At 43.2% G+C, this 57,671-nt stretch carries 52 protein-coding genes (2 of these 52 cut by a window edge); 28 read left to right on the plus strand and 24 right to left on the minus strand.

Going from position 1 to position 57,671, the window contains the following annotated elements:
- On the minus strand, positions 1–200 hold the beginning of the coding sequence (locus OCK74_RS21155) for a D-alanyl-D-alanine carboxypeptidase (RefSeq protein ID WP_279299082.1). Its footprint begins 1,126 nt before the window's first position; the window shows 200 of its 1,326 coding nt (coding positions 1–200); it begins with the start codon at positions 198–200; its stop codon lies off the left edge, out of view.
- Between the two features lie 137 nt (positions 201–337).
- Here OCK74_RS21155 and OCK74_RS21160 point away from each other — a divergent pair, with 137 nt between their 5' ends.
- Together OCK74_RS21160 and OCK74_RS21165 are read left to right on the plus strand one after the other, a co-directional pair.
- Entirely contained in the window at positions 338–2,368 is a 2,031-nt protein-coding gene (locus tag OCK74_RS21160; protein ID WP_279299083.1) for a M13 family metallopeptidase, read from the plus strand.
- Between the two features lie 163 nt (positions 2,369–2,531).
- Positions 2,532–3,086, plus strand: a complete 555-nt coding sequence (locus OCK74_RS21165) for a dihydrofolate reductase family protein (RefSeq protein WP_279299084.1) — start codon at positions 2,532–2,534, stop codon at positions 3,084–3,086.
- Between the two features lie 135 nt (positions 3,087–3,221).
- On the opposite strand, the gene OCK74_RS21170 is transcribed toward OCK74_RS21165, so the two are convergent.
- The 4 genes from OCK74_RS21170 to OCK74_RS21185 all read right to left on the minus strand — a co-directional run bounded on the left by OCK74_RS21170 (position 3,222) and on the right by OCK74_RS21185 (position 7,317).
- On the minus strand, positions 3,222–4,352 hold the full coding sequence (locus OCK74_RS21170) for an arginase family protein (RefSeq protein WP_279299085.1): 1,131 nt from the start codon (positions 4,350–4,352) through the stop codon (positions 3,222–3,224).
- 38 nt (positions 4,353–4,390) lie between these two features.
- Positions 4,391–5,812 carry an NADP-dependent phosphogluconate dehydrogenase gene (gndA, locus tag OCK74_RS21175; RefSeq protein WP_279299086.1) on the minus strand — a complete coding sequence of 474 codons (1,422 nt, stop codon included), beginning with the start codon at positions 5,810–5,812 and terminating at the stop codon, positions 4,391–4,393.
- A 57-nt stretch (positions 5,813–5,869) separates the two neighbouring features.
- Positions 5,870–6,352, minus strand: coding sequence for a c-type cytochrome (locus OCK74_RS21180; protein WP_279299087.1), 483 nt, complete (start codon positions 6,350–6,352; stop codon positions 5,870–5,872).
- 362 nt (positions 6,353–6,714) lie between these two features.
- Complete coding sequence (locus OCK74_RS21185) at positions 6,715–7,317, minus strand: hypothetical protein (RefSeq protein ID WP_279299088.1); 603 nt, start codon at positions 7,315–7,317, stop codon at positions 6,715–6,717.
- A gap of 436 nt (positions 7,318–7,753) precedes the next feature.
- On the opposite strand from OCK74_RS21185, the gene OCK74_RS21190 reads away from it, so the two are divergent.
- The gene (locus OCK74_RS21190; protein WP_279299089.1) at positions 7,754–8,785 is read left to right on the plus strand and encodes a 2-oxoacid:ferredoxin oxidoreductase subunit beta; all 1,032 of its coding nucleotides are present in this window, start codon (positions 7,754–7,756) and stop codon (positions 8,783–8,785) included.
- Between the two features lie 40 nt (positions 8,786–8,825).
- Here OCK74_RS21190 and OCK74_RS21195 read toward each other — a convergent pair whose 3' ends face one another.
- From OCK74_RS21195 to OCK74_RS21225, 7 genes are all read right to left on the minus strand, one after another.
- A complete protein-coding gene (locus tag OCK74_RS21195; protein WP_279299090.1) occupies positions 8,826–10,352 on the minus strand; it encodes an FAD-dependent oxidoreductase in 1,527 nt (508 codons plus the stop codon).
- Between the two features lie 48 nt (positions 10,353–10,400).
- Entirely contained in the window at positions 10,401–10,724 is a 324-nt protein-coding gene (locus OCK74_RS21200; RefSeq protein WP_279299091.1) for a hypothetical protein, read from the minus strand.
- Positions 10,725–10,757: 33 nt separating this feature from the next.
- Positions 10,758–11,528: a TIGR02757 family protein gene (locus OCK74_RS21205; protein WP_279299092.1), complete on the minus strand. Its 771-nt coding sequence runs from the start codon at positions 11,526–11,528 to the stop codon at positions 10,758–10,760.
- An 18-nt stretch (positions 11,529–11,546) separates the two neighbouring features.
- The gene (locus OCK74_RS21210; RefSeq protein WP_279299093.1) at positions 11,547–12,269 is read right to left on the minus strand and encodes a hypothetical protein; all 723 of its coding nucleotides are present in this window, start codon (positions 12,267–12,269) and stop codon (positions 11,547–11,549) included.
- Positions 12,270–12,411: 142 nt separating this feature from the next.
- Positions 12,412–13,323 carry an alpha/beta fold hydrolase gene (locus OCK74_RS21215; protein ID WP_279299094.1) on the minus strand — a complete coding sequence of 304 codons (912 nt, stop codon included), beginning with the start codon at positions 13,321–13,323 and terminating at the stop codon, positions 12,412–12,414.
- Positions 13,324–13,447: 124 nt separating this feature from the next.
- The gene (locus OCK74_RS21220) at positions 13,448–14,422 is read right to left on the minus strand and encodes a deoxyhypusine synthase family protein (protein WP_279299095.1); all 975 of its coding nucleotides are present in this window, start codon (positions 14,420–14,422) and stop codon (positions 13,448–13,450) included.
- Between the two features lie 95 nt (positions 14,423–14,517).
- Complete coding sequence (locus OCK74_RS21225; RefSeq protein WP_279299096.1) at positions 14,518–14,955, minus strand: hypothetical protein; 438 nt, start codon at positions 14,953–14,955, stop codon at positions 14,518–14,520.
- Positions 14,956–15,214: 259 nt separating this feature from the next.
- Between OCK74_RS21225 and OCK74_RS21230 the strand changes: the two genes are divergently transcribed.
- The 5 genes from OCK74_RS21230 (at position 15,215) to OCK74_RS21250 (ending at position 20,299) form a co-directional block, all read left to right on the plus strand.
- On the plus strand, positions 15,215–15,805 hold the full coding sequence (locus OCK74_RS21230) for an acyl carrier protein phosphodiesterase (protein ID WP_279299097.1): 591 nt from the start codon (positions 15,215–15,217) through the stop codon (positions 15,803–15,805).
- 55 nt (positions 15,806–15,860) lie between these two features.
- The gene (locus tag OCK74_RS21235) at positions 15,861–16,439 is read left to right on the plus strand and encodes a DUF2911 domain-containing protein (protein ID WP_279299098.1); all 579 of its coding nucleotides are present in this window, start codon (positions 15,861–15,863) and stop codon (positions 16,437–16,439) included.
- Positions 16,440–16,523: 84 nt separating this feature from the next.
- Positions 16,524–17,156 (plus strand): DUF2911 domain-containing protein, encoded by a 633-nt coding sequence (locus tag OCK74_RS21240; protein WP_279299099.1) that lies wholly within the window; start codon positions 16,524–16,526, stop codon positions 17,154–17,156.
- Between the two features lie 69 nt (positions 17,157–17,225).
- Positions 17,226–19,064 carry an asparagine synthase (glutamine-hydrolyzing) gene (gene asnB, locus OCK74_RS21245; RefSeq protein WP_279299100.1) on the plus strand — a complete coding sequence of 613 codons (1,839 nt, stop codon included), beginning with the start codon at positions 17,226–17,228 and terminating at the stop codon, positions 19,062–19,064.
- Positions 19,065–19,159: 95 nt separating this feature from the next.
- The gene (locus OCK74_RS21250; protein WP_279299101.1) at positions 19,160–20,299 is read left to right on the plus strand and encodes a cystathionine gamma-synthase; all 1,140 of its coding nucleotides are present in this window, start codon (positions 19,160–19,162) and stop codon (positions 20,297–20,299) included.
- Positions 20,300–20,366: 67 nt separating this feature from the next.
- On the opposite strand, the gene rpiB is transcribed toward OCK74_RS21250, so the two are convergent.
- From rpiB to OCK74_RS21280, 6 genes are all read right to left on the minus strand, one after another.
- A complete protein-coding gene (rpiB, locus tag OCK74_RS21255; protein WP_279299102.1) occupies positions 20,367–20,822 on the minus strand; it encodes a ribose 5-phosphate isomerase B in 456 nt (151 codons plus the stop codon).
- Positions 20,823–20,843: 21 nt separating this feature from the next.
- Positions 20,844–21,698, minus strand: coding sequence for a twin-arginine translocase subunit TatC (gene tatC, locus OCK74_RS21260; protein WP_279299103.1), 855 nt, complete (start codon positions 21,696–21,698; stop codon positions 20,844–20,846).
- A gap of 198 nt (positions 21,699–21,896) precedes the next feature.
- Positions 21,897–24,494 carry a zinc-dependent metalloprotease gene (locus OCK74_RS21265; protein ID WP_279299104.1) on the minus strand — a complete coding sequence of 866 codons (2,598 nt, stop codon included), beginning with the start codon at positions 24,492–24,494 and terminating at the stop codon, positions 21,897–21,899.
- Between the two features lie 615 nt (positions 24,495–25,109).
- Complete coding sequence (locus OCK74_RS21270; RefSeq protein WP_279299105.1) at positions 25,110–26,372, minus strand: hemolysin family protein; 1,263 nt, start codon at positions 26,370–26,372, stop codon at positions 25,110–25,112.
- A gap of 22 nt (positions 26,373–26,394) precedes the next feature.
- The gene (gmk, locus tag OCK74_RS21275) at positions 26,395–27,033 is read right to left on the minus strand and encodes a guanylate kinase (protein ID WP_341483212.1); all 639 of its coding nucleotides are present in this window, start codon (positions 27,031–27,033) and stop codon (positions 26,395–26,397) included.
- Between the two features lie 37 nt (positions 27,034–27,070).
- A complete protein-coding gene (locus OCK74_RS21280; RefSeq protein WP_279299106.1) occupies positions 27,071–29,527 on the minus strand; it encodes an outer membrane beta-barrel protein in 2,457 nt (818 codons plus the stop codon).
- Positions 29,528–29,774: 247 nt separating this feature from the next.
- Here OCK74_RS21280 and OCK74_RS21285 point away from each other — a divergent pair, with 247 nt between their 5' ends.
- Positions 29,775–30,362: a nitroreductase family protein gene (locus OCK74_RS21285; protein ID WP_279299107.1), complete on the plus strand. Its 588-nt coding sequence runs from the start codon at positions 29,775–29,777 to the stop codon at positions 30,360–30,362.
- 109 nt (positions 30,363–30,471) lie between these two features.
- On the opposite strand, the gene OCK74_RS21290 is transcribed toward OCK74_RS21285, so the two are convergent.
- From OCK74_RS21290 to OCK74_RS21300, 3 genes are all read right to left on the minus strand, one after another.
- Positions 30,472–31,014: a nuclear transport factor 2 family protein gene (locus tag OCK74_RS21290; protein ID WP_279299108.1), complete on the minus strand. Its 543-nt coding sequence runs from the start codon at positions 31,012–31,014 to the stop codon at positions 30,472–30,474.
- A 144-nt stretch (positions 31,015–31,158) separates the two neighbouring features.
- Positions 31,159–32,463 (minus strand): UDP-N-acetylglucosamine 1-carboxyvinyltransferase, encoded by a 1,305-nt coding sequence (murA, locus tag OCK74_RS21295; RefSeq protein ID WP_279299109.1) that lies wholly within the window; start codon positions 32,461–32,463, stop codon positions 31,159–31,161.
- A 159-nt stretch (positions 32,464–32,622) separates the two neighbouring features.
- The gene (locus OCK74_RS21300) at positions 32,623–33,297 is read right to left on the minus strand and encodes a DUF4290 domain-containing protein (RefSeq protein ID WP_279299110.1); all 675 of its coding nucleotides are present in this window, start codon (positions 33,295–33,297) and stop codon (positions 32,623–32,625) included.
- 639 nt (positions 33,298–33,936) lie between these two features.
- Between OCK74_RS21300 and OCK74_RS21305 the strand changes: the two genes are divergently transcribed.
- The 18 genes from OCK74_RS21305 to OCK74_RS21390 all read left to right on the plus strand — a co-directional run bounded on the left by OCK74_RS21305 (position 33,937) and on the right by OCK74_RS21390 (position 52,211).
- Positions 33,937–35,004, plus strand: a complete 1,068-nt coding sequence (locus OCK74_RS21305; protein WP_279299111.1) for a glycosyltransferase — start codon at positions 33,937–33,939, stop codon at positions 35,002–35,004.
- Positions 35,005–35,053: 49 nt separating this feature from the next.
- A complete protein-coding gene (gldC, locus tag OCK74_RS21310) occupies positions 35,054–35,401 on the plus strand; it encodes a gliding motility protein GldC (protein ID WP_279299112.1) in 348 nt (115 codons plus the stop codon).
- An 80-nt stretch (positions 35,402–35,481) separates the two neighbouring features.
- A complete protein-coding gene (locus OCK74_RS21315) occupies positions 35,482–35,934 on the plus strand; it encodes a GatB/YqeY domain-containing protein (RefSeq protein WP_279299113.1) in 453 nt (150 codons plus the stop codon).
- A gap of 5 nt (positions 35,935–35,939) precedes the next feature.
- Entirely contained in the window at positions 35,940–36,431 is a 492-nt protein-coding gene (locus tag OCK74_RS21320) for a CvpA family protein (protein ID WP_279299114.1), read from the plus strand.
- 151 nt (positions 36,432–36,582) lie between these two features.
- Positions 36,583–37,359 (plus strand): alpha/beta fold hydrolase, encoded by a 777-nt coding sequence (locus tag OCK74_RS21325; protein ID WP_279299115.1) that lies wholly within the window; start codon positions 36,583–36,585, stop codon positions 37,357–37,359.
- Between the two features lie 33 nt (positions 37,360–37,392).
- Positions 37,393–38,049, plus strand: a complete 657-nt coding sequence (locus OCK74_RS21330; RefSeq protein WP_279299116.1) for a CBS domain-containing protein — start codon at positions 37,393–37,395, stop codon at positions 38,047–38,049.
- A 125-nt stretch (positions 38,050–38,174) separates the two neighbouring features.
- Positions 38,175–39,593, plus strand: coding sequence for a POTRA domain-containing protein (locus tag OCK74_RS21335; RefSeq protein ID WP_279299117.1), 1,419 nt, complete (start codon positions 38,175–38,177; stop codon positions 39,591–39,593).
- A 29-nt stretch (positions 39,594–39,622) separates the two neighbouring features.
- Positions 39,623–40,501, plus strand: coding sequence for an NAD kinase (locus OCK74_RS21340; RefSeq protein ID WP_279299118.1), 879 nt, complete (start codon positions 39,623–39,625; stop codon positions 40,499–40,501).
- 69 nt (positions 40,502–40,570) lie between these two features.
- On the plus strand, positions 40,571–41,416 hold the full coding sequence (gene porG, locus OCK74_RS21345; RefSeq protein ID WP_279299119.1) for a type IX secretion system protein PorG: 846 nt from the start codon (positions 40,571–40,573) through the stop codon (positions 41,414–41,416).
- A gap of 42 nt (positions 41,417–41,458) precedes the next feature.
- Entirely contained in the window at positions 41,459–42,229 is a 771-nt protein-coding gene (locus tag OCK74_RS21350; protein ID WP_279299120.1) for an isoprenyl transferase, read from the plus strand.
- 179 nt (positions 42,230–42,408) lie between these two features.
- Entirely contained in the window at positions 42,409–45,159 is a 2,751-nt protein-coding gene (locus OCK74_RS21355; RefSeq protein WP_279299121.1) for a BamA/OMP85 family outer membrane protein, read from the plus strand.
- 123 nt (positions 45,160–45,282) lie between these two features.
- On the plus strand, positions 45,283–45,795 hold the full coding sequence (locus tag OCK74_RS21360; protein WP_279299122.1) for an OmpH/Skp family outer membrane protein: 513 nt from the start codon (positions 45,283–45,285) through the stop codon (positions 45,793–45,795).
- A gap of 78 nt (positions 45,796–45,873) precedes the next feature.
- Entirely contained in the window at positions 45,874–46,422 is a 549-nt protein-coding gene (locus OCK74_RS21365) for an OmpH/Skp family outer membrane protein (RefSeq protein ID WP_279299123.1), read from the plus strand.
- Between the two features lie 58 nt (positions 46,423–46,480).
- Entirely contained in the window at positions 46,481–47,296 is an 816-nt protein-coding gene (gene murI / locus OCK74_RS21370) for a glutamate racemase (RefSeq protein ID WP_279299124.1), read from the plus strand.
- Positions 47,297–47,819: 523 nt separating this feature from the next.
- A complete protein-coding gene (locus tag OCK74_RS21375) occupies positions 47,820–48,536 on the plus strand; it encodes a hypothetical protein (protein WP_279299125.1) in 717 nt (238 codons plus the stop codon).
- 68 nt (positions 48,537–48,604) lie between these two features.
- Positions 48,605–49,936 carry an MFS transporter gene (locus tag OCK74_RS21380; protein ID WP_279299126.1) on the plus strand — a complete coding sequence of 444 codons (1,332 nt, stop codon included), beginning with the start codon at positions 48,605–48,607 and terminating at the stop codon, positions 49,934–49,936.
- A gap of 155 nt (positions 49,937–50,091) precedes the next feature.
- Entirely contained in the window at positions 50,092–51,645 is a 1,554-nt protein-coding gene (locus tag OCK74_RS21385) for a glycosyltransferase family 39 protein (RefSeq protein ID WP_279299127.1), read from the plus strand.
- 38 nt (positions 51,646–51,683) lie between these two features.
- Positions 51,684–52,211 carry a DUF6141 family protein gene (locus tag OCK74_RS21390; RefSeq protein WP_279299128.1) on the plus strand — a complete coding sequence of 176 codons (528 nt, stop codon included), beginning with the start codon at positions 51,684–51,686 and terminating at the stop codon, positions 52,209–52,211.
- Between the two features lie 31 nt (positions 52,212–52,242).
- Here the strand turns inward: OCK74_RS21390 and OCK74_RS21395 are convergent, their stop codons facing one another.
- Both OCK74_RS21395 and OCK74_RS21400 read right to left on the minus strand, forming a co-directional pair.
- Complete coding sequence (locus OCK74_RS21395) at positions 52,243–53,463, minus strand: DUF2252 domain-containing protein (RefSeq protein ID WP_279299129.1); 1,221 nt, start codon at positions 53,461–53,463, stop codon at positions 52,243–52,245.
- Positions 53,464–53,512: 49 nt separating this feature from the next.
- Positions 53,513–54,724, minus strand: coding sequence for a DUF763 domain-containing protein (locus tag OCK74_RS21400; protein ID WP_279299130.1), 1,212 nt, complete (start codon positions 54,722–54,724; stop codon positions 53,513–53,515).
- 170 nt (positions 54,725–54,894) lie between these two features.
- On the opposite strand from OCK74_RS21400, the gene OCK74_RS21405 reads away from it, so the two are divergent.
- Positions 54,895–55,680: a hypothetical protein gene (locus tag OCK74_RS21405; RefSeq protein ID WP_279299131.1), complete on the plus strand. Its 786-nt coding sequence runs from the start codon at positions 54,895–54,897 to the stop codon at positions 55,678–55,680.
- Positions 55,681–55,770: 90 nt separating this feature from the next.
- On the opposite strand, the gene OCK74_RS21410 is transcribed toward OCK74_RS21405, so the two are convergent.
- Positions 55,771–57,671: the 3' portion of a BamA/TamA family outer membrane protein gene (locus OCK74_RS21410; RefSeq protein ID WP_279299132.1), read on the minus strand. It continues 1,738 nt past the right edge of the window; the window shows 1,901 of its 3,639 coding nt (coding positions 1,739–3,639); the start codon falls outside the window, past its right edge; it ends in the stop codon at positions 55,771–55,773.

Genomic DNA, 57,671 nt, shown 5'->3' on the forward strand with positions numbered 1-57,671 from the left:
GCTGGAACAAAATATTTCTCATCCTGGTAATGATACAAATACTTCTTTTCTTCAGGACTGTAAACCGAAATCCCTGTATGCGCCGTAGTCAGAGCCTTGTTGTGAATAACCATTTCCTTTGCAGATCGATCTACCCACCGTGCAGGCCCGCAACTGCAAACTATAGCTGCAAGTATTAAAAGTATAGAATATTGTTTCATTTAAAATAAGGTTCTCAGGACCGCAAATATCCACAAACAACCCTATTCGTCATTCCAAACGTTCTCACCGCTCATCCATCTTTAAACCTTTTTTCAGAAAGCCCCTGATAATTTTGCAGACTAAAAAATTATAACTCATGAGGAATTTCATAAAAGTTCTTACAATCGGCGTTTCTGCCGCTGCTATGATGGCTTTTACCCCGCCTGGCGGTAAAAAGCCTAAGTACATCGACAAAGCCAACATGGACGCAGCTGTAAAACCCGGTGAAAACTTCTATCTTTTTGCAAACGGGGGTTGGTTAAAAAATAACCCTGTACCATCATCCAAAACACGCTGGGGCTCCTTCGATATGCTGCGGGAGGAAAGCTCAAAGCGCATGCAGACCCTGTTGCAGGAAGCTTCAAAAAAAGCTGCTACCAACTCGCGCATGCAAAAGATAGGTGATTTTTATTTGAGTGGCATGGATACTGTGGCGATTGATCAACTAGGCTATGAACCCATTAAAATCGACCTGCAGCGGATTGACGCGATCCGGAATCTGGATGATCTTCTTCAAGAAATTGCATACGAAAAAATAAGTGGAACTGGCAGCCCCTTATTTGGTTTCTTTCTTGCACAGGACCGCAAAAATGTTACCCAATATATTCCGCAATTGACACAGGGGGGAACTTCTTTACCCGACCGTGATTATTACCTGAAGAACGACGCCCGTAGCACAGCTATCCGTAAAGCCTTTGTGGACCACTTGGAAAAAATGTTCCGGTTGATCGGTGAAAGCGAGGCTGATGCAATAGCCCATGCTGCTGTGGTCATGAGAATTGAGACTGCGCTTGCAAAAGCTCAAATGAGCCGCGTCGAGATGCGCGATCCTTATAAGACGTACAATAAATTTTCTGTAAAAGATTTTAGCGCTACCACTGCTTCAATTGATTGGAGTAAGATGTTGCAACAACTCAAGCTGAATGGCGCTGATAGCTTGGTAGTCACCAATCCTTCTTTCTTTAAGTCTGTTGACGTGCTCCTGTCCGCTGTTTCCTTGCAAGACTGGAAGACTTATTTGAAATGGGGGGTACTTGATGATGCTGCAGCTTATTTAAGTATGCCTTTTGTAAAACAGAACTTTGCTATGACCCAGGTGCTGACAGGGCAAAAAGAGATAACGCCCCGTTGGCAATTCGTTAGCGGCATCATCGATGGTCAATTGGGTGATCTTCTGGGCCAACTGTACGTTGATAAATACTTCAAACCTGAAGCCAAGACCCGCATGATGGACCTGGTAAATAACCTGCAGCAAACATTTTCTGATCGCATAAGGCAACTGGATTGGATGAGTGATGAAACCAAATCAAAGGCACTTGAAAAGTTATTTGCCTTCACAAAGAAGATTGGCTATCCCGACAAATGGAAAGATTACAACTCGATCTCAATTGATAAAAATGATTTCATGGGTAATATCCATCGTACCAGCCAATGGGCCTATGATGATATGATTGCACGCTTTGGTAAGCCGGTAGATAAAACCCGTTGGGGCATGACGCCTCCGACCATCAATGCATATTACAACTCTGTAAACAATGAAATTGCATTTCCTGCCGGCATCCTGCAGTTTCCCTTCTTCGATTTTGGTGCTGATGATGCCGTAAACTATGGTGGCATTGGAGCGGCAATCGGTCATGAAATGACACATGGTTTTGACGACAATGGTAGCCAGTATGCAGCAGATGGCAATCTGAAAAACTGGTGGACAAATGATGATGAAACAAAGTTCAAGGCTAAGGCTAACCTGGTGGTAGAGCAATACAATGCATTCACTGTATTAGATACGCTTCATGTAAATGGTAAGCTGACTTTGGGAGAAAACATTGCTGACTTGGGTGGTTTAAACATTGCCTACGAAGCATTTACCAAAACAAAACAATTCAAAGAAGGTAAATCAATAGATGGATTCACCCCGGCCCAACGCTTCTTCCTGAGTTGGGCACAGGTATGGCGCAGCAACACCCTGCCTGAAGCTCAAGCTCAATTGATCCTTACCGATTCGCACTCACCAGGTATGCACCGGGCCAATGGTCCTATCGTTAATATGGAAGCTTGGTACCAGGCCTTCAACATCCAGCCCGGCGACAAAATGTATAAGGCGCCAGAGCAAAGGATCAGGATTTGGTAATCAGCATAAGAATATTCAATAAGCACAAAGCCCTCGACTTGTAAAAGTCGAGGGCTTTGTGCTCAATTTGTCGCATTCACACCTCTAAATTGTCTTATTTACACCTTATGATACATACAATCAATCACTAGATTCGCAATTGAATCAACCATACAAAACGAAAATGAGAAAGCTATCTAGTTTTACTTTCATCACTCTTGATGGTTATTATAAAGGGCAGGACCAGGATATAAGCTGGCACAAGCATGGTGCAGAAGAAGGCGAGTTTTCTGCCAAAAGCCTTAAATCAGGAAACATCCTTTTGTTCGGACGCACCACCTACGAAATGATGGCAAGTTACTGGCCAACCCAAATGGCAATGGATTCTTTTCCGTTAGTAGCAGAAGGAATGAATAAAGCAGAGAAGATTGTTTTTTCCCGGACACTCCAAAAAGCCAATTGGGAGCATACAAGGATCATCAGTGAAAACATAATTGACGCGGTTCAAAAGTTAAAGCAGCAAGGGGCAAATGACATGACACTTTTAGGCAGCGGAAGTATTCTGAGACAACTTGCAGAAGCGGGCTTGATTGATGAATACCAGGTGATGATCGATCCTGTCGCAATAGGCAGCGGAACTCCAATTTTCCAAAACCTCAACCATCAAATCGATCTGAAACTAATCAATACCAGGACATTCAAAAGCGGAGTAATACTGCTGTCTTATCAACCTGCTTAGCAAAAACAGAAGATAAAATAAAAAGCCCTCAACTATTCTAAAGTTGAGGGCTTTTTATTAAATGAATATTATAAAGCCCAGGCTTTGCAGCGCTGCCCTCTCTGCCTAAGGCGGACCGGGGGCAGGGGGTAGTATTTACGGCCGCTCCTGCGCCCTCAACCACCTTTCCGGTATCTCATTATTACTCGCCAGTAAATAATCCTTATACGAGCACGCAATGATCTGCTTATCCGGCAACTGCATCCACCATCGTCCTGTCTTCTTACTCTGCAGGAATATCGTTTCTACCTCCGCAAAAGCCGTGTGATATTCATTAAAGTATTGACGTTCATCCGTCCTCGCTTCTTTCTTACTGCGACTCCTGCCATCCATCAGGTACCAGAGCATATGGCTGATCTGCTTAGCAGTCAGTTCATATTGATCCTTTTCCGGTTGAAAACCATAAATCCCAATTGTACTCATGTGTGTGCTCATGCCTGCATACTGCATCAGCGTACAAGCTTCTTCTCCATTCAACCCATTAGGGGTAAGCGAGTTAGCCGGGGCAAACGCATGGGCAATAGCCGCAATGTCAAATGAAAGCATATGCGAGTGACGCAGCACAGGCTCCATCTCCGAAATGTTTTCTTTTACAACACCTACGCGGAAGCAGTCAAACCGCAGTTTGTCCATGGTTTCCAGCATGCGCGGGTGTACCATATAACTTTGGAAGCCAATGTGGTTGTAATGATTCATGTAGTTGGGTTCGCTCGTCAGTATTTCCAACAGGAATTTATCGCTACGGAGAGGCGAATCCATATTAATGTCGATCTGGGCATCGATACCGGCTGCATCGATCAGCAATTTCTTATCAGCAAAAGCCTGGTATTGCGCCATCGTAAGATCGTGCGATCCTCCCAGTACCACAACCATTTTCCCTGCATCCATCAATTCCTGTAGCACCATCTTCAGGGCCGCATAGGTATCTGATATGCTCTTCCCGGTACGCACATTCCCAATATCCGCCAGCTTGATATCGTTATGCCAGTGATACAGTTTGTAAAACTCGCTGCGGATCGCATCAGCAGCCGTACTCTCCGAAAAATTTCCGCTACCCCTTTGATCTTTGCAGCCCACAAACACAATATCAGCCTCTTCAAGATCAGGAAGTCCCTCTTCATAAATTTCAATGGATTTGCCAATCTGCTTTTCCGAATAACCCATATCATTCGAAATCACATGCTTATTAATCGGCTCCAAAAAATCAGTTAATGTATCGTATGACATAACCGCAAATGTAATGGTGGAACGACGAATAATCCGAATCATTCATCATTCTCAACGTTCCATTCCGTATGAAACACGCCCTCCCTGTCAATACGTTGGTAGGTATGCGCCCCGAAGTAATCTCTTTGGGCCTGGATAAGGTTGGTTGACATGCGTTCACTAACGTAGGAATCAAAATATGCCAGGGCACTTCCCAAAGCAGAAAGTGGGATTTTCGCCTTAATAGCTTGTGCAATAACTTCCCGGATGCTTTCCTCCCGGTTTTTGAGCAGGTCGGCAATATCTTTATCCAGGAGGAGATTAGGTAATTGAGGCTCTTTTTCAAAAGCAGCGGTAAAGTTGCCCAGGAGGGCAGAGCGGATGATACAGCCAGCCTTCCAAACCTGTATCACTGATGGCAGCGGTATGTTCATCTTCAATTCCACCGATGCTTTTGCCAGCATGCTCAGGCCTTGTGCATATGCGATGGCAAAGCCAAACGCTAGCGTATTTTCCAGCGCGGTAACCAGCTCATTCGTAAACTCAATTTTACCGGTAGCTGAACCGTAAACCTTTGCTGCTTTCACCCTTTGTTCTTTGTAAACAGACAGGTTTCTTGCTGCCACAGCAGCATCAATAGAAGGAATGGCCACAGGCAAGTCCAGGGCTTCCTGCGAAGTCCATTTCCCGGTACCTTTTGAACCTGCCTGGTCAAGGATCATATCGACCAGGAAATGATTCGTTTCCGCATCTTTGGTTTTAAATACATCAGCGCTAATGTGGATGAGGAAGGATTGCAGCTGTCCTTCGTTCCAATGCTGAAAAATATGGTGCAACTGCTCATTGCTGATGCCGGCTCCGCGGTGAAGCACATCATACACTTCGCTGATCATCTGCATCATAGCATATTCGATGCCGTTATGCACCATTTTTACATAATGTCCCGCAGCCCCGTGACCCATATAGGCTACGCATGGCGTATCACCTGCTTTGGCAGCAACAGACTCCAGAATCGGCTTCAGGTACTGGTAAGCTTCTTGATCGCCACCCGGCATCATGCTGGGGCCAAGCCTGGCCCCAAGCTCGCCACCGGAAATGCCCATTCCAAAAAAATGGATGCCTTTATCTTGCAGTCTATGGACACGCTCCAGTGTGTCCCTGTAAAAAGAATTGCCACCATCAATCACAATATCACCTTCTTCAAGGTAGGGAAGCAGGCTCTCGATCACCGCGTCTACAGCTTTGCCAGCCGGTACAAGCATCATCATTTTGCGTGGTTTTTTCAGCGAAAGCACCATCTCGGCCATGGTACCTACCCCCTTGACCACAGTATCAGGATTGGCTGCGGCCTCCAACGCTTGGCACCGTTCCTGTTTCAGGTCAAAGCCAATGGCTGCAAAACCATGATCTGCCATATTCAGCAATAAATTACTACCCATCACCCCAAGCCCAATCATTCCAAAGTCGAAATTCGCTTCCATATGTGTTGTGTTAAAAGGTGAAAATGTGATCTGGTGATTCTGCCCGCTCCCTTATGATTAATTCTGCGGCATTACTGGTGCTGGTGTAGGAGGGGGCGGTGAAGCTGCTTGTGTTTTTTGCCCATTACCCTGTCCTTGAGGTCCTTTGGCAGGCCACTTGCCTGGGTGCGCTTTACCATTGTGACAGGTATAGCAGGTCATTTCCAGGTCAGCCTCCAGGCTTTTAATATTTTTAACATCAAAGTATTTCTGGTTGATCTTCTTGGTCATACGCATCATATCGCGGGCGACCCCTTTATTTTCATTTGCATCTGATGCAAAGTCCATGCTCTTCTGGGCCTCATTGTAAACATGGCAGTAGTTACATTTTACGCCCAACGATCCTGTAAAATGGTGCATCACGCTATCCATCTGTTGTTTGTTGATGTTCTTTGGCAGCACCTTCAGGTTCTTATAGCGAGGTTCATCGGCCTTTGTGAAGGCAAACGAAAGAGCGATCATCCCAGCAAATGCACTAACAATTAAAGCAGTTTTCTTCATCGAGGTTTTTTAAGAGGTGAATATATTAAAAATGTCGCTTTGACTGTTTCTGTTGAGGTAATTATTTGTATAGAACAAAACGCCCCGCACTCCTATACTGCATGAATGAGCATTTGTTGTTACCATTTACCTTGCTTTCTTTCGTAGATATACAATAGGTCGTATTCAACTGAAGGTTCAACCATTTCAGCGACATGAAAGATGGCAACTGTTCCATTCCTAATAAAAACTGGTTGACTATAATGGAAATACTTGTTGGCAAAGTTTCGCTTTATGTTTTGTTGTTGCCCAATTTGCATGAGCCCATCCGTATTGCTCGACTGAAAATAACAAAAACGCCCTACTTCCTTCCACACCCTCTGCTAAATCCGCAATACTTCTAAACCAGCCAACTCCTTTCCAACAACATCAACCACCTCAAGCCCCACAGCCTCTTCTTTCTTCCATACCACCTTCCAGGCTCCCACCTGCCCCCAACCCTTCAGCCTACCAGTATCCCCCATGAACCATTCCCCCTTCACCACTTTCACATCAGCTATTTCCCTTCTGCCTGTGCTCATCATCCCCCTCACTGCCAGCTGCTTCCTCAGCCACTGCTTGTCCCCCTGCATCCTCATGTACAACCGGATGGCAGCCTGGTAGACATGCTTCCGCTTCTTCCTGGGCAGGGTCTTTCGGAAGGCCTCCTTCCTTTCCGCATCCGAGAGGATCCACTGGGCATAGACCACCGCCTCCTTAAACAAATCCCTCCTTACCCGCTGCTTTTCAGAGGCTACTATGCCACTCATGTCCGGGTACTTGGTGATCACGATCCTTTTTTTCCACTTCTTTTTCTTGTTCCCCCTATAGTGCTTCACCACAAAGCACTTCCCAATACTGCCTCGGATGATGCCCAGCAGCAGCCGGGACATCACCTTGCCATCCACCACCAAGCGGGTCCTGTTGTCAATGTAAAGCTGTTTCATCTTTTTCATTTACTCCCTAAAGCTAGGGCTGCCCATCTACACCTCCAACCCCTCTGGCCGTTTTGGCAGCAAATGGCAGGAAATGACCGCTTTTGTCCGCCCCAACTCCAGCTTCCGAGTAGGGATCCTTCGTACCTCAAGTATACCTGAAGCATACCATCAGTATACCTAGAGTAGGGCAAGGGTATGCCTCCTTCGTTCCTGAACCTCAAAAAAGCATCTTTCTTCCCCTTACCTCTTCTCCCTATAAAACCCCGACTCCTCTATCCCTTTATTCGACATTTTTCATTCGAATCATTCGTCATTCTAATCCCTCCTCCCCAAACCCAAATTCAGACTTAACAAATTCTGCTGGATAACAATGCTTACCTTTGCAGACTCAAAAGTCCTGTCAGGCTCTATGCCTGGTAGGTCTTTCTGTCAAATCTTAGTAATAATGGAAACAACAACTGCAACTAATATAACCCTTACACCCAAAGATTTTGCCACTGACCAGGAGGTACGCTGGTGCCCTGGCTGCGGTGACTACTCTATCCTGGCCCAGGTGCAAAAGGTAATGCCTACCCTGGGCATACCCCGTGAGAACATTGCGATCATTTCAGGTATTGGTTGCTCTTCCCGCTTCCCGTACTACATGAACACCTATGGCATGCACTCGATCCACGGTAGGGCTACAGCAATTGCCAGCGGTTTAAAGGCTGCCCGCCCCGATCTGAGCGTTTGGATCGTTACTGGTGACGGTGACGGCCTGAGCATCGGTGGTAACCACATGATCCACTTGTTGCGCCGCAACTTCGACGTCAACGTATTGCTCTTCAATAACCAGATCTACGGCTTAACGAAAGGTCAATATTCGCCTACTTCGGAGGAAAGCAAGGTTACAAAATCTTCCCCTATGGGCTCCATCGACCATCCGTTCAATCCATTGGCTCTGGCCCTGGGTGCTGATGCCACTTTCGTTGCCCGTAGTATGGACCGTGATCCCAAGCACTTGCAGGCAATGTTGTTAAGAACACATGAACACAGGGGTGCTTCTTTCCTTGAGATCTATCAAAACTGTAACATCTTCAATGATGGTGCTTTTGAGATCTTTACCGAAAAGTCTTCCAAAGCAGATGAAACCATCTTCCTGGAACAGGGACAACCGCTGATCTTTGGTGCCAACCGAGATAAAGGTATCCGCCTGGATGGCTTCAAGCCACAGGTTGTAAACCTGAACGAGGGCTTTAGTGCCGACGACTTGTGGGTACATGACGAAGCTGATATTTATAAGGCTCAGATCCTGACCCGCATATTCGAAGATCCAAAGAGTGAGCACCACCTGCCTCGTCCGTTTGGTGTGTTCTACCAGGCAATCAGGCCTTGCTACGAGGACATGTTACAACAGCAAATTTCCATTGCCAAAGAAAAGAAAGCCGCCGACCTCGACAAGCTGCTAAAGGGCAATGAGGTGTGGGAAATTGCTTAAGTGCATTCAAGATAAAAGAAGAATAGAGGCCCAGAGGCCTCTATTCTTCTTTTATAATATCGACCTGCTCCAGCCCCCTCCTGGCCGGGCCCGTCAATAGCTCCCCTTCCGCTGAAAACCGTGAACCATGACAAGGGCAGTCCCAGCTTTTCTCAGCACTGTTCCAGCCAACCATACATTTAGCATGCGGACAAACGGGATTGACTGCATATAGTTTCCCCTTTTCATCTTTATACAAGGCAATTGAATCTCCATCGTACTTTACCACCCTGGCTTCACCAGGTGCCAGGTCGGCGATCTCCTGTATATCGCTTTGACCAAAGCGCTTTCCAAAAAACTGGACTACTACATCGGCAGCTTCCTTTACAAAGTTGGTAAAGCCTGCCACCGGCTTCACACGGCCCGGGGCAAACAGGTGGCCATAAGGGCTGGTACCGTCTACTATCAAATCTGTTAGTGTAATAGCTGCGATATGACTATAGGTAATTCCATTACCACCAAAGCCTGTAGCGACAAAGACGTTCTCCGGATTACCAGGTAGGTGGCCAATATAGGCCAGCCCATCACTAGGCTCAAAATATTGCGATGACCACCTGAAGGCAATCTTGTCTATATTGTAATATTTGCGCAGATAACTTTCCAGCCTCATGAAACAAGCTTCTGTATTGCTCTCGTGTGCTGTCTTATGATCTTCTCCTCCTGCAATCAAATAACGAACACCATCTACTTCCTGGGTGCGGTAATAATGGTATGGATCGTACATATCATAAGCAAGTCCATTGGGGTAATTGCCATCTTTCAAGGTAACTGCCATTGCATAACTCCGGTAAGGCGCACAACGGAAGTGGAGCAGGTTCACACCAGGTGGAATATGGGTGGCATAAATTAAATTTCTTGTTTTCAGTTGCCCACGGTTGGTGTCAATGTCCAATACTTCCTTGCCATCTACATTTTCTACCAGGCATTCTTGCATGATAACGCCACCTGCCGCCTCGAAAGCTTTTGCCAAAGCATAAACATAACGGGAGGGATGTATCTGTGCCTGTCCGCTATACACAATCGCGCTCTCAAATTCTATTGGCACTGGTATTTGATCTGTATATGCTACTGCAACCCCGGCTTGCTGTGAGGCTTCAAAGATCTTTTGTAAATGTTCGGTTTGCTTTTCATTTGTTGAATACAAAAAACCATCCTTTTCCTCGTAGCCGCAATCAATGTTATACTCTCTAATGTGCTGTTTGAAAAGGTCCAGTGCTTGCCTGGTTGCGCGGCCAACCAGTTGGGTACCATGTTCCCCAAAGTCGCTCCTGATCTTATCATAGTTAGCATCAAGGAAAGTGTTCAGATGAGCTGTAGTGCCACCGGTAGTACCAAAACACAAATTATGTGCTTCTGCAACCAGGCATGACTTGCCTGCCTTTTGCAGCAGCAATGCTGTGGTAATACCGGTTATGCCACCTCCAGCAATTACTACATCGTAAGTTTTGTTTGCGTCATATGAATTGGTGGGTTGATAATCTGGCTGGTTGTTTTGCCAGAGGCTCGTACAGGCGCCATCTCTTTTCATAAAAGCAATTTTAAAGAGTAGTAAAAATTTAATGCCGGGCGTACCGCATTATTCCCACCTGTCTTCCTCTGGAATATCAGAGTTGCTTTTAGAAAACATCTTCTTGTAATATTCTTTTTGCTCCTGCCGCTCTATGAGTAAGTTGGCAATAAGGATACCTGCATCTGCCTGTGGGCAATCGAGAAGCATTTTTTTTAACTTGTTCTCATCAACATCAACACGGTATAATATGCGTATGAGTCTTTCAAAATCATGAACAATCAGGTCGTTAATCACCAATGCTAGCTGCTGTAAGTTTTCTTCCTTATTTGTAGCAGGTAACACAGCATTCTGCAACAGTGCAATCATTTTTTCTTCATTAGAAATACTCATGTTGATTGTTTATTATTGACAAGCAAAGCTACCCTAATATTTTTCGATGACGCCTAGTCCAAACAATGCAAAGTCATATTTCGTTGGGTCGTCCTTGTCTAGCTTTCTAAGGTTTGCTGTTAACTCTAATGCCGCCAGCCAGTCCGTTTGAGGTCTTGTTAATAACTGAAAACGCTTTGCTACACGTGCTACATGCAAATCCACAGGGCAAACCAGTTGGTCTGGAGCGATCTGTTTCCAGATGCCAAAGTCAACACCACAATTGTCCTGGCGAACCATCCACCTAAGGTACATATTCAACCGCTTGCAGGCAGAATTCTTAAAAGGTGCAGCTATATGTTTCTGTGTGCGTACTGGTGCATCTGGCAGGCTGAAGAAATAGCGGTGAAAACCATTCAATGCATTTTCAATAGTAACATCGGTAGGAGTCATCCATTGGGAAAATGCAGTTTCAAGCGAGTCATGTTGCGAGTAATGATAGTGCAGAAATTCTACAAAATATAACAGGTCTGTATCATTAAAAGTTCGGTGTTTGAATCCCATTAAACTTTTCAATCCTTCTTCATCCAGGTGTAGGCAGAATTCATAGGGGCTATTGTCCATCCGCTGCATCAGTTCCTTACACTTTCCGATGATCATCTTACGGTTACCCCAGGCGAATATTGCAGCAAAGAAACCTGCAATCTCAATGTCTTGCTTTCTGCTATACAAGTGAGGGATAGAAATGGGATCGGCTTCAATAAATGCCTCCGTATTATACGCTTCCGCTTTCTTATTCAGGAAATCTGCCAGTTGGTTATTCACTCGCCAAAACTAATAAACCTAAACGGGTTGCAATACACTAACCTTCTGTTTCCGTAAATACTCAAAAAGATAAGGATAGTGATCTGCTCCCGTAATCACAACGATTGTTTGACCAGCATACCTGTTCACCAGTTCGCTTAATCGTTCCTGCATCTTCTGGTTGCGTAGGTCATAAAACTTTGGCAGTTCTTCATAATCGCTGTTTTGCAATTGTAAGTTCAGGCAGTTGTAATACTCTTTGATGAATATGGATTCGTTACTTTGAAGGATACCTTTCAGAGAACTACTTTGTAGTGTTTTCATCCTTTCGTTTGTATAAACATCGCAGGCTTTTAGTTTCCTTGTGTAAATGCTGTCGGCATTCAGTTTCCTTTGCAATGCCTTGATTTGCGATTGGTTTTCCCAATAACGATCAGGGATTGTTTTCCCTTCCAAATCAGCGCCCAACCAGTCAAATCCTTCTATGGTAGTTTTAGGGAACCAATACCGCATCATCCACATTTCATAAGGATAATTTTTCTTCAGGTAACTTGTATCAGAAGCAACATCTTCTCTTCTCATTTCCACCGCAATGACATCAGGCTTAATCTTTTGAACAATAGCTTTCAAATGATCATAAGTGTATTGTTGATTGGTTTTATGAAGATTATGCAATGCCGGTATCAAATAAACCTTCTGTGAAAAAGCTGTTGCCAGCACGATGCTGGCAACAATTAATAAAATTGACTTTTTATAATTCATCGTAGACTGCTAATTATTTATTGCTTATGCTTATTCGTCGTTCCCTTCTGCAGGTATTGCACTGCCGGTTATTGCAAAACTAATGGGTTGTCCTGTGCTTTCTCTATCCAATCCCCATCGAAAAATTGACAAGTAGGTTTCCTCATAGCTTTCCTGAAAATTCAATGATCTTTTCTGCAAACCATTGCGGCTCTTCCTGGAATGGTGCATGTCCTCCAATGTAGTGCACTACTGTTTGTTTTGGAAAATGAAAACTTTGATAGTGTTCAGGCCCGATTGCAAAATCATGATCGCCTGTCATCACCAATACAGGACACTTGATCCGGGATGTTAAAGGAGTAAAATCTTTAAAGTAATCTTGCACACCCCAGACTTTATTACCAAACTCCCAATTGAAGTCTTTTATAGAGAGTGTTACTGAATCACTATACTTTTTTTCATACGCATTACGGAACATCAATTTGTACCAAAGATTTTGTTCTGTAAGTTTTTGATGCACCATACCTACCCGCTCCATCAATGGTTTAGCAGTGTCTCTGTATACTGCCTGATCTTTTAAATCCAATATTTTCAACCCATTGTTGATGTGACTCATCATGGAGAGTGGCATGTTCAAAGTACAATTAATTAACATCAGAGAGGTAATTGATTGCGGATACTGTTGGGCATAGTTTGTCACCAGGATCCCTGCAAAGGAATGTCCCATTACTGCCCATTTCTGATAATGAAGAGCTGTTCTTAATTCTTCTATATCTTTTAGCATTCTGGCCAGTGAATAATCCCCATCTTTAGCCGAGCCAGAGCGTCCGCTGCCTCTTTGGTCGAAGTAGACCATCTTCATTTTCTCTTCGATCATCTGTGCTCCCGGCATTACTTCGTAGTAATAACTGGTTGAACCGGGGCCCCCGTGAACAAACACGCATGGCTTGCCTTGTCCGGCTATTCGTACAAAAAGACGCGTACTATCAGAAGTAGTAAAGTAAAAAGTAGAATCCTGTGCAAAAGAAATAATCGTTAAAGCTATGGTTAAAGAGAGCAAAACAAACTTTTTCATGTACCCTGTATTTGTTTAGTGTACATCCTATGACTACGACTCAAATGAACATGTTACAGGGAAAAATAAAAAAGCCCCGCAGGATTGCTCCCACGAGGCTCGTTCATATAATTGATTAATTTTCTTACCAACCCAACAACCATGCAAACACTAGTGGCGCTACAATTGTAGCATCACTTTCGATGATATACTTAGGCGTATGGATGTCCAGTTTACCCCAGGTGATCTTTTCATTTGGGTGTGCTCCGGAGTAAGAACCATAAGAAGTAGTTGAATCAGATATCTGGCAAAAATAGCTCCAGAAAGGAATTTCATGCATTTCCAGGTCCTGGTACATCATGGGCACCACGCAAATTGGGAAATCGCCGGCAATGCCACCACCGAGCTGGAAGAAGCCAATGCCTTTACCAGCGCTGTTGTCTTTATAGTAGTTGGCTAGCCACACCATATATTCAATACCGCTCTTCATGGTGCTTGCCTTCAGTTCTCCTTTGTATACATACGATGCAAAGATGTTACCCATGGTGCTGTCTTCCCACCCACCTACAACAATTGGCAGGTTCTTCTCTGCTGCAGCAATCATCCAGCTATCTTTCTCATCAATCTGGTAGTGTTCTTTCATGACACCACTCAGTAACAATTTGTACATGTATTCATGAGGGAAATAGCGCTCACCTTTTTCGTCAGCCTCTTTCCAGATTTGATGTATGTGTTTTTGGATTCTGCGGAAGGCCTCTTCTTCAGGAATACAGGTGTCTGTCACGCGGTTCAGGCCACGCTCCAGTAAATCCCACTCCTGTTCTGGTGTCAGGTCTCTCCAGTTGGGAATACGTTCGTAGTGGTTGTGCGCCACCAGGTTCATGATATCTTCTTCAAGGTTGGCGCCTGTACACGAAATAATCTGCACTTTATCCTGGCGGATCATCTCTGCAAGAGATATACCTAACTCTGCAGTGCTCATGGCTCCAGCCAATGTGATCATCATTTTACCACCTTCCAGCAAATGTTTTTCATAGCCTTTTGCTGCATCCACCAAAGCCGCTGCATTAAAATGGCGGTAATGGTGCTCTATAAATTGTGAAACCGGACCTTTACTCATATCTTAAAAAATTGAGCAGCAAAAATAATGAGAGTTTGGAGTTGTCCGGTAGTAATATCCGCTTATAAATGTTTATTTAACTCCAAACTCAGGCATTATTTGCTTTCCTTTTGCTGTACACTCCACCCGGCATGGCTATACGACTTTAAAACAACTTTCGTATCTGAATTCTCAAGTGTTACATAATAGTCCGTACCATTAACGCCTGATTCTTCATACAGATTCGAGATCCAGTAGTTGACATATTTGTTCTTGATCTCAGCCTGTAGTAAAAGGGGGAGTTGGAAAGAACTGATGTTGCGGACAACAAATAATAATGTACCCTGCTTGTCGTAGTAAGCTGTAATTTGTTGCGCAGCTAAATAGAATTGAACTTTATACCTGTCTTCAGAAACAGACCAGTTGGCTTCTGTTGCATCTTTGAATGTGCGGTGAAAAGACTTGATGACCGCTGGGTTGATGTCGTCTGTGGCAAAACTATTGTTTGCAAATAATGAAGAAATAACTGTAAGAATGATGAACAAGGATTTCATAAACTTAAATATTTAGTGGTTTTGGATGAATGCCATTTGTTGTTCTGACGATTCAAAGGTAGATTGAGTTACAGGCGGGTTCAATCGAATTATGACATATGGTTCCTTGTGTTAAATAGATTAACATCACATGCCATTGATCATTTACCAGTGAAGTTCATTCCAATTTCAAATGCTGCTTTCCATAACATCATCCTCAATTTTACATTTTCACATTTTTATTTCAGCGCATTATCACATTAGCTCATTAGCTTTACTCATGAACTTCCTCGCACACGCATATTTATCGTTCAGGCAGAAGGAGATCCTGGCCGGGAATATGATGTCTGATTTCGTGAAGGGGAATGCTCAATATGACTTTCCTGAAAGTATCCGGAAGGGAATAATACTGCACCGGAAAATAGATGAGTTCACTGATACGCATGTGGTCACACAACGGGCAAAAGAAGTATTCAGACCGCATTATCGCCTCTACAGTGCGCCAATTGTTGATATCATTTATGATCATTACCTGGCAAACGATACTCAAATATTTCCAGGCAACACCCTCTATCAGTTTACACAAACTACTTATGATACATTAGAGGAATTTGCTGTTTATATGCCCCTGCGCTTCGCTCAGATGTTTGCCTACATGAAATCTGAAAACTGGCTTTGGAATTACAGGAAGACCGGGGGCATTGAAAAAAGCCTGCGGGGATTGATTCGCCGTTCTACTTTTGTTAGTGACAGCGAAACGGCATGCAGGCTGTTCCTGGAGAACTACAATGAACTCCAACTGTGCTATGATGCTTTTTTTTCAGATGTTAAACTATTTACAAAACAGCAGCTGGACATACTGAATGCATAACTGGTTTCGTCTCCTTTTTTAGGAAAAGTTATTTTTGCGCCCTTATTGCAACACTATGAAAAAACTCCTTTTCGTATTTATTGTTAGTTCAATTAGTTCCATTTGTTTTGCTCAGTCCAATGGAAATGGCAGTAAAATGCCTCCGCTTGATAAGTCTCCTATGGATATGTCTTATTTTCCTGTGGACTATCCTGTTCTGAGAATACAGGATAAAGCAACGGAACCCCTGGTATGCAGGGTTATTTATAGCCGGCCGCAGAAAAATAACCGGACAGTGTTTGGCGAACTGGTTGAATACAACAAAGTTTGGCGCCTTGGTGCAAATGAGGCTACTGAGATCGAGTTTTTCAGGGACGTTAAAATTGATGGTAAAAAGGTGCCCAAGGGCAAATACACAATCTATGCGATACCTACGCCTAATGATTGGACCATTATAATAAATAAGGAAACCGATATCTGGGGCGCCTTCCACTATGATGAAAAGAAAGACTTGTTAAGGGTGAAGTTGCCTGTAAAAAAGTCATCCGAGCCTTTGGAGCCTTTCTGTATTGCATTTGAAAAGGCAAATGGCGGTGCAAATATGAATATTGGTTGGGATACAGATTTGGTTTCTTTGCCCATAAGCACAAAGTAATCTGCCCATTCCCCGAAAGAGCGTTTAGAAGTACGGCGCAACCTTTTACATTTGCAATCATTAAAATCATATAATCAGCGGTTCATGCAATTTTTTTTCACGATCGCATTTCTTTTTTTACTAGCCGGTTGCAGCAATGAAAGTAAGGGTGGCGGCGAAAAAGTGATGATCAATACACGGAAGGATACGCACCTGGTAAAAAAAGAAGCCATAAATCCGTATGCTTCTATCGATATCTCTCCAATGGATATCAGTTATTTCCCGGAAGATTACCCGATCCTCAAAATGTCAGGAAAAGTATCTGCTTTGCCTCTGGCAAGAGTTATCTATAGCCGTCCTCACCGCCAGGGACGAAAGATCTTTGGAGCGCTTTTAAAGTATGGTGAGCCCTGGAGACTGGGCGCTAATGAAGCTACCGAAATCGAGTTTTTCCAACCTGTTTCTATTCAAGGTAAATCAATAAGAAAGGGCCGTTATGTGGTGTATTGCATTCCTGACACGAACAAATGGACCATTGTTTTAAATACCAATTTGTTTAGCTGGGGTTTAAAGCCTGATCCAAAGTACGATGTTGCAAAGTTTGAAGCTACAGCGCATCAAGCTCCCTCGAATATCGAATACTTTACCATGGTCTTTCAAAAAACAGCTACCGGGGCAGACCTCCTCATGGCCTGGGATGATGTAACTGCCCGACTGCCGATCGTTTTTAAGAAGTGAGGGGCAATGAGCAATTGGTGATGGGAGCATGACAGAGGATACTTAATTTCACCATATAAGAGTAATCTAATGTGCGGCATAGCTGGCATATTCTCCAACAATAATCTATTACAAAGAATAGGGGCCGCAACGGCTTGCCTGCAACACCGCGGTCCTGAAGATCATGGCATTTATAGCAATGTCCATAACACTTTGGCTCTTGGACATTCCCGCCTTTGCATTATCGATCGCACTGCGGCTGCCCGCCAACCGCTTACCTATCAAAGCCGGTACACCATTGTACATAATGGAGAGTTATATAACTACCTGGAAGTAAAGAAAGGATTAGAGTCGCGGGGATATGGCTTCCATTCGCAGTCAGATACAGAAGTGATGGCTGCTGCCTATGCTGCTTATGGAAAGGAGTGCCTGCAACATTTCGATGGCGCTTTTGCTTTTGCAATATGGGATCAGCAAGAACAGGTTTTATTTGCCGCAAGAGACCGGTTTGGCGAAAAACCGTTTTACTTCTTTTACAATGAAGACGAGTTCCTGTTTGCCTCTGAAATGAAAGCCCTCTGGCAGGCCGGTGTGCCCAAAGAGGTAAACCAAAAGATGTTGTATAACTATCTTACCATTGGTTACACCTCCAATCCATTCAACCCCCAAGAGACATTTTATAATAATATACAGAAGCTGCCGGCGGCATCCTGCCTCACTTTCGCCATGCAAACGCATGAACTGTCTATTGAAAACTATTGGCAGGTGGATGCTGAAGTGAATACTGGGATTGGTGAAGCGACTGCAGTAGAGCAATTTAACTTTCTGCTGACGGAATCCATTCATAAGCGCCTGCGTAGTGATGTGCCCATTGGCACAAGTTTGAGCGGCGGGTTGGATAGTTCTTCTATAGTTGCATTTTCTGCCCAGATACCTTCAAAGCAGTACACGCATCAGTGCTTTACAGCTGTTTTTGATGGATTCGAAAAAGATGAGAGGCAGTATGCACAGGCTGTAGCTGCGGAATACGATTTACACCAACACCTGGTGCGTGTTGATGCTGACGACCTGGTAAAGGAAATGGATCAACTGATGCTGCACCAGGAGGAGCCTGTGGGTTCTTCAAGCGTTCTGGCCCAGTACAAGGTGTATGAAGCGGCCAAAGCTGCAGGAATTACTGTATTGCTGGACGGGCAGGGAGCAGATGAAGTGCTGGCTGGCTATCACAAATATTACCACTGGTACTGGCAGGAACTGTATGCAAAGAAAAGACTGGCTTCAAGTGGCGAGCTGAAAGCTGTAAGAGCATTAGGCGTAAATGAGCTATTTGGGGTGAAGAATAAAGCCTTTGCGCTCTTTCCTCACTTTGCGGCTTCGCTGTTGCAAAACAGTAAAGCTAAGAAGGCTTCAAGACAGCCAGGTCTAAACCCTGACTTCGCGGCTGATCACAAAAAAGACTTTTATTATAGCCTGCCCGCACAACTGGACCTGAATGGAGTTCTGTACTTCAACACCTTTGTTTATGGCCTGGAAGAACTGCTGCGATATGCGGACCGAAACAGTATGGCCCATGCTGTAGAAGTAAGATTGCCTTTTTTAAATCACCAGTTGGTGGAATTCTTATTCTCGCTACCGCCCCAGTTTAAAATACATAGGGGTTGGACAAAATGGTTGCTGCGCCAATCGGTTCAGTCTTTACTGCCGGCACAGATTGTCTGGCGGGCTGAAAAGGTTGGTTTCGAGCCACCTCAGAAAGCATGGATGCAAAACCCTATGGTGCAGGAAAAGATCCAGGAAGCCAAAAAACTGCTCGTTTCCAAGGATGTTCTCTCCAAAACTGTACTGCAACAACCTATAGTTCCCGCAGATGCGCATGCTGCCAATAACCTTGACTGGCGCTATTGGTCCGCTTCGTATTTGTTCCGGTAGAAGGCGGTGTCAGTTTGAAAGGAGAGATGTGCACGGAACTCCTAAGGGGTGATGTAAGAAAGACGGACTTACATTTGCATCTTAATTCCAAAAACATGAAACCAGGCACTAAGTTTATACACGCAGGCGCAGAACCAGATCCAAGCACAGGCGCGATTATGACTCCCATCTTTCAAACTTCTACTTATGTTCAGTCTGCACCCGGGAAACATAAGGGGTATGAGTATGCACGTTCGCAAAACCCTACCCGTAAAGCACTGGAAGAAGCCCTGGCCCAAATAGAGAATGGCAAGTATGGCCTGGCTTTCAGCAGCGGTGTGGCGGCAACTGACGCTGTAATCAAATTGTTGTCTACCGGAGATGAGGTGATAGCCGGTAACGATATGTACGGGGGGACCTATCGCTTATTTTCAAAGGTATTTGAGCGGTTTGGGATCAAGTTTCATTATGTAGATCAGTTTAATATAGACAATATAGCAGCGGTTATTAACCAGAATACAAAGCTCATCTGGACAGAAACTCCTACCAACCCCCTGATGAATGTAGCCGATATTGCTGCTATTTCCGCACTGGCCAAGCAGAATGATATCCTGCTTTGTGTGGACAATACGTTTGCTTCGCCCTACCTGCAAAACCCACTTGACCTGGGCGCCGATATCGTGATGCACTCTTCCACCAAATACCTGGGCGGGCACAGTGATGTGATTCAGGGCGCATTGGTTATGAATGATCCTGCACTGCGCGAGCAATTATACTTTATCCAAAAGAGCTGCGGTGCCGTACCGGGTCCTATGGATTGCTTCTTGGTAATGAGAGGGATTAAAACCTTGCACGTACGCATGCAGCGTCATTGCGAGAATGGAGATAAGATCGCACATTACCTGCGCAATCATCCGGCTGTTGCCAAAGTTTATTGGTGTGGCTTTGAAGACCATCATGGTTATCACATTGCAAAGAAGCAAATGCGTGGCTTTGGAGGTATGATGAGTTTTACCCTCAAGGATGACAGCGTTGAGAATGCAATGCGGGTATTATCCTCCACCAAACTGTTTTCACTAGCTGAAAGCCTGGGCGGTGTTGAGTCGCTGATTAACCACCCGGCTTCCATGACCCATGCTTCTATACCAAGGGAAGAAAGAATCAAAAATGGTCTGACAGATTCGCTCATCCGCCTGAGTGTAGGTATTGAAGATGTAGAAGACCTGATTGAAGATTTGAAAATGGCTATTGGATAGATTAGAATATTCTGCTAAAAATAAAGGCGGAGCACTTACTCCGCCTTTGTTATTTCTAGTGAAATGATTATATACATCCAATCTTATTCACCCTGTTGGCGTGTCTGCCGCCTTCGAATTCTGTCCCGAGGAAGGTAGAGATCATTTGCAGTGCATCGTCTGTAGAAACATAACGGGCCGGAATGCAAATAATGTTGGCATTATTGTGCTGGCGTGCCAGGGCAGCGATTTCATCCTGCCAGGTAATGGCAGCACGTACGCCCTGGTGTTTATTGGCGGTAATGGCCACACCATTGGCACTGCCGCAAACCAGGATACCCACAGCTGCTTCACCGCTGTTAACAGCACTGGCTACAGGGTGTGCAAAATCCGGATAGTCAACAGAGTCGGGGCTGTTGGTTCCGAAATCTTTATATGGGATATTATTCTTCTCAAGGAAGTCAATAATGGTTTGTTTGTACGCAAAACCTGCATGGTCGGCACCGACAACAACAGGTTTGGATAAATCGAAAGCAATATTCATGATGTTGTTTTTTTAAATTTATTAGCTCCATTCCAGTTCTTCCTTCGCCTCTTCCTTTTCAACACGGCGGCATAGTATAATGCTGATCTCGTATAAAAGAAGGAGCGGAAGGGCTACTGTCATCTGGCTGATAATGTCTGGTCCGGGAGTGATTACGCCAGCAACTACCAGGATGATCACGAGGGCGTATTTCCGTCCCTTTTTCAGGGCGGTGGCAGAAACAATACCCACTTTTGCCAGGAAGTACATCACCAGTGGCAACTGAAAGGCAAGACCGCTACCCAGGATAAGCGGGGTCATTGTATCCAGGTAACTGCCAATTGTCCACTTGTTCTCGATATTTTCATCAATCTTGAAGTTTGCAAAGAAATTGATCGTGTAAGGCGCCACCACAAAATAGCCAAAACTTACTCCCGTAAAGAACAGGAAGGATACCCAGAAGATAACACCGCGGGTTTTGTTCAATTCCTTTTTGGTGAGTGCCGGTTTTACAAATTTCCAGAACTCCCAGAAAACAAAGGGAAAGGCAATGATCAGTCCACCGATCAGGATCACAGAAAAGAACATGCTCAACTGGCCACCAACGACCGTGTTTTGCATGGGAATATTTATGTCGCGGATGCAAAGTGCATCGCCAAAGCCAAACCTGTTCCCGATCTTACACATAGCGACGTAGGTAAGGAAGTCGGGGTGGGTTGGGCCCATTAACACATTGCGTATGAAGAACTTATTGAAATAGCCAACAACGCCGGCGCCAATTGCAATAGCTACTACACATCGAAAAAGGTGGCCACGCAGAACTTCCAGGTGGTCGATAAAGGACATTTCAGCAGTTTCTTCCTGCTTGTTTCTATTTAAGAATTTTAAAGCCATCATGATAAGTTCACGAGTTCAATGGTTTGCAAGTTTACGGGTTAAAGGACTTCAGAGTTTTCGTTTTTGCTCAACTCGCGAACTTGTGGACCGCAAACTGGTTCAGTTTTTTAAAGTGTGGCAAAGATAATATGTTGGAAGGTTGCCAAAAGAAAAAGCCCATCCATTAGGACAGGCTTTAATAAACATTTATACCAAGCATTATTTAGGTTCCAAGGCACTGGAAATCAGGAATCCCAGGCTTTCGCGGTGTGCTTTTGTTTCCTCATTTGGTGAAACTGCTATTGCCAGCTGCGCCTTGATCTTCTTTAAAGAATGTAAAGCGGCTGCTTTGGCGATATCGTCATATTGGAACTTGTCTTCCATAATAGAGATCAAACCTTTTACATAGTTGGTCTGGAGATTCTGGCGATAGATGTTCACATTCGATTTCAGATCGGCAGTGAAGATAGCCTGGGTAAGGTCGTTCATGACATCGGCCGTACTGTATTGATTACCGTAGAAACGACTGTTGGTAATGCGGCCCAGCGTGTTTGGATGCATGATGTGGGCCAGGGCGCCGTTCAATTGCTGGTTTAAAACTGTGTTGGTTACTTTATAGTCCTCACCGTTTTGTGGCTGGCTAAAACCACGGCGCTGCAGCTGCAGGTAAGCAAATACCGGTGCATCGGCGGCAAAGGCATTAGGAGCAAAAACATATTTGCTTAAAATAGTGACAGCTCTTTTCTGATCTGCCAGGGATACCGGGGTAAAAGGTTTCTTGCCTGATTTCTGATCCGGGAAGCTCCTGTCTACATAAACACCACCGATATAGCGGCTTACAGCAGCAATCATATTAAAACGCTGGGTTTGCAGTGAATTGTAGCGGGCGCGCAGTTCGGCATATGATTGGCCAGGCTTGCTGTATTTGGTAACCAGTTTGCCCATCAGGCTATTCACCAGCTTCAGGCGGTCTTCGGCATAGCCGATGGCATCACTGGTAAGGTCATTTACATTGACGCGAGGGTCAATAGCCTTACCGGGGCTACGCATATCGTCGCCGTCATTACCAAAGATCAGTTTGGGATCGGTGCTGCGAGAGAGGATATCCTTCAGGCCGGCTTCTTCTTCACCGGGTTTGAATTCTGTATAACCATATTCTATCGCCCATTCGTCGTAAGGGCCGGCAAGAGTAGTATAGTAATCGCCTTGCAATTTTTTATCCAGTGCAATGTTTACAGCGGGGTAGTCCATTACTGAGCCAGTGAGGCCGTATTGGCGTGTGAGTTCTTTGTTGTTGATCTCTTTGCGTGACCACATCTGGCTGGCCTTCATATTGTGGTTAAGGCCAAGCGTGTGACCCATTTCGTGCATGATCAGGTAGGTCAGGAACTCACGGTGCATTTCTCTTAGTTCTTTCGGACTGGCGTCGGCAATTTCCAGGGCCGTCATGCCGGTCATCAGCTGGCTTTTCAATTCTGAAGCTAGTGTGCAATTGGCCAGCTGTTCTGTGTTCATGCCTGGGAAGTTCAGGCCGATAACCTTCCCTCCATTCAGGAGTTCGTCAATAATTGGGGTGGCGCTACCCGCATACCATTCAACCGTTATATCGGCTCCCAGGATCTGCCCGGTTTGGGGATTCACAAAGCTGGGTCCTATGGCGCCGTAAGGAGGATTGGCAGAAGACACCCAGCGGATCACGTTGTAGCGGATATCTGCAGGATCCCAGTCAGCGTCGTCGGGCATGATCTTCATCTGGATGGCATTTTTAAAGCCAGCCTTTTCAAAAGCAGCATTCCACTTTAGGCCGGCTTCCATGATTGCCTGGCGGTATTCCACTGGTGTCGTATTCTCGATCCAGAATACTATTGGTTCAACCGGTTCGCTGATTGCGGCATTTGGATCCTTTTTCTTCAGGTTCCAGCGATTGATAATGTCTTTATATGGAACAGGGCTGATACTGGTCTGGTCAGTCACCTGCTGACTGAAATAACCAATACGGGGGTCGTCCCTGCGAGGTTTGAAGTCGTTCTTTGGCATTTCGATGAAGCTATGCTGGATGGTTACCCGTACGTAACGGGGGTCTGTAATATCAGAGCCACCGGAAACATAGGCACCAGGATTATCATATGCCAGGTCGACCACAACATCAGTATTCTGCGGGAAGGACTTAATGGCGTGGTATTTTGACTTACTTGGGTTCAGACTACCCAGGTTGAAGGAGGCAACACTGAAAAAGCTGGGTGGCGTTACTGGCTTTATGGGATCGAGCTTTTCGCTGATAAACAGGTTATCTGCATTGATCAGGTAGCCTGTGGAGTCTTCCGCGCTGACTTTTTCCACCAGGAAGATAGCGTCTGGCTTGTCAACATCTTTAGACTTACTTACCGGGTTTTGCGGGTCGTAATAGAAGGAGGTGTTTACCCGGCTGAATTCCAGTTTGTCAAATGCTTTCTGAACTTTGAACACAAAGTTGCTGCGGTGCATGCTTTGGTTTAAGTACAGGGACGTAGGACCATTTATCGAAAAGCTTTGATAGATATATTCCTTGCCTAACTGGTCTTTCTTTATATACAATTGGACGGTGCCTGTAGCCGTATCCTGGTAGATGGTGAACAAGCCGTCGGATTTTTTACTGCTTTTCACCTTATCGGTAATGCTCAGTACCGGCTTTTTGAGTTTTGAAGAGTCTATAATAATTACAGCCGGGACTTGTGTAACCGTGACTTTTCTGTCTTTGTTTTTGCCTTTGGCCTGGCCAAAGCAAAGTGCAGAAATGAACAGACTTGTTACCAGCAAGAACAAGGGTTTAGTGGTCATATTATTAATATTATATAGTTACAATTTTACTAGATATAAGGATGAGGTAGTAATGATGAGTGATAAGCGGTCAATGGCGGCCTGTAAATGGTTTCGGCTGAAAAATTACTGAATTTCTTTTAAAGTTCAAACGAATAAATATGAGGATAAAGTACGTGTGGAGAAGGGGAAATGAAGGAGGCTTTTCCGCTATACGTGAGGACAGATGATAGATGGTAGAAGGGATTTCGGAATTTAGGGATGTTGAGGTAATCAATACCAGACAGGTGGAGCAGATATGGCTTAGACACGCCTTAGGTACGGGGTAGATACGAAGTTCATGAGGAGTTACACCGCAGTAGGGTCTCTATAATGTCTCTATAGTGTCTCTATAAAGTCTCTATAAGGTCTCTATAATGTCTCTCTATAGATCGGGGTGTAAATGTAAAATGCAGAATGGAAAATGTAACATTTAAACTGAGGGTTTGGGCAAGGCAAATAAAAAATGTTAGGGAAAGGGGAGATCATAAAAATTGGAGCGTGGCAAATCAGAACTTTATCCTGGTTGACGTGATCGTGGACTGGAATACGTGGGATTTGGGAATGGCAATGATTCGAGCACTTTTGGTGACCGTTTTATTTAAGCACCTTCAATTTTACCATTTCGATCCGGGTATCGCTCACGTTTAAAATGTCGAATTCGTAGTTTTCAACAATGATCCGTTCTTTCTGGTGTGGAATCGTTTCATGGTAGTTGATGATATAACCTGAAAGAGTTTCTGTATCGTAATCGATGAATTCAAGGCCATATTTCTCTGTCAGGTAATCCAGTTCGAGACGGCCGGAAAAGATGTATTCATTTTCTGAAATCCGCTTTTCCACGAATTCTTCACTGTCGTACTCATCGTGGATCTCTCCAAAGATCTCCTCAAGCACATCCTCCATAGTGATAATACCGGCTGTACCTCCAAATTCATCTACTACATGGGCGATACTTTTGCGTTCCTTAGTGAATTTGCTGATCAGATCGGCGGCGCTCATACTTTCCGGAACAGGAGGGATGGGCAACAAGATAGACTGAATGTTTTCAGGATTTTTAAACATATCCAGCTGGTGAATATACCCAATGATATTATCTATATTCTTTTCGTAAACAATTAGCTTACTGAGCTTGGTTTCAATGAATTTTTGCTTGGCTTCACCTATAGAAGCCCTGCTATCCACGCCAATAATTTCTTTCCTTGGCACCAGGCACTGCCTTATCTTAACCTTGGGAAGTTCCAGCGCGTTTTCGAATAAATTGGTATTCAGCTCCTGTGGTTCAAAATCTCCATTCTCTGTTTGCTGGAAAAGGGTTTCCAGGTCAATACGGCTGAAAGTGTCCTTTTTTTCATTTACCCGGACGTTGAACACATACTTCAACAGCCAATAACTCAGGTTCATAAATGCAGAGGCTACCGGCAGCAACAACTGGTAAAAAATGTTAATAACCCAGACGAAACGGGAAAGTATGAGGTTGCTATGCGCACGGAAGAATGCCCGGGGAATCAGTTCTGAAAAGATCAATACCCAGAAGGTGGCGATCACGATATCAGCAAAGAGGCGGAAGGTATCGTAGCGTTCACCTAAGCCAATATAGGCCCAAAGGGGTTGCATGACAATACTGAACATCAGGGTGAAACATACCAGGAAAATGGTAAAGCCAATAATGGTGGTGGCCAGGAAAAGTTCGGGGCGCTCAAAGAAGCGGCCCAGGAGTTCTGCGCCAGGTTTGCCTTGTTTTTTCCTGAGTTCTATATTGAAACGGTTGGCGCTGTAAAATGCCATTTCCACGCCAGCCGCGAATCCCATTAATAAGATCGTGGCAATAAACCAAAGTAATGTACCAACAGCTATCATAAAAGTAAAGATAGCTTATTCGTCATTTTTTCTGTATGAAATCCAAAACGATCTGTTCTGCCTCTTTGCAGGCATGGTCCAGATCGGAGTTCAGGATTTCGTGGTGGAAGAAGTGTTTGAATGTAAGTTCGTAGGAGGCTTTGTTGACCCTTGCCTGGAGGGTTTCATCGGTTTCGGAGCCTCGAGAAGTGAGCCTGCGTTTCAATTCGTCGATGGAAGGTGGTTCAATGAAAAGAGAAAGCGTGGTTTCAGGAAATTGCTGCTGCACGTGGATGGCGCCTTTGACATCAATATCCAGTACCGGAACTTTACCCTGGTTCCAGATACGCTGCATTTCAGATTTCAACGTACCATAGTATTTGCCTTCATAAACCATTTCCCATTCTACAAATTCTTCGTGCTGTATCTTGTTGACAAAGTCTTCTTCGCTCATAAAATAATAATCCACTCCGTTTTTTTCATTATCCCTGGCTTTCCTGGTAGCTGCTGAAATGGAGAACGCCAGTTTGTCGGGATGATTTTTCAACAGGTAGCGTGTAATGCTGGTCTTTCCTGCGCCAGATGGAGCTGTCAGGATTATTATTTTGTGTTGGGTATTGATAGTCATTAGCGTGAAAAGTGAATTGTGAATGTCAATTGCTAATTGGAGGTGCGAAGATATAAGCTTTTAGCAATTAGCAATTGACGACAGGCATTCATCAATTACCGCCTGCTCTTATTCTTTCTTCTTCGGAAGCTGTCGTTCTGCGACGGGCTGCTGCGACGGTGTTTTTCCCGAAGCGATAGGTAAAGCTTAGGTTGGCTACACGGGATTCGCGGTAGGCATGCCAGTTTTCAATGTAGTTGTTGTAAGTAATGGTTGCTTTGGGGAGGTTGGTCCAAAAGATATCCGTAACGTTGAAACGAATGGAGCCTTTGTTTTTCAATACAGACTTTTGGACGCCAGCGGTTACTCCCCACTGAGGTTTGCTGACCATATAGCCATAGCGGCCTCCGGAGTTGAAGTTTGCATTCAGTTCGGCTGTCCATCCTTTTTTGAATGTAAATGTGTTGTTGGTTCTTATATCTGCGGCGGGCGTTCCGTTGTTTAGCATAGTTCCTGCCAGGTTGCCATTGAAGTGATTATAATATAGATCTGCATTGTTCATCATGTTCCACCACTTGCTGATGCGGATAGGAGCGGATACTGACAACCCATAATAGTCTGAAGATTCGAGGTTTACTGGTATTTGGACAGTTACATTGTCGTCAGATGGAATATTGGGAAACACATCTTTAAAACGTACAATGGCTATGTTTTGAACGTCTTTGGTGTGCTTATAGCCCAAAGTAAAATTTAGTTGCTTTAGCGTATAGCTTAGTTCGTATGACCAGGTGAGCTGGGGCAATAAACCGGGGCTTCCTGTGGCGTAGGTACTCACATCTATCAGGAATAGGAACGGGTTTAGATCCCTATAGCCAGGGCGGTCAATACGACGGCTTATTGATACACCCAATGTCTGGTCTTCTTTTAATTTGTAGTTGAAGAAAGCACTCGGGAAGAATTGCAAATAAGAGGAATCCCAACGCACATCGCCTTTTACCTGGTGGGTGTTTACGTTTGTTTGCTCAGCACGTAAACCTAACTGTATATTGAATTTTTTATACTCTTTGTAGAAGTTGGTGTAAGCTGCATAATTGTTTTCGTCGTACAAGAAGCGGTTAGTTTTGTTCACATCATTTATTGGGGTGCCACTGCTTACATCAAAGAATTGGGCGTCATTGTCTGAAGAAACAAAGCTTGTTTTGAAGCCAGCTTCTAATCTAGTTCCTTTCTTTAGAGGGTTTACATAATCTGCTTTGGCCGTTTTAAAGGTCAGCTTTCCATCCTGGTCGCCATTTAAGATATAATCTGGTTGTTGTTTATTGCCATCCAGGTTAAAGTATTGCGTCGCTGTAGAAGACAGTGAAGTATTGATAAATGAACCATAATCTATGTCTGCAGTAAGTTCCTTTCCTGAGGAATCGAAGGTGTGTTTCAGGTTGATATTGGCTACTGTGTTATTAAAGTGGTCGTCGTTGGTAGCCATCGTTTGAAATGTATATGAGGGCAGCTTTTGATTATCGATTACCAGAGAGTTGTTCCTATTCTGACGTTCAAAGTGATTAAAATTGCTATTCACAACAAAGCCTAAGATTGTTTTTTTATTGAGAAAGAAGTCTGCTCCAAGCCTTGCTGTATGTGAGTTTATTGGCATGTGTGCATAGTTGTCTTTTTTATCAGCTCCTGAAAATGTTCCGTTGTTGAAAAAATTCCTGTCGAGTATAAGATGGTTCAGGGCTTCGCGGTAGCTGTAGTTATAATTGCCAAATACATTCACTTTCTTATTGCGGTAATTGAATGTAGTACCCGTGTTGGCCTTGGGGTAAATGCCCTGGCCATAACCTGCGGTGAAAGTACCATTAGTCCCCATGCGTTGGTCTTTTTTCATCCGGATATCAATGATGCCAGAGTTGCCTTTTGCATCATACTTAGCAGAGGGATTGGTAATGATATCGATGCGTTCAATGGCATTGCTAGGCAGGCCACGTAAATAGTTGGCTAAGTCGGAGCCTGACATGGGAGAGGGCTTTCCATCAATCATGATGATAACGCCCTGACGGCCGCGGAGGGCAATGACATCGTTCTGGTCGATGGTTAGACCAGGAGCGCGTTCCAATACATCTAATGCAGAACTGCCAGCGCTGACAATACTGCTTTCCACATTCACCACTATGCGATCGTTGAGCTTTTGAATAAAAGGTTTTTTGGCATTTACAGTAACACCTTGCAACTGTTTTGCTTCCTTTTGGACCAATGTTATGGCGGGAAGCGAAACAACTGGATTCTGGCCGCTTACCTGGAAGATTGATGTATAATGGGTGGTATAGTTAATAGAGCTGATCCTGGCGAAGTAAGTCTCTGCTTTGATATTTTCGAATTCCGCCGTTCCTGATTTATCAGTCAGCGCAGATTTTACCAGTGCTGAATCTTTACTGCGCAACAACTCCACGGTAGCATTTTCCAGGGGCATCTTTTGTCCATTCAATACCGTTAGGGTGACTTTGGCAGTTGTTTGGGCTGAAGCATAAATGCCCAATAAGGTGAATAACAGGGCGAGTAAGCCTTTGATCATGGTTTGTTGGTTTTCGGACCAAAGCACTAAAAAAAACGAAGTAGTTAAAAGATAAACTATACGAGTAGCTTTTTAGGGAGATAAATGGACATATAGGTTGACGTATGAAAATTGTCGTTGATATTTCCAGGTCAATTTTGGGTTGAAATATTGAAATTCAGCGTCTAATATTGAATTCAGCGAGGGTAAAATTTTTTAAAGGAGGGAGGGCTTTTCTCATTTATCGTATTCTTGCAAAAAACTCCTTATGCCATTCGATGTAGATGTTTTTAACCAATTGATCCGTAATCGCCGGTCGGTGTTTCCTGCACAATTTGTTCCGGGTAAAAAAGTAGACGATGAGATTATCACAGAGATCCTTGAAAATGCGACCTGGGCTCCTAACCATGGACAGACAGAGCCCTGGCGTTTCGTAGTGTTAACAGGGGATGGATTGAAAAGGTTCGCCCAGTTTTCCGGCGAACTTTTTAAAGAGCAATCGGGAGCCAACTTTAATGAGGCCAAGTACCACAAGCTGACTACCCAACCGCTTTTGGCATCGCACATTATCGCTATTTGCATGAAGCGTAGTTTGGCAAAGCGCATTCCTGAAATTGAGGAGATTGAGGCTGTTGCCTGTGCGGTGCAGAATATTTACTTGTCGGTAACTGCTTATGGGTTGGGTGGTTATTGGACAACAGGGGGCATTACTTACAATGAAAAGGCAAAGCCTTTCTTTGAGTTGGAAGAGGACGATAAGCTGCTCGGGTTCTTTTACATCGGGCATGTGGCTGTGCCATCACCTGAAGGAAAGAGGCGGCCCTTGCAAGAAAAGGTGGAATGGATGAGGGAGTGATGGGCTATAAGTTAAAGCGAATGTCAATAGGCATTCGCTTTAATAAAGTGTTTCTTAAGGAGATAAGGCAAGTGATATCTATAATGCAAGGGATAGACCTTGATGATTTCTATTTTGCTGGCCGTTTGTATTGGCTGTACCAAACTATTTTCCCGTCTTTCACCTGATTGATATCGTGGTAGTAGGCAGAATCAACCTTTCCTGTCTTATAAGTATCGGTTTCTTTATACCATGTTACTATATAGCCTTCTTTCTTGTCCGTAGCATACATCTTTTGCCATCCCTCCATGTCAATAGATACCGAGTTCAAGCTATCCCGATAAGTCTTCCACATTTTCATCAGTTCTGCTTTGGATAATTTCATATGATCGCCTGAAGCCATATCCCACGCCACTGTATCTGCCATTGAATTTCCCAAATTATCCATATTTCCACTAGCCCAGTCTTTATAGGTCATCAATACCATTTTCAGATCTGCATCTGATACATTGGTAGACCAACTGCTGGAATAGGAGGCGGTGTAAGGCAGGTCTGCGGGCGCTTTATCTGATGCAGTACTATGTTCAGTACTGTTCATTTCCGTCTTAGGTTCACCGCTATTACATGAAGCAAAAAAAGCTGCCAAACAAATAAGTGAAAGAATCTTTTTCATACTTGTCGTTTTAATGAGTGGTAAATAAGTCGTATTCGGAAGGGCGCAGCTTAAGATTTGTGCGGCATCAATGGATAGGGAATGTAAGATAACTAAAAGCCCTCAACTGAAGTTGAGGGCTTTTAGTTTATATTCATTAATTGTTTATACTCTTCTGATCTCGGCTCCGAGTTGCTGGAGCCTGGTGTCAATATATTGATAACCCCGATCGATCTGGTCGATGTTCTGAATCACGCTTTTGCCTTCGGCACTGAGGGCAGCGATGAGCAGAGAAACACCGGCGCGGATGTCGGGTGATGTCATGGTAATACCTCGTAATGGGAACTTCCTTTCTAAACCGATCACCGCTGCGCGGTGGGGGTCGCAGAGAATGATGCGGGCTCCCATTTCGATCAGCTTGTCTACAAAGAACAGGCGGCTTTCGAACATTTTCTGGTGAATGAGCACCGAACCTTTGGCCTGTGTGGCTACTACCAGTACGATACTTAATAGGTCGGGGGTAAAGCCAGGCCATGGGTGATCGTAAACGGTGAGGGTGCCGCCATCCAAGTAGGTTGAAATTTCATATAGATCCTGCTCGGGAACGTGGATGTCGTCGTTTTCGATGTTCATCTTAATTCCCAATTGTTGGAACTTTTCCGGAATAATGCCAAGGTTTTCGTGGTTGACATTCTTAATGATAATGTCGCTCTGCGTCATAGCTGCCAGACCAATGAAGGAACCGATCTCGATCATATCGGGCAACATATGGTGCTCGGTGCCGTGCAGTTTTTCCACGCCCTGAATCTTTAGCATGTTGCTGCCTACACCACTGATATTGGCTCCCATATGGTTCAGCATTTTGCATAACTGCTGGATGTAGGGTTCGCATGCGGCGTTGTAAATAGTGGTGGTGCCTTCGGCTAATACTGCGGCCATCACTACGTTGGCGGTACCGGTAACAGAAGGCTCGTCCAGGAGCATGAAGGTTCCCTTCAATTTGGGAGCTTCGAGGTGGAAAAAGCCGTCTTCTGTATCGTAGTCGAATTTTGCACCTAACTTTTGAAAACTTAAGATATGGGTATCCAGCCTTCTGCGGCCAATTTTGTCACCGCCGGGCTTTGGGATGAAAGCTTTTTTGAAACGGGCCAGCATGGGGCCGGCCAGCATTACAGAGCCACGCAGGCGGCCGCTCTTTTTCTGAAATGTTTCGCTCAGCAGGTAATCGACGTTTACATCGTCGGCCTGGAAAATGCAGGTGTCGCGTTGGGGGCGTTCCACCTTTACATTCATTTCCTGCAGCAGCTCTATTAATAAGTTGACATCAATAATATCCGGGATATTCCTTACGGTTACTTTTTCATCAGTTAGCAAAACTGCGCTGATGATCTGCAAGGCCTCATTTTTTGCGCCCTGAGGTACAATTTCTCCTTTAAGCTTTTTACCGCCTATAACTTCGAATGATGACATAGTTCACCATACCCCCAGCCCCTAAAGGGAGCGTCTACGCCCAAAAACAGGGTAAGGAAACACTCCGACTTTAAAGTCAGGTTATGTTTTTAAGTTAATAAAATATAGTCTGAAAATATATAATGCCTGCCCAGCCTAAGTCTCCCCTTTAGGGGGTGACTATTTAAAGCGTTTCTTTCCGCTATGGCGGTTGCGATTGTCGTTTCTGCCACTGTCACGGCGCTGGTACTTACCGCCACCTCCGCCGCTGCGTTGTTTACCATAACCTCCGCGATCACGGCTTTCCTGTTGCGGGCGGTAAGCCTTTACGTAAGGCGTATTGGTAAACTCCAGTTGACCTTCAGTGATGTTTGTCAGCTCGCCTTGAATGGCATCATCATGCACAGAGTCCTTGTGCCAGTTGCTGTAAGCCAGCTTCATGTAATAGGCGATCGCATTGGCGAAACCAAGACGTTTTTGCGGATCTTCTTCCTGCAAAGCTTTATTGATCACCAGCTCAAGATTTTTACCCAAATGCGAGAATTTAGGATAGCGTTTGGGATAAGGGAGCGGTTTAGGTCTGCCCTTTAAGGTTTCCCGGGTGGGAATTGGATAGGGAGATTCTACTTCCAGCCTAAAGTCGGAAATGAGAAAAAGGTGATCCCATAATTTATGACGAAAGTCTTCAACGTTTTTTAAATGAGGATTCAAAAAACCCATAAGTTCAATTACGGCCTGTGCGTTGCCTTGTCTGCGCTCAGGGTCTTCAATGGTCAATAAATGCTCAATCATCTTCTGAATATGGCGCCCATATTCACGCATCATCATGTAATTTCTCGTTGTATTGTATTCCATTAATGTAAGTTGCAAAGGACAAATGTAATAAACGCAGCTATTCACAGCACTTGTAAAAAATATAAAAGCGTTGCAGGCGTATTCTTTCCTAAGTGAAGCTTTTACGTTTCTGTCGTTTTAAAGATATGAAAAAGTTTATTTTTCAAAGTTCAATGTTCCAGATCACATAATTTGTTAATGATTTTGGATCATGAGATAGCAGTAAGTTTTAATGTGTTGGTCCTGGCAAAAAGAAAGGGGCCCCGAACCAAGGCCCCTTTTACAAGCCACCATCCTCTTCCACCTAAGAGGTCGTTTATTGTAATTTGTATAGTTAAGGGTGAAGCCAATGAAACCATAACAAATATGATACCAATGCACATATGTGCATCCGCCGGCTCCCGTTCTGGATATACATATTCTGTTTTGTTGAATTAAAACAACAATTAAAAAGTCAAATCCTGGAATTTGAAATATTTTCTACAATTCAACCAATGGTGACATCCATGTCAAAAACGAGGCGCTTTTCAAAGAGCAACGGCCAAAGAATAAAAGATTAGCAAGGGTAAAATTATTAACCACGGCTGCAATAAACTATAGTATAAGTTGGCGATTTAGGGGTTGGTAAAAATACGGTCAGGCAAATTATTACCTTCGCTTATGGTTATTGCAGTGATGGTTTCCCTGTCACCAGTAAACGCAACAAGAGCGGACAGGTACTTTTTCAACCAGGCATTATCTTATTTAGCAAGGCAGCAGACAACACACCATTTTCATATATGTACCGATGCCCCGGAGGAGGTTTTGGTGAAAGCTGCAAATGTTACATCTCATCTTATACCGTATTTAAACAGCAAAAATTGGTGGGGAGCATTGTGGCAGCAAGCTAAGTATAAGCAATTGTTAAAGAAGCTGGAGGCAGAAGTGGTTCTTTGCTTTGGCGCCAGTTTATATATAAAGAGCCCTGTGCCTCATTGCATTATGGTACGGTCTGCCGAAATTGGAGTGAAACCAACAGCCCGGCTTTCAAAGGTTTTAGAACGGGCAAAGTCTGTATTGACTTTTTCCGAATCGGCTAAAACGGCCATCTGTCGGCAATGCCGGGTACCGTCAGAAAAAGTGGGAATTGTTCATGCCGCTGGTCCGGATATATACCGGGTGGCTGATGAAAACCAGCAGGCCAGTATCAAGGAGCGCTATACAAATGGGTGTGAGTATTTCCTTTACACTGGTTTTTTTAGCGATCATTCCTCATTGCTTAACTTATTAAAGGCCTTTTCTATTTTTAAAAAGCGGCAAAGAACCAGTTGGAAGCTGGTTCTGATTCATCGAGAGCCACAATCGTCTTCCCCCTTTATGGAGGCGCTGCGTACTTATAAGTACCGCGATGAAGTAGTGGTGCTGCAGGAAAATGAAGACCTGGCCGCTTTTCTAAGTGCAGCTTATGCATTTGTGGATCCCGGCGCCCGGGAAGATTATGGTCTTTACATTCTGGAAGCAATGCAATCCGGCCTCGCTGTTTTGATGGTGCATAATAATATAATAGGAGAGGCTGTCGGAGATGCTGCTTTATATTACGATGGAAGTGTGGCTGATCTGGCTGAGCAAATGATGTTATTATATAAAGATGAAGGGCATAGAAACCGGCAGGCAGAGAAGGCGAAAGGAGTGATTTCGGGATTTTCGTGGCAGAGGACGGCAGAGGAGATTTGGGAATACCTGAACTGAATGTAAAATATAGCGCGCTCTTAGCTACCTTCGCCGCAAAAAAGTAATCATGAAGTCAACAATAACTATTGATGTAGAGCTGGATCAGAACAGAGTGCCGGAAAATATTGAATGGAGAGCTACCGAAAGTACTACTGAGGGGGCACAGAAAGCCAAAGCAGTTATGCTTTCTTTGTGGGATGGAACTGATAAGACGGCACTCCGTATTGATTTGTGGACACAGGAAATGATGATTGATGAAATGGCTGACTTTTACTACCAAACCTTAATGACTATGGCTGACACTTTCTCCAGGGCTACCCGCCAGGCTGAGTTGGTGGACGAAATGAAGAATTTTGCCAAATCATTTTATACGAAGTTCAGGGAGCAGCAGATGAAGGAGCAAAAGGCAGGATAATCCGATGACGAATAAGGAGTAATGTGCTGTAAATATAAATACGGGTATAAAATATAAATCACAAACTATTTATTACTACTATGAGCCTGGAACAAAAGGTAATGGAAGGCATGAAAGAGGCTATGAAGGCCAAGGATGAGGCACGCCTGAGAGGGCTGCGTGCTATTAAAGCTGAAATCATTAAGGCTAAAACAGAACCCGGCGCAGGTGGCGAAGTTTCGGCTGATGTTGAGTTAAAGCTGTTGCAGAAAATGGTAAAGCAGCGTAAAGATGCTCTGGAGATCTACCAGCAGCAAAGCAGACAGGACCTCGTGCAAAAGGAGCAGGATGAGATCGATGTAATTGAAAAGTTCCTGCCGGCACAATTATCCACAGAAGAATTGAAAGCCGAGTTGCAGCAAATTATTGCCGAGACCGGAGCCTCCTCTGCCGCTGATATGGGAAAGGTAATGGGCGCAGCTACTAAGAAGTTGGCAGGCCGTGCTGATGGTAAGGCGATCTCTGCTGCAGTGAAGGAGTTGCTGGCCAAATAGTTTTTATGTTTTTAGACATTATCGTACTCATACTGCTGATACTTGCCCTGTTCAAAGGGTGGGGTAATGGTCTTATTGTCGGTGTTTTTTCCTTTCTGGCTTTTGTAATCGGGTTGGCTATTGCCATGAAGCTCTCGAAGGTGGCTCAAACATATATAGGTGAGTATTTTAATGTGTCGGATCAATGGTTACCTATTGTAGCATTTGCTGTTGTGTTTTTGATTGTAGTGATACTGGTGCGGTTAGGAGCAAAGGCTATAGAAAGTGTAATAGAGGTAGCTCAATTAGGGTGGGTGAATAAAATAGGCGGAATATTATTATATACAGTAATCTACCTTTTTATATTTAGTCTCTTATTGTCATACGCAGGCCAATTGCACTTGTTGAAGGAAGAAACATTGGAGGCATCGCAGTCTTACCCGTTCATTCATCCCATTGCACCTGCAATAATGAATGTAGTTGGGGCTGTACTTCCGTTCTTTAAAGATTTATTTTAAGGAAAGCGGTGAAGATTGATCATGCGGAGTTTTAAATGACTTTATTATGTTTGGAATACTTTTTATAAGGTTTATAGTGATTGATGAAGTCTTATGGAGCTATTTTACTGTAAATCCGCTATTTTAGCACATCTAATATTGTGAGAAGCTGATGCAATACGAATTAAAGGAATATCAAAAAGTTAAGTTTATAGAAGAAGGACAGGGAGAACCATTAGTATTGCTGCATGGTTTATTTGGAGCATTAAGTAATTTCCAGTACCTGATTGAGTATTTTAAGCACCAATACAAAGTTGTGGTGCCTATATTGCCATTGCTTGAACTTGATCTTTTACATACTTCGGTAGGTGGTCTTGCAAAATATATTCATAAATTTTTAGAGGCCAGGGATTATAAAAATATTCATTTGTTGGGCAACTCGCTCGGCGGCCATGTTGCGCTTGTATATATATTAAAGCACCCTGAAAGGGTCAAGTCGCTGATTCTAACCGGAAGTTCAGGGCTTTTTGAAAACGGGATGGGCGATACTTACCCTAAGCGGGGAGATTATGAATACGTTCGTAAAAAGGCAGAAGTTACTTTTTACGATCCAAAGATAGCGACCAAGGAAATGGTAGATGAAGTTTTCTCTATCACCAATAACCGCCTGAAAGTCATCAAGATCATTGCCCTGGCAAAGAGTGCCATCCGCAATAACCTGGGCGAGGAGCTGAATAATGTCAAACAACCAACACTACTGATATGGGGCAATAACGATATTGTAACCCCTCCATTTGTGGGGCGGGAATTTCAAAGGTTAATTCCGAACAGTGAACTGCATTTCGTCGATAAATGTGGCCACGCGCCTATGATGGAAGTGCCGGAGGAGTTCAATGTTATTTTGCATAAATTTTTAAAAAAGTTGAATGAGCCTGCAACAGTAATATAGAAATAGTTGTCTATGTAAAAAGGCCGTTCTCTAATGTTAACCCGTAACATCATATCACATTCACTACCTTACCTGCATAAACAAGATAAAGTTTACCAGGCCTTGCAACTCATGAACGATTATCATGTGGCGCATTTGCCTGTTGTAGAAGAGGAAACGTTTTTGGGGATTGTCAGCGAAGAGCAATTGTTGCACAGTGATGAGGAGAACCAACTGGAAGAATTGTCCTTTACTGACAGCGATACTTCTGTGCAGGCAAGTGAGCATTTTTTAAAAGCCATCCAGGTTGCAGTACAAAAAAATCTGAGCATTGTTCCTGTTGTTGAAGACAAACAGATGCTTGGTATTGTGACCTACAACGACTTGCTACGCAATGCCTCCGACTTCATGAGTCTTAACCTGCCGGGCGCTTTGATCGTCCTGGAAATGGAGTCTGCTAATTACTCTTTCACTGAAATTAACCGGATTGTGGAGTCGAACGATGCACAAATTACCCAGTTAAATACCTACATCGATCCTGAGTCCAAAAATATGCAGGTGACCATAAGGGTCAATAAAACGGAGATTTCCAGCCTTATTGCTACCTTCCAACGTTATGAATACAACGTCAAATACTACTTTGGAGAAGAGTTGTATGAGAATGAACTCCGTAGTAACTATGATAATTTGATGCATTACCTGGAAATCTAAGCGCGCAGGAGAACTTCTCAAAACATTTTTTTCTCTTAAATTTCACATAGGTACAATATTGGTATTCTAAAAACAGTTATATTGAATACCAGATGAGAAAATCGTGTGTTTGTATAATTTGGATCATGTGTGCCCTGTGCAGCATCAAACGATTGAAGGCACAGGTGGCGTTGGCTGGACCAGATTTACTATACTCCACCGATGGTGATAATGTTATTGTAGACACGACCTCTCTTTTTACGCTCCGCGAAATTAACATCACAGGTAACAGACAGACTAATTTTAAGATCATCTTACGCGAGTTACCGTTTCAGATTAATGAGCGCTACCCCTTAAATGTGCTGGCCGATAAATTTTCTGAAGCTAAAAGGCGCCTGATGAATACAGGCCTGTTTCACCATGTGGTGGTTTCATTAAATAGTATTCAAGGCTACGAGGCTTCTGTGAATGTAGAAGTAAGGGAGCGTTGGTATATCATTCCTATGCCATATGTAAAGGCTGTGGACAGGAGCATAGGCGAATGGGCACAGGAACAGAATATGGACATGAAACGTGTGAATTACGGGATCAAGATCAAACATAACAACATCAGCGGGCGCAATGATAAATTGTTTGTCAATCTTAAAAATGGATATACCAAGGAGGTTGCATTAGCTTATTATGGATTGATGCTTGACAAGAACTTTAAGTGGTCGACAAGCCTTGGTGTTTCTCTCGGGAAGAACAAGGAAGTGAATTATAATACGGTGGGTAATAAGTTGCTGGCATACAAAAGTGATGGAAACAGTTTTGTTCATTCTTATACACGGGCTTTTGTTGAATTCAGTTACCGGCAGGCTATTAACACTACCCATACTTTTGGTATCAGTTATAATTCCGAGGATGTTGCTGATACCATTTTAGCCATTAATTCTCACTATTTTGACAATACTTCCAGATTACGCTATCCCTCTCTTTATTATACCCTTTCTTATTCAAATACAGATTTTCTCCCTTATCCCCTGAAAGGTTATGTGGCGGAGGTTTCTATCGCCAAAAGGGGATTAAATACCGACCTGAACCTGTGGCACCTGTCAGCCAAGGGTTCCGGAAGCTGGCCCTTATCGTCTAAATATTTTATGAATCTCCGTATGGCGGGCGTATTAAAGCTTCCTTTCAGGCAGCCTTATATCAACCAGCAGTTTGTAGGATATAAGGATCTGTACATGCAGGGATATGAGTATTATGTGATTGATGGGGTGGCGGGTGGTTATTCTAAATTGTCCTTTTCCAGAGAGCTTTTTAATACTTCCATTCATATCCCTTCCGAAACGATTAAAAGGATCAATAACATACCATTCCGGGCATACGCAAAGGTTTATGGTAATGCTGGCTATATATATAACCCGCAGGCTGGTAAAAATCCACTCAGCAATAAAGTCATTTTTTCTGGTGGATTCGGGCTGGATATTGTCACCTTTTATGATTTTATCATCAAACTGGAGTGTAGCTTTAACCAATTAGGTCAAAACGGCCTATATTTACACCGCCGGGATTACTTCTGATTGTTGCTTTTTCTTGCAAATCTTATATTTTGAAGGTAGCTATATACAGTAGGGTGCTGGACGGGAGCCAGCAAAAGGATATACAGTTGTTTTTTGATGAGCTGAGCAATGAAGGTATTGTTCCGGTTGTTTACCAGCATTTTTTAGATCAGCTTAAGGGAAATATTTCCCTGCCCGACTCCACAGAAGCTTTTTCTCACTCGCAGGATCTTTCAGAAAAAATAGATTTCTTCGTAAGCATGGGCGGCGATGGTACGCTCCTGGATGCCGTAACCCTGGTGCGCAATAAAAATATTCCTGTTGTCGGTATCAACTTTGGCCGCCTGGGATTTTTGGCCAGCATTGGCCGCGATGAGCTGATCGATGCGGTGAAAGCTTTGGCAAGGCGTTCATATATCCTGGACAAACGATCGCTGATACACCTGGATGCCAACCTGCCTCTTTTTGGAGAAATACCCTTTGGTTTAAATGAATTTGCCATTCATAAGCAGGATGTGGCTTCCATGATCAAGATCCGCACCTACTTAAATGGAGAGTTGCTGAATACATATTGGGCTGATGGTTTGATATTGGCCACACCAACCGGCTCTACTGCCTACAATTTAAGTTGTGCGGGGCCTGTTGTTTTTCCGGATGCCGGCAGTTTTGTAATCACACCGATTGCTCCTCACCATCTTAATGTCCGTCCTATTGTGGTTCCGGATAATACGATTATTTCGTTTGAGATAGACAGCAGGACGCCTGAGATTATCTGTGCACTGGATTCCCGGAAAGAAATTGTGAACAAAAATGTATTGTTGGCTGTAAGAAAAGAAAGCTTTATGCTCAACCTTGTACGCCTGAATGAGAACAATTTCCTGCAGACCCTGCGGAATAAATTGTCCTGGGGCGTGGACAAGAGGAATTAATTTTCGTACCCTCAATACCATTTTTTCAAAAGTTGCGTTTTTAGAACAGAATTTTTTATTTTGTCTTGTATGCGAAAATTATTGGCAATATTGATCGTAACGCTGCCTTTGCTTTCTGTTGCGCAGGAATCAATTGTTCAGGAAGGTGAGTTTGGAGTAGGTATTGGCGCAGCCCACTACTTTGGTGATTTGAATACCCGTGCCCATGTTAACCGGCCAAAATTTACAGGCGGTATTTTCTTCCGTAAAAACTTTGGAAATTATATAGGCCTACGGGTAGCGGCTAATTATGCCCGCCTGGGTTATTCTGATATATATAATAAGCATAACGAATTTATGTCCCGCCGCAACCTGAGTTTCAACTCAAATGTTTGGGAACTCGCGGTACAGGGCGATTTTAATTTTTATCGCTTTATGCCGGGTGAGCCTGATTTTAGTTTTACTCCTTATGTAACCTTTGGTGCCGGTATATTTAATTATGATCCTTTTACCTTTTTGAATGATGAAAAGTATTTTCTCCGTCCCTTGGGTACAGAGGGGCAGGGAAGTGCTGCTTATCCCGAGCGCAAGCCTTATAGCTCCATGGCGGTTTGTGTTCCACTGGGTGTGGGCGTAAAATATTCACTGAACTCACGCATGAATGTCGGGTTCGAAATTGTGCACCGTTTTACCAATACCGATTATCTTGATGATGTGAGCACTACTTATGTAGAGCCGGCAGTTTTCCCTCCTAATCCTGACGGTTCTCCTTCAACGGCTTATTTGCTTTCTGACCGCTCCTACGAAACCGGAACGCCGATAGGTGCAAAAGGCGTTCAGAGGGGAAACAGCAAGCAGAAAGACCAATTTGCCACTGCATTATTATATCTCAGCTTCAATCTGCAGTCTTATAAGTGTCCGACGGTAAGGCCATAAACTATAAACTACAATTCCTACCTTTGCGGCTCTTTAGAGAAAATGCAAGACCTTTTACATCAAATTGATAATACCCGCCTTCCCCGCCATATAGCCATTATTATGGATGGTAATGGCCGTTGGGCAAAAGAACAGGGGCATGACAGACTTTACGGCCATTATAAAGGAGTAGAGAGTGTGCGTAATATAGTAGAGGGCTGCGCAGAACTGGGAATTGAATACCTGACTCTATATGCTTTTTCTACTGAGAATTGGGACAGGCCGGAGTACGAAGTAGTAGGACTGATGGAACTGCTGGTGAAAACGATCCGCAATGAAGTTGAGACCCTGAAGAAGAACAATATAAGGCTGCACGTGATTGGCGATATGGAAATGTTACCGCAACACGCCCAGAACGAGCTGACCGAGGCGAAAGAAATTACAAAGGGGAATACTGGGTTGAACCTGGTGATGGCGCTTAGCTACAGCGGTAGATGGGAAATACAGAATGTAATTAAAAGCATTGCCAAAGAGGTGGAAAAAGGCTCCTTGTCTCCAGAAGATATTGATCAGGAAATTGTGCAAAAGCACTTGTGTACCCGTAATTTTCCTGATCCTGAATTGATGATACGGACTAGCGGTGAATACCGTATCAGTAACTTCCTGCTTTACCAATTGGCCTATTCTGAGTTGTACTTCACTCCCGTTTTATGGCCAGAATTTCGCAAAAACAATCTTTACGAAGCCATTATCGATTTTCAAGGCAGAGAGCGAAGGTTTGGAAAAACGAGTGAGCAAGTAACGGAGCCAGTAGGCAGCACCCCTAACCCCTAAGAGGGTGCGACCAGGCTTACATCTAATCCGCCTTAGGCGGAGTATCACCAATCCAGGCGGTATGTGGCTTTGCTCTTTTAACAAAACTCTATTGAAAATAGCCTTTAATTTGCTGTCTTAAATATTAAAAATATTATCAACCGGTTACTCCAATTTAGGGACTGCTAGAACAATTAAACATGTTACGACATATACAGAGAATTTTAGCCACAATACTTTGCATCTTTCTGATTTCACTTTCAGCTACAGCCCAGGTTCCTGATACATCAAGACCAACATCTGTTGACCCGGACCTACTGGCATTAGAAAATGCAAAGGTTCCAAAGGAGTATATAATCCGGACCATCAATGTTACCGGGATCAATTACCTTGATACGGGCATCGTTATGTCAATTTCCGGCCTGCAGGCAGGAGAAAAGCTGATGATACCTGGTAGCGATGTATTTGCTAAGGCCATCAACAACTTGTGGCGTCAGCGCTTGTTTTCCAATGTTCAGATCTTTATAACTGCGGTACAGGAAGACAAGATAGACATAGAGATCAATTTGCAGGAGCGCCCTAAACTGGGTGATTTTCGTTTTGAAGGTGTGAAAAAATCTGAATCTGAAGAACTGGAAAAAAAGGCCGGCCTGGTGAAATCAACCATCATTACCGAAAATACCCGCCGCAATGCTATTGAAGTCATCCAAAAGTTTTATAAGGAAAAGGGATTTCAGAATGTACAGGTGAAGGTGGAAGAAAAACCTTACCCTGCTGTTCCTAATGCCAATACCCTTGTCTTTCATATTGACAAAGGCAAGAAAGTGCACGTGAATGAGATCAACTTCTATGGTAATACTGCCGTGAATGAACTGAAGTTGAAAAAGAAGATGAAAGGAACAAAGGAAATGAGTAAACTGACCTTGTATCCTTCGGAATATACAAGTCCTTACGGCACCAAGTCAAAAATTTCCTTCAAGGATTATGTAAATGACCTCGGCTTCCTTTCGTTTACAAAGACAAGAGCCTACCTGGATCCTTACTTCCGTTTCAAATTGTTCAGCAGCTCGAAGTTTGATGCAAAGAAATATGACGAAGACAAGGAAAAGGTGCTGGCTCAATACAATGCTTTAGGTTATCGTGATGCTCAGATCGTTGCTGATACACAGTATTATACTAAAGATGGCAACCTGAATTTAGACCTGAAAGTGGAAGAAGGCCGCAAATACTATTTTGGAAATATTACCTGGAAGGGAAATACCAAATATTCCGATTCTCTCCTGAATGTTATCATGGGTATTCAGAAAGGTGATATTTACAACCTGGAAACGCTGAACAGGCGCCTGGGTAAAGAGCTGACTCCGGAAGGTGGCGACATCAGCGGTTTATACATGGACGATGGTTATCTCTTCTTCCATGCCGACCCTATAGAGACATCTGTATATAATGATACGATTGACTATGAGATCCGTATTGTGGAAGGTCCGCAGGCGACCATCCGTAACGTTGGAATTTTCGGAAATGAAAAAACCAAGGACCACGTGATCCGTCGTGAGTTGAGAACAATGCCGGGAGAAAAGTTCAGCCGCTCGGACCTCATCCGTTCACAGAGGGAATTGGCCAGCCTGCAATATTTTAACCAGGAAACCATCAATCCTGGTGTAGTTCCTAACCAGGAAGATGGTACGGTTGACATTAACTGGAAATTGGAAGAAAAATCATCCGACCAATTAGAGCTTTCGGCTGGCTGGGGTGGTGGTATTGGCTTGACCGGTACGCTGGGTGTTTCGTTCAACAACTTCTCCATCAAGAATATCTTTAGAAAAGAATCCTGGGATCCATTGCCAACAGGGGATGGTCAAAAGCTGAGTCTCCGTTACCAGTCAAACGGACGTGCCTTCCGTTCCTATAACTTTTCTTTTACCGAGCCCTGGCTGGGTGGAAAAAAGCGTAACCCGCTGACGTTTAGCTTATATGATAGTAAATTCTCTAATGCATACGACCCTTATACAGGACGTATCATCAAGCAAAAAGTTGACTCCAGTTACCTGAAAACTTTCGGAGTGAGTTTATCTCTGGGTAAAACGTTGAAATGGCCAGATGACTATTTCACCATTATGTATTCAGTCAACTTTACCAGGTATGATATTAAGAACTATTATGCTTTCCGTAAAGATGATGGCACCTATTTGAATAATGGTATTTCACAAAACGTGAGCTTTAAGATTGCTCTGCAACGGTCATCTGTATTCAATCCTCAGTTCCCGACCAGTGGGTCCAACTTTTTGGCTTCCTTACAGTTGACACCACCTTATTCTTTGATCAATCCTGGTCTGGTAACCTCAGAAAACCCATATGAACATCCTGAATACCACAAATGGCGTTTCAATGCAGAATGGTATGTTCCCATTGGCAAACCGGCCGGCACAGATAAAAGCCGCCAGCTGGTTTTGAAACTGGCGGCCAAGTATGGATTTATGGGTCGCTATAATAATAAGATAGACTTTTCTCCGTTTGAGCGCTTCCAGGTGGGTGGTGATGGTATAACCAATAGCTATGGATTACTGGGTTATGATGTGATTTCTTTACGTGGTTATCCTGTTTTCGAATCGTCAAATCCTTCAATAAATCCTGACATTAGCAGTGCCAACCGCTATTTCACCATCTTTAATAAGTACTCCATGGAATTACGTTATCCATTGGTGATGAACCCAAGCAGTACAATTTATGGTTTAGCCTTCTTTGATGCTGCTAATGGATGGTACACGTTTAAAGACTATAACCCATTCCGTCTGCGTAGAAGTGTAGGGGTAGGCGCCCGCTTCTTCCTGCCAATGTTTGGTCTGTTGGGCTTTGACTATGGTATTGGCCTGGATCGCTTCCAACCTAATGGAACAGGCCTGAAGAATGTAGCGAAGTTTACGTTTATGCTGGGTTATGAGCCGGAATAATTAATAAAGTCAGTTGTATTGATTAGCAAAATTTAAAGTGAATCTTCTTATAAACTGTAGAATAATCATTGATTAATAGTTAATAATTATTTTCCTTTGAACTTAGGATTTAAAAACAACGATATGAAAAAAAGCTTGCTCATAGGCTTTTGCCTATTGCTGATTGGTTCATTTGTCCAGGCTCAACGATATGCTATTATCGATACTAAGTTTATACTAGACAAGATGCCGGAATATAAAGAGGCGCAAAAACAATTGGATGAAACAGCAACTCAATGGCAAAAGGAAATAGATGCAGCTCAGCAGGAATTGGATAAAATGTATAAAGATTTTGAAGCTGAACAGGTCATGCTGACTGAAGAGCTGCGCCACAAAAGAGAAGACCAGTTATTCGTAAAAGAAAAAAACCTTCGTGACCTGCAACGTAAACGCTTTGGTTTTGAAGGGGATTTATTTAAAAGAAGACAAGAGCTCATCAAGCCAGTACAGGACAAGGTATTTAACGCTGTGCAAAAATTAGCTGTACAAAGAGGTTACGATTTCATCCTTGATAAGAGTGAAGGAATTACGGTTATATTTGCCGACCCTAAACTCGAGAAAAGCGAAGATGTGCTTCGGGAACTGGGCGTTAAATAAAATATTTTGTAAAAAACCATTTTTAATACAACGAATACAAGCCAATACTCATCATTCAACAAACAGAACAAAATTCACATGAACAAGATCAAATTATTTATTGTCGCATTATTAATTGTACTCACTGCGGGAAGTGCTATGGCACAAAAAACAGGTTATATCAGTGTTGACCAGATTGTTGCCCTGATGCCTGAAACCGGAAGACTTGATTCTTTACTTCGTAAATACCAGGCTGATTCCCTGAACCCTCAGTTTACCTATATGGTGTCGGAATATAACCGTAAAGACAGCATGGTTAGCACCAAAGATTCTGCTAAACTGAGCAAACAAGTAAAAGACCAAATCCGCCAGGAACTGCAAGGATACGCTTACCAGATTCAAAACTGGCAGTCAATCGTTCAACAGCAATTGCAAGGCAAACAACAAGAATTGCTGGAGCCTATTTACCGTAAAGTAGAGGCTGCTATTCAAACTACAGCAAAAGAAAATGGCTATGCCTATGTTTTAAACCGTGAGGCTTTACTGGTGATGCCTCCTGCTGACGACCTGTTCCCAATGGTAGCAAAAAAGCTGAACCTTAAAGTTCCACCAACGGCTGCTGCTTCAACCGGAATACCTAAAAAATAAATTCTTTTTTAAAATACATTTGGTCCCGCTTCGGCGGGACTTTTTTATTCAATAACTCATGGCTCCAATAGGTGTTTTTGATTCAGGTTATGGCGGACTGACAGTATTAAAAGAATTTATTGCCCAATTACCGCAGTATGATTATTTGTATTTGGGTGATAATGGAAGGGCGCCATACGGTACCCGTTCGTTTGAAACGGTTTATAAGTACACGCTGCAATGTGTGGAGTGGCTGTTACACCAAAACTGCCCCCTGATCATTCTTGCCTGCAATACGGCTTCTGCGAAGGCTTTGCGCACCATTCAACAGAATGACCTGCAACGGTTGGATGGGAAAGCCAGGGTGCTGGGCGTGATCAGGCCTACAACGGAGATCATAGGACAATACACAAAAACAAAGAACATTGGTATCCTGGCTACAAATGGTACAGTGCAATCCAACTCGTATGCTATAGAGATCGAGAAGTTCTATCCTGAAGTTTCGATTACCCAGGAAGCCTGCCCTATGTGGGTGCCACTGATAGAGAATAATGAGCATCTGGATGAAGGTGCTGATTACTTCGTGGAAAAGCATATCAAAAGAATCCTGGGCAATAATCCCAAAATAGATACATTGCTGTTGGCCTGCACTCATTATCCCCTGCTTAAAGACAAGATCGGGAAGTTTTTACCAGAAGGCGTACAGGTGATTGCACAGGGAGAGATCGTTGCCCAAAGTCTGCAGGATTATTTGAACCGCCATCCGGAAATAGAGAGCCGTATAACTAAAAACAGTCAACGCAGTTTTTACACTACCGATTCTGTTGACGACTTTAATGGCCATGCTACAATTTTCTTTGGTAACCCCGTTGAGTCAAAGCATTTAGAATTGTGATGGGGCGCATGTACGTTCACGCGTGCATGAAGCATGGGTTGAATAGGCTTTCATGGATTATTGTTTGTCTTTTTAATAAGTTGATATAGACTGAATTAGTTGTAAGTGTTAGTCATTAGATGGGATCAGGCATTAGCTTTATTCTTCAAAATTAGTCACTTGCGTTTCTTTTGGTTTGGAATAGGGCATGTAGATTTGATTATTCAATATCCGGAAAACCAAATGAAATCCAATTCCAGGAAAACTAGTAAAATCCAAACCTTTGAAAATTCCTGTCAAGGCGTCCGTCCAAAACCGATGCGTTTATATTAATCGCAGCGCCTGAAGATTTTTATCCCCTCTAATGAGGGGATTTTTTTTAACCACGGATGTGCAGGATCAAAGAAGTATTTGTGGGATTTAGAAAGGATGGAGCACCAATGACCTGGAATTTGGGAAAGAAATGATAAATATTAAATGGCAAAGCGCTTAAATTGATTGATGCAGTTTATTGAATTTACATTTGTTCAAAACTGCCTCCCTTATGCAAATATTTAGGATATTCTGTTTTGTTCTTTTGCAAATGACTTCTTTTCACTTCGCTGATAGTCAGTCTAATACCAGTATCAAGGATGCGTACAATGTGATCAGCAATTCAATTGAAGCAATGGGAGGTAAAGAGTATTTGGAAAGCATTCATACGCTTTATTCTGATGTGAAAACAGAAATGGGAGAAAGGCAGGTTCACTGGATTGTGAAGGAGATGAAACCCAATAAGGGCTCTTTTCAAATTACATATAACAAGAAGATCGTTTACCAGAATTGGTTTGATGGGCAAAATGGTTATGAAATAGTGGGAGGGCAGAAAAGAGAGGCCAATGCAGAGGAATTCAAGGATAAATTATATAAGCGGAACATCTTTAACGAACTCGATTATATTGACTCCAGTTTATGGACGCTTGAGCTAATGGGAGCAGCCTCAGTAAATGGTGAGCAATGTTATAAGATCAGGGCCACTTCAGTTGATGGATCAGTAAGAACATTGTATTACAGTAAGGCTACATTTTGGTTGTTAAAAGAAGAAAAGGTAGTAAACTCCGAGAAGGACACTTTTAGTACGGTTTTATTTTCCGGCTATAAGAAGTTTGGAAAGCTTACTTATTACACTGAAATGAAACTTGGTAGTAATGGAGAATACCAGACTGCAACCATTGAAAAGCTTTTAGTCAATGCGGGGGTTAGTGTAAATGACTTTAAGTAAAACTATCATGAGGTAGAAAAAGACGACTAGCAAACTACCCGGCTCAAAAATTGTTCATTACTGCTCATATGAATCGGTCAGGTCAATTTAAAAAAGAAGAGCAATACCTGGTGAACGAGAGTTTGGAAGTATCGGTAGGAGAGAACACAATCTGGGCAAGGAGGTTGCGGAGTTTTCCTGCCCTGCAGAGTCATAATTACCGCATTTATTTCTTTGGACAATTCATATCTCTAATTGGTACATGGCTACAAATTGTAGCACAGGGCTGGCTTGTATTACAGCTTACTTCTTCGCCTTTCCTCATTGGCCTGGTAGCAGCAATGGGTACTGTGCCTTCGCTGCTGTTCTCCCTGTTTGGAGGAGTAGCGGTAGACAGGTTTTCAAAGAAGAAAATACTTTACTTCACGCAGAGTTCCAGTATGGTATTAGCCTTGCTGCTGGGAATACTGACCAATACCGGACAAGCCACAGTACCGGTTATTGCGTTCATTGCTTTCCTGATGGGCACCGTAAATGCCATAGATGCTCCGGCAAGGCAAGCCTTGGTGCCAGAGCTAGTTCGTAAGGAGCAATTGGCATCAGCAATTGCCCTGAACTCAGGCATCTTTAATGCAGCCCGTGTCATAGGCCCAGGACTTGCAGGAATGCTGATTGCCTGGGTTGGAACCGGGGGAGCCTTTATTGCTAATGGCATCAGTTATATTGCTGTTCTGATAGCACTGTGGTATGTAAACATTCACGACAGGGCTGCAGAGCAGTCGCTGCATCCCCTGTTAGCGATCAAGGAAGGCCTGAGCTATTCTTTTACTCATCCTATTATCCGTGTTTTGCTGATGTTTGTTGGTGTAGTATCCATCTTTGGCTGGTCTTACACCACGATAATGCCTGTCATAGCCCAGAACACCTATGGGTTGGATGCTAAGGGATTAGGTTATCTCTACTCTGCTACAGGACTGGGTGCTGTACTGGCTACTTACCTGGTGGGGGCCTATGCTGGCAAGGTGTCGCCCTCACTGTTTATTGCAGGCGGAAATACATTATTTGCAGTAAGCCTCATCCTGTTTGCTTTTACAACTTCTTTTCCTCTGGCGCTTATACTCCTGTTTTTTATTGGGTTGGGACTTCTCTCCCAGTCCTCTATGATGAATACAATCGTACAGGGAATGGTACGTTCTGAATTTCGTGGACGGGTGATGAGTTTGTATATCCTGATGTTTATGGGAATGGGACCTATTGGTAATTTTGAAATTGGGTTTTTAACAGAGCACTTGGGCATAGCCTGGGCATTTACCATTAACGCAGCGATTGTACTGTTGGTAGGGATCATTGTGTTCATGAACCGAGAGCGGATCAGGGCTAGGTACCGTGTATATAAACAGGAAAAAACTTTTGATCAATAATTAGGTCGATGAGAAATGCCTAATATAACTTAACTTCAACTTCTGTCTGCCATACAAAATAAGCCCTATAAATGCACCAGCGTTTATTTTGTATATAACGATTATTAATTGGCATTGAAACAAAACCAATTAATTACAAATGTATTCTCACTCACGTGAAAAAATTAACGAACATTAGTAATTATTGGGTTGTAACATTTCTGTTTATTGCAATCAAGCTTTGCTTGCATTTCCTTACCAACACCAATTATGAATTGCATAGAGATGAAATGCTCTATTTTAATATGGCTGACCATTTAAGCTTTGGTTATGCTACTGTGCCGCCTGTATTAGGCTTTTCTGCTTTTATCATTAAAAACGTATTTGGTTATTCTGTCTTCGGTATCAGGCTAATACCAGCACTATTAGGAGCCGCCTCAATTTTTATCATTTCAAAAATTGTCAGGGAACTCGGTGGTGCAATTCTTGCTTTGGTCATTGCTTCAGCGGCCTTCCTATTATCTCCCGGATTTTTGCTTTTTGATACACTTTTTACTCCGAATGTTTTTGAACATTTTTTTTGGCTTCTGATCACTTACTTTATTTTCAGAATCACCAGGTTAAACAAGCCTGAATTATGGACTTTAACCGGTGCGTTGCTGGGACTTGCCTTTCTGAACAAATACTCGGTAATCTTTTTGATCGCTGCTTTTCTTATTGCCCTCATTTTCAGCCCACATAGAAAGTTGCTGTTCAACAGGTACTTTTATCTGGCAATTGCTATTGCATTAATAGTCGTCATTCCCAATATAGCCTGGCAATACCAGCATAACTGGCCAGTCGTTTTTCATATGAAGGCGCTGAACAGAACTCAATTGGTGAACATGAGTGTTCCCAATTATGTTGTTGATATAGTAAGTCTAAACCTTGCTTCTTCAATAATATGGCTTATAGGCCTGCTATCGTTATTGTTGATAAAGAAGGAAAAAGAATACCGGTATATTGGGGTTGCTTCTTTGCTGATTATTCTGTTCTTTTTATTGATGAAAGGCAAAGGCTATTATGTATTGGGATTAATTCCATTCCTGTTTGCTTTTGGAGGCTACACTATGGAAAAGTATTTGAGACATCAACTGGTCTGGATGAACTATGCAGTTCTCTTCATCATAGTTATTGTATCAGTACTAGCCTTGCCCTTTGGTTTGCCAATACTGTCATTTGACCAGTACAGTAAATATCAGGCGAAAACAAGCTCCTACATGATTTATCCTTTTTATCGATGGGAGGACGGTAAGGTTCATAACATATCGCAGGTATATTCGGATATGACAGGTTGGGATGAATTAGCTGGTTATGTGGCAAAGGCTTATCACCAATTATCAGAACAGGAACAGAAGAACTGCACGATCTATGGAGAAAGAAATTATGGTTATGCTGGTGCAGTCCATTTTTACGGAAATAAATACAAGCTACCTGATGCCATCACATTTTTAGAAAGCTATGTTTTATGGGCTCCCGATACAATTCCTAAGGGGCCTTTTATTTTTATAAATACTGGTAGGAGTGACGTTGAAAAACTATATGGTAACGTCATTGAAATAGGATGTGTTCAAAATCAATATTTCAGGGAAAGTGGACTTAAGGTTTACTTGTGCAGATCGCCCTTGGTTAATGTTCAGGATGTGTATAAGAAAAAAGCAAAGGAAGAAAAGAAAATTTACGGCTTATGATAGCATACAGCTCAACTTAGTAAATTAACATTTGGTTTATGCAAACACAATTCAAGAATTCTTTTTATGAAGTTCAAAAGTTCAGACAGGCCTGGATTTGGATATTAATGATTTCTTTGGGATTGATGACAATCGGATTATTCGGTTATGGATGTTACAAGCAAATTATTCTAGGAGAGAAATTTGGTAATCATCCAATGACAGATACTGGATTGATGATAGCATTTGCATTAGTAGTTGTTGTCATCTCGTTTTTGTTCTTTTTGCTTGTATTTGCAAAGTTGACTACGCAGATTGATAACAGGGGTATAAACTATAAGTTCTATCCTTTTCACCATAGATTTCATAGCATTGGTTGGGATGTGGTGGATCATTGCAATGTAGTTGCCTATCAACCTGTAAAAGAATTTGGTGGCTGGGGCTTTCGGTATTTCAAAAATAAGAGAGCCTATAATGTTGCAGGCGATAAAGGCTTGCAATTGATTTTAAAAAATGGCAAGAAGCTTTTGATAGGAACGCAAAAAGGAAGTGAGTTGAGCTCTTTCTTGAACCAGATAAGAAAGTGAAAACAACAAGGGGATGACCAGCTTTAAGAGATTATGTATTTGGATTGTGAAAGAACCCGTTTTTATAATCTTCTAAATACCTTTGATAATCATTTTTTACCTGCCTGGCGTAAGCTCTTGAATAAGAGAGAACAGGTTCCTGCCATGTATCGATCTTACCGAATGCTATCAATTCATCCGCTATTGCAGAACCCTGTCTTCCCGTGCTTCTTAATTGTGCCGAGGCGGTAAGCATAGCCATGTTTTCAATCAGTTTGAATAAATGGTCAAAATCATCCTTCACCTGGTGAAAATCTATTTTATCTTCCGTTGGTTGCATCTCCTGGATCTTGTATGAGTTGCCCTTGAATACTGTGGTAGTTAAAAGGGCTTCTGGCACATCTTGCATCCTATACTCAATGCTGATCACCCTTTCTCCCTCTGAAGACCAGGAAGGTTGTTGCACTTCGATATAGGATTTTAAAGAAGATGGCTTTGTTTCTTTCATATCCAGCAGCCAATAATCTTCTTTTGTTTGAAGAAGAAAAAGATAACGCTTCACGCCCAGGCTACCCGTTCCTGCTATTCTAAAGCAGACATCCAATACAGAGAAGTTGGTAAGTTTTTCATTCTTGTATAATGTCAAATTGCTCATGTGATGGATAAGGGCCTCTTTTAACTCCTGATTATCTACCGGAAATTGTTTGTACTCCAGTTCTTTAAATTTGAAGTTGCCAGATCCATCTTCCTTAATCCGCTTTCTTAACCATTTCTCGTCTTTCCTTGCGCTTACCTTTTCCAACAATTCCTTTATCAATCCTGTAGAGGTTGCCAGTTCGATATACCGGGCCTTTGCACTGGCTAGTACATCTGCATATTTTTTTAGAAATTTAGCCGCGCATTTTTCTGTTAGATTCGGACTGATCTGTAAAGTGTCAAAGCCAACAAAAATGCTGGTGACCATTCGTGTTATTTCCCACAGTGAAGGCCCTAATATGCCTTCATCAAAATCACTCAGGTCAAAATAAACCTGCCGGTTGTCTCCTTTATAGCTTCCAAAATTCTCAAGGTGAAGATCACCACATAACCAAACGGAGGGACTTGAGGGTAATGGATTAGACGCTTTCAGATCTTCATAAAACAAATGATTGGTGCCCCTGTAAAATCTAAAAGGGTCCTCAGCCATTAACTGGTACTTCCGCTGAACAATATTGGGAAGCAGTTGGCTATTGAAGGCTTTGATTCTTTCTGAGACAGTTTGTGATGTACTCATAACATCCCTGTACTATAAAGTTAACAGAAAGACGCCAAACTATTGTTGGTCAAAACAGCCTCAATTGAATACCCTTGGAACGTTTGGGCGGCTTAGCATCTCCAAAGATTGTTTTGCCCCCATATTGCCAGCTTTCAGCAATTTCTTTTTCTATTACAGCCTGTAGGTTATCTGTAGGTGTAAAATTGTGTTCAGCCTGTCTTGCTATTTCATGGATCTTTTTAATGGCCTGCGCTTTTTCTGTCTGGCCAATCTTTGCTTTCTGAACGGCAGTTTGCAAAGTGTGGATCACCTCATCATAAGTTTTAGTGGGGACTGGAAATGGATGACCATCTTTACCTCCATGGGCAAACGAAAAGCGCGCAGGATCTTTAAAGCGTGAAGGAGTGCCATGAATCACTTCACTTACCAGCGCCAGTGATTGCATAGTCCTGGGGCCAACACCTTGCAGCAGTAGCAAGTCTTCAAAATCTTTAGGCTGTGTTTCATGGGCCAGCCAAAGTGTTGTTCCCAGCCTTTTCAGGTCAACATCCCTGCTGCGCACATCATGATGCATAGGCATCACCAGGTGCTGGATTTCCTGCATCATCTTTTCCGGCTGTTCCTGGGTGATGCTCATCATACCCTTTCTTGTTGGGTTTGCTTCAGAAGCTGTAAGATTTAAAATGGGCCCTTGGTTAACGCCGCAAATGGCTGTGTGAGGTTCTTCCACAAATGACTTCAGGTTGGCCGAATGCCAGTGATAGCGGCGTGCCATAGCATCGCCTTCGCGCATACCCTGTTGCACAACAGTCCATTCACCTTCACTACTCACCATGAATGTGTGGATATATAGCTGGAAACCATCCTGCACTGCGGTATTATCCACCTTTGCACTCAGTTTACTGTAACGCACCAGTTTATCACCATTGAGGCCGGTTTGTTCAGCAACAATCATTAACTCTTGTGGCGCGTCTTTTGAAAACTTACCCTTACCACCACATATATAAAGACCAAGTTCTTTAGCGTGCGGGTTAATGGCTCTTTTGAGTGCACCCATTACAGAAGTGGTAATGCCCGAAGAATGCCAATCCATGCCCATAACGGCTCCAAAGCTTTGAAACCAGAACGGATCGCTCATGCGGCTCAGGAATTCGGCTTTGCCGTATTCGCTCAAAATGGCTTCAGTAATGGCGAAACCGAGTTTGGACATGCGTTCGTACAACCATTTGGGTACAGAGCCAGTATGTAATGGGAGATCAGCAGAGCCGGAGCGTTTCATGCTAACGAAATTAGCAAATGGACGGAAAATAGGGATTTACAAATTGGCAATAAGTAGTTAATCTTTCTGTTCCGGTATAACTTTGTCAAAGTATGAATTTGGGTGAAATTTGAATTCTGCCTTGGTCACCAGCTCCCCTATGTAGACTGCAACCTTTTAAACCATCTGTTATGGAATTAACGACGCTTCCCGGCATTTTAATGGCTATTCTGGCCGTAGTCTGTATTATCATTGCTTTAGTTGGCCTGAATAACAGTCTCAAGCGGGTAGACTGGACGGAAAAAAGCAAGAAACGTATTTTCCATGTGACTATATTGTTTGTCGTGCTCTGGATGGTTCTATTGGGTATTTTATCTGTAGCTGGTTTCTTTGCGTACTTTGATACCATTCCTCCGAGACCTTTATTTGCTGTTTTGCCGCCCATCATTCTTCTTACAATCCTTGCTTTTACAGAGGCTTTTTCAATCATTTTATCCGTCACGCCGGCACATTGGCTTGTGTTCTTTCAATCATTCAGGATTGCTGTGGAATTATTGTTATGGCAGGCATATGAAAGAGGTCTGATACCAGTGCAAATGACCTTTGAAGGCCGCAACTTTGATATTCTTGCAGGAATACTGGCATTGTTTGCAGGATATATTATGTGGAAGCGTCCAAAAGCTGCAAGGCCGGTTGGCATCATTTACAACTTGATCGGCCTGGCCCTGCTGCTCAACATCATCATCATCGCGATTTTATCTATGCCAACAGCCTTCCGTTATTTCATGAATGAGCCTGCCAATACAATTGTCGCACATTTCCCCTTCATCTACCTGCCAGGCGTTTTAGTGGTATTGGCATTTACCTTCCATATCTTTTCACTACGGCAGTTGTTGTTGAAAGCAGTGCCAACAAAAGGTGATCATTCAACAACTGATGCGGTTAATTATAAAAGGAGGTTACGACCTCTCAAATGAAGCAATCAAATTGATTAACTATAAAAGGGCTGCCTTGATATCTCAAGACGGCCCTGTAAGCGATTCGCCTTTCAAGCTTCATTGATCTCGTTAGAACTGGAATCCAAATGTCACATAAGGAAGCACTTTTTCTTCTTTTGAACGGGTGGCGTTTACAGTAACCACAAACCGCCTGATGGGTGCTAGCCAGATGCCGGCACCATTTCCAACATGCCAGTCCCTGGAATGCTCATCATCATGCCAAACACGGCCAACATCATTAAAGATCAGCAAGCCTATGGATCCTGGGAATAGATACGTATTAAAGTCTGCGATCTTCCACCTCAATTCTAAATTGTTGTAGAGCATAGAGCGGCCTGCAAAGCGGTCTTTACGATAGCCCCTCAGATTGTCCCTGTTACTCAGGTATTGGGCCTGGGGAAATTCAAAGTCACCAAACGTGTAACCTCCGCCAATTCTGGTGGCCAGTACAAGTCGCTGATAGGGCGCAAGGCTCATGTAAATACTGATATCTGCCTGCGTTTGTACAACATTGTTCGTCTTTCCATTCATCCCAAAAAGTGGTCGCGCATAAAAGTCCATTACAGCGCCGCGTGTAGGAATTACTTTGCCGATGAGTCTTGAGTCAATGTGGAGTCTCGCTTCTGCTCCTAAAAGATATTTGTTTTCATATAATGTGCTGCGGTCGCCTACATGTGCATCAGGCGTGCTGACCAGTTTATCCTGGTTGTCTAATGAATCTAAAGTAAAGTACTGAAAGGCAGGGCCTAGGCTAAAATGCATCCAGGATTGCAATTGTTTATGCATCATTACCGATACATTGCCAATGTTATAACGGGTGCGGTAATAATCGATACCTCCTGGTTTACTTTTATCATATTCTGTTTCGTTTCCAAGGCCAAAGAAATTGGTAACATTGGTTGGCGCTTTCAGGTCTGCCCTTACTATAAGGTCATATTTGCCGAGCAGCTTTGTAAAATCACCTTCATATTTGATGCGGGTAGATGTGGTAGCCAGGGCGCGGGTAACTCTTATAAAATGGCGCGCCGAAAATGGATTTTTACGGAAGTGTTGCTTGGTATATTCAAGTTGGGCCCCTATAAATACACCATCGTCTGCATTGTATTCAACAGACACGCCCGGATTAATAAATCGATATTTGTATTGGAACCGTTCATATTGATTTACCTGGGGATTGCTCGAGGTCTTGTCATGGAAATTTCCCGTAAAGGTGTTTTGTTCATATGTGGCATCATAGGCCAATACCTTTTTGCGTTCGCTATTATTTATGAAATGGTCATTGCCCGGCCCCCCAATAATGCGGATCTTAATAGGCGAGAAGCCTCCATTTACAATAAAGCTGTCATCGTCTTCCATTCCAAATATGCGAACCTCTTTTGTGACCTTCGGATCAAATTGACGCTCGTATATTTTTGATGTTACTTCCCCTGATTTGGTGATTTTGTTGGACTGTACATGCACGGTTCCGTCATTATTGCGCGTAATCGTGAAAAGCTCCCGGTCGTTACTTCCTAAAATATTTACCTCCTTGGAAATAAAGTCGTAATATTTCATCATATCCCTACGGAAGTAATGGTCACGTTTTTCTTTCAGGGTTTGAATGATCTTATTGGCCGAGAATTGTTGAATTTCCTTTGGCTGGCGCATCAGGCTTGTTGTGATCACATCATCGGTCATCTTCATCAAAAAAGTATCGAGCTGCTTTTGCCAGTCATCTGCAGATAATTCATTCATGAAGAAACGGTCAAAGTTGCGGGCAGGCCTGTTGAACGTTTTTATATTGGTCGCCTTTGCCTTAAATCCCTGGATTTCGGGTAAAAACCAAGGTTTTCGGGCATAAAAGGGTAAGAGTCCCTGGTTGACAAAGAATGCCTGGTCATGGTCGCGAGGGATAGGATAATAAACCTTTCCTTTTCCCGTATCATAGGTAGCCCAGCGCCATTGATCTTCGTGCCTGTCAAAGTCCATGA

Origin of the sequence: Paraflavisolibacter caeni, from assembly GCF_025628885.1 — a bacterium.
Lineage (GTDB): Bacteria > Bacteroidota > Bacteroidia > Chitinophagales > Chitinophagaceae > Flavisolibacter > Flavisolibacter caeni.

Excerpts from the sequence above, each read along its gene's own strand:
- OCK74_RS21160 (WP_279299083.1), top strand. The coding sequence starts at position 338 with ATGAGGAATTTCATAAAAGTTCTTACAATCGGCGTTTCTGCCGCTGCT.
- OCK74_RS21165 (WP_279299084.1), top strand. The coding sequence starts at position 2,532 with ATGAGAAAGCTATCTAGTTTTACTTTCATCACTCTTGATGGTTATTAT.
- OCK74_RS21170 (WP_279299085.1), bottom strand. The coding sequence starts at position 4,352 with ATGTCATACGATACATTAACTGATTTTTTGGAGCCGATTAATAAGCAT.
- gndA (WP_279299086.1), bottom strand. The coding sequence starts at position 5,812 with ATGGAAGCGAATTTCGACTTTGGAATGATTGGGCTTGGGGTGATGGGT.
- OCK74_RS21180 (WP_279299087.1), bottom strand. The coding sequence starts at position 6,352 with ATGAAGAAAACTGCTTTAATTGTTAGTGCATTTGCTGGGATGATCGCT.
- OCK74_RS21185 (WP_279299088.1), bottom strand. The coding sequence starts at position 7,317 with ATGAAACAGCTTTACATTGACAACAGGACCCGCTTGGTGGTGGATGGC.
- OCK74_RS21190 (WP_279299089.1), top strand. The coding sequence starts at position 7,754 with ATGGAAACAACAACTGCAACTAATATAACCCTTACACCCAAAGATTTT.
- OCK74_RS21195 (WP_279299090.1), bottom strand. The coding sequence starts at position 10,352 with ATGAAAAGAGATGGCGCCTGTACGAGCCTCTGGCAAAACAACCAGCCA.
- OCK74_RS21200 (WP_279299091.1), bottom strand. The coding sequence starts at position 10,724 with ATGAGTATTTCTAATGAAGAAAAAATGATTGCACTGTTGCAGAATGCT.
- OCK74_RS21210 (WP_279299093.1), bottom strand. The coding sequence starts at position 12,269 with ATGAATTATAAAAAGTCAATTTTATTAATTGTTGCCAGCATCGTGCTG.
- OCK74_RS21215 (WP_279299094.1), bottom strand. The coding sequence starts at position 13,323 with ATGAAAAAGTTTGTTTTGCTCTCTTTAACCATAGCTTTAACGATTATT.
- OCK74_RS21220 (WP_279299095.1), bottom strand. The coding sequence starts at position 14,422 with ATGAGTAAAGGTCCGGTTTCACAATTTATAGAGCACCATTACCGCCAT.
- OCK74_RS21225 (WP_279299096.1), bottom strand. The coding sequence starts at position 14,955 with ATGAAATCCTTGTTCATCATTCTTACAGTTATTTCTTCATTATTTGCA.
- OCK74_RS21230 (WP_279299097.1), top strand. The coding sequence starts at position 15,215 with ATGAACTTCCTCGCACACGCATATTTATCGTTCAGGCAGAAGGAGATC.
- OCK74_RS21235 (WP_279299098.1), top strand. The coding sequence starts at position 15,861 with ATGAAAAAACTCCTTTTCGTATTTATTGTTAGTTCAATTAGTTCCATT.
- OCK74_RS21240 (WP_279299099.1), top strand. The coding sequence starts at position 16,524 with ATGCAATTTTTTTTCACGATCGCATTTCTTTTTTTACTAGCCGGTTGC.
- asnB (WP_279299100.1), top strand. The coding sequence starts at position 17,226 with ATGTGCGGCATAGCTGGCATATTCTCCAACAATAATCTATTACAAAGA.
- OCK74_RS21250 (WP_279299101.1), top strand. The coding sequence starts at position 19,160 with ATGAAACCAGGCACTAAGTTTATACACGCAGGCGCAGAACCAGATCCA.
- rpiB (WP_279299102.1), bottom strand. The coding sequence starts at position 20,822 with ATGAATATTGCTTTCGATTTATCCAAACCTGTTGTTGTCGGTGCCGAC.
- tatC (WP_279299103.1), bottom strand. The coding sequence starts at position 21,698 with ATGATGGCTTTAAAATTCTTAAATAGAAACAAGCAGGAAGAAACTGCT.
- OCK74_RS21265 (WP_279299104.1), bottom strand. The coding sequence starts at position 24,494 with ATGACCACTAAACCCTTGTTCTTGCTGGTAACAAGTCTGTTCATTTCT.
- OCK74_RS21270 (WP_279299105.1), bottom strand. The coding sequence starts at position 26,372 with ATGATAGCTGTTGGTACATTACTTTGGTTTATTGCCACGATCTTATTA.
- OCK74_RS21280 (WP_279299106.1), bottom strand. The coding sequence starts at position 29,527 with ATGATCAAAGGCTTACTCGCCCTGTTATTCACCTTATTGGGCATTTAT.
- OCK74_RS21285 (WP_279299107.1), top strand. The coding sequence starts at position 29,775 with ATGCCATTCGATGTAGATGTTTTTAACCAATTGATCCGTAATCGCCGG.
- OCK74_RS21290 (WP_279299108.1), bottom strand. The coding sequence starts at position 31,014 with ATGAAAAAGATTCTTTCACTTATTTGTTTGGCAGCTTTTTTTGCTTCA.
- murA (WP_279299109.1), bottom strand. The coding sequence starts at position 32,463 with ATGTCATCATTCGAAGTTATAGGCGGTAAAAAGCTTAAAGGAGAAATT.
- OCK74_RS21300 (WP_279299110.1), bottom strand. The coding sequence starts at position 33,297 with ATGGAATACAATACAACGAGAAATTACATGATGATGCGTGAATATGGG.
- OCK74_RS21305 (WP_279299111.1), top strand. The coding sequence starts at position 33,937 with ATGGTTATTGCAGTGATGGTTTCCCTGTCACCAGTAAACGCAACAAGA.
- gldC (WP_279299112.1), top strand. The coding sequence starts at position 35,054 with ATGAAGTCAACAATAACTATTGATGTAGAGCTGGATCAGAACAGAGTG.
- OCK74_RS21315 (WP_279299113.1), top strand. The coding sequence starts at position 35,482 with ATGAGCCTGGAACAAAAGGTAATGGAAGGCATGAAAGAGGCTATGAAG.
- OCK74_RS21320 (WP_279299114.1), top strand. The coding sequence starts at position 35,940 with ATGTTTTTAGACATTATCGTACTCATACTGCTGATACTTGCCCTGTTC.
- OCK74_RS21325 (WP_279299115.1), top strand. The coding sequence starts at position 36,583 with ATGCAATACGAATTAAAGGAATATCAAAAAGTTAAGTTTATAGAAGAA.
- OCK74_RS21330 (WP_279299116.1), top strand. The coding sequence starts at position 37,393 with ATGTTAACCCGTAACATCATATCACATTCACTACCTTACCTGCATAAA.
- OCK74_RS21335 (WP_279299117.1), top strand. The coding sequence starts at position 38,175 with ATGTGTGCCCTGTGCAGCATCAAACGATTGAAGGCACAGGTGGCGTTG.
- porG (WP_279299119.1), top strand. The coding sequence starts at position 40,571 with ATGCGAAAATTATTGGCAATATTGATCGTAACGCTGCCTTTGCTTTCT.
- OCK74_RS21350 (WP_279299120.1), top strand. The coding sequence starts at position 41,459 with ATGCAAGACCTTTTACATCAAATTGATAATACCCGCCTTCCCCGCCAT.
- OCK74_RS21355 (WP_279299121.1), top strand. The coding sequence starts at position 42,409 with ATGTTACGACATATACAGAGAATTTTAGCCACAATACTTTGCATCTTT.
- OCK74_RS21360 (WP_279299122.1), top strand. The coding sequence starts at position 45,283 with ATGAAAAAAAGCTTGCTCATAGGCTTTTGCCTATTGCTGATTGGTTCA.
- OCK74_RS21365 (WP_279299123.1), top strand. The coding sequence starts at position 45,874 with ATGAACAAGATCAAATTATTTATTGTCGCATTATTAATTGTACTCACT.
- murI (WP_279299124.1), top strand. The coding sequence starts at position 46,481 with ATGGCTCCAATAGGTGTTTTTGATTCAGGTTATGGCGGACTGACAGTA.
- OCK74_RS21375 (WP_279299125.1), top strand. The coding sequence starts at position 47,820 with ATGCAAATATTTAGGATATTCTGTTTTGTTCTTTTGCAAATGACTTCT.
- OCK74_RS21380 (WP_279299126.1), top strand. The coding sequence starts at position 48,605 with ATGAATCGGTCAGGTCAATTTAAAAAAGAAGAGCAATACCTGGTGAAC.
- OCK74_RS21390 (WP_279299128.1), top strand. The coding sequence starts at position 51,684 with ATGCAAACACAATTCAAGAATTCTTTTTATGAAGTTCAAAAGTTCAGA.
- OCK74_RS21395 (WP_279299129.1), bottom strand. The coding sequence starts at position 53,463 with ATGAGTACATCACAAACTGTCTCAGAAAGAATCAAAGCCTTCAATAGC.
- OCK74_RS21400 (WP_279299130.1), bottom strand. The coding sequence starts at position 54,724 with ATGAAACGCTCCGGCTCTGCTGATCTCCCATTACATACTGGCTCTGTA.
- OCK74_RS21405 (WP_279299131.1), top strand. The coding sequence starts at position 54,895 with ATGGAATTAACGACGCTTCCCGGCATTTTAATGGCTATTCTGGCCGTA.